Consider the following 41,516-nt stretch of genomic DNA (forward strand, 5'->3'; position numbering starts at 1 on the left):
ATTCAATCTGTTTTAGATTGAAAATCACCTCAGCAATATGCAGAGATGATACAATATTAATTTTCTGTTAATTTTTATGTCCTTGTTTATAATATTAAGTGATTTTTTACTGATATTAGTAAGCCCATAAAACGAACTAGTTTTTTAAAAGCACAAAAGTTTGACTTAATTCTCTTTTCTTTCAACGGTTTTTCTAACATTATATACAGAAGAAAAGTGTTGAATACCATTAAAAATATCAAATCAATGATGCATCATAATTCAAAATTCATCTTCACTCTACATAATATGTTTTCTACAAAAGAATATACACAATTTTGAATGAGAAAACATATATATAAATTACCCTTATTTTCAAAAGAGAAAATATTAACTAACATTCATTATGACACTAAAATTAAAAATCGTTTTTATACTCCCGATGATATTAAAACCTTAATGAATCAAAATGGATTTATAATTAACGAATTATTTAACAGAGATGATAGATTAGAACCGAGATGGGTTTTAAATATATCAACAAATTGTACATTCTATATCTGCTCATTATCTTATGAACAAACAACAAATCCAATCCTTATTTGATAAGCATTTTAAATCAATTGGTAGTTATTTTACATCAAAAATAACTACCAATCAGATAAAACAAGATATTTATCATTGTCCAAATGATATTTATGAATATGTTTATGGATGTATAAGTAATACTAAAAACATCAGATATGGGTATTTTCTTGAAGATGTTATCAATTTTTTCTTATTTGAAAATGGAGCAACTTTAAACAAAAATGATCAAACATCAAATATTGATTTAGTCTTTGAGATGAATAATACTATTTATATCGGTGAAATCAAAATCAGAGATAATCATGATAGCACCAAAAAACGTGGACAAATTCAAAATTTAATGTCAAAAGTAACTAATTATTCAAGTTCTTATTCAAACATTGTTGTTTTGCTTTATTTTATAGATCCAAGTCAGAACAAAAATTATAATTTTTATAAAAATGAACTAAATAAACTCCAAGATCATTTAAATCTTAAAGATGCAAAGGTTTTATACGGTGATCAATTATTTGAATATTTAAACTTATCAAAACATTGAAATACTTTAAAGCAACAAATTGTTGAATTTAATCATGAAATAGTGAGCAATAACTATATAAACACTCTTATCTTTGAACACATTATCAATACAGGTGATTTAGTTAAAAAAATCGATCAAAGAATTTTAAAAATTTTAAAATATAGACAAGATTAATTTTCTTGTCTATATTTTTCGCGAAGCGAAGATAATTTTTCTCCTTGATAACTTATATTCTCTCATGCATTTGTTGGTTTATTAAACAACTTTTTACAAAGCGCATTTGGGGTATATCAAACATTATTATATAAAATTTGTCCTTGGTTATTAAAATATAAATCCTGTTGGAAATTATAAATTCTTATCGGAATTTTTATATCAAGATAACCATTTGAAATTAACTCTTTAAAAGTAACTTTGTTAGGTTTATGATCATATATTGCAAATTTTAAATCATTGTGATCATTATCTTCTGTTACAGATGCAAGTCTATCGACACTTGCTTGATAATATTTTGGATCTTGCTCAAAAGCAATATAATTTCTACCAAGTTTTTTGGCAGCATGTGCTGTGGTCCCGGTTCCCGAAAAAGGATCTAAAATAACATCACCCACATTAGAAGTGGCTAAAATAATTCGTTCTAATAACACAAGTGGTTTTTGAGTCGAATGAATTTTTTTACCATTTACATCTTTTAAGCGTTCATTACCATTACATATTGGAAAACGTCATATGGATTTCATCTGTAAATTACCATTTAGATGTTTCATTGTTTTATAATTAAAGGTATACTTAGCATTTTTAGTTTTAGTAACTCATAATAAAGTTTCTTGTGCATTAACAAATCTTGTTCCAGCAAAGTTTGGTACAGGATTACTTTTTTCTCAAACAATTTCATTAATTATTCATGCCCCTAAATCTTGTAATAAGTATCCTAAACGATGAATATTTTGATATGAACCAATAACTCATAGAGAACCACTATCTTTTAAAACTCTTAAACTTTCTATTAGTCATTTTTTAGTTTCAGTATCATAATGTTCTAATGACTCATATTTATCTCAAGCATCATTAACTCCATCAAAAACACTTCCATCATATCGATATAATTGTTTTTGCAAATTCATATTATAAGGAGGATCAGCAAAGATTAAGTCAATACTTTTATCTGGTATTTGTTTAAACAAGTCAAGGTTATTTCCTAGATGAATTTTATTTATAATTTTTTCTAATGAATTCATATTTATATATTATAAACTATAAATAATGAATAAATAATTAACTTATTAAATGTCTGAAAAAATTAAAAATTTATATGAAAAATTATTATTTTCTTGTTTTTGATTTGATATTGTTATAATAAAAATATAGTGATAAGAAATTATAAAGCAGAAAAAAAGATTAACATAATTAGTTGTTAATCTTTTATTCCTACTTTAAAACGGTATTAATGTTATTTCATTATTCTACTGAAACTTCTGCACCAGCAGCAACTAATGTTGCTTTAATTGATTCAGCTTCATCTGAGTTAACATTTTCTTTAACTACAGCAGGAAGTGCATCAACAACTTTTTTAGCATCCATAAGTCCAACACCTAAAACTGATTGAACAGCTTTAATAACTTGAACTTTCTTTCCACCATCTGATTTTAATACAACTTTGAAACTTGTTTTTTCTTCAACTGCAGCTTCTGCTGGGGCAGCAGCTACTGCCATAGCGGCCATCGGATCAATTCCAAATGCTTCTTTCATTGCTTCTACAAGTTCCATTACTTCTTTAATAGACATTTCTTTTAATGATTCTACAAATGTTTCTTTAGTTAATTTTGCCATAATATATTCCTTTCGTTTATTTGATATTTTATTTATTATTCTGTAGCAGGTAAATTTTCTGCATATATTTTAAGTGCCATACCTAGTTGTTGTAATGGTGACATCAATGATCTTGCAAGAATAGCAAGTGCTTCATCGTATGTAGGTAATGTCGCTACATCTTTAACACCTTTAGCATCAACAACTTTACCATCGAAGGTTCCGGCTTTAATTACCATTAATTTATGTTTTTTAGCAAATGCTGTAAGTAATTTCGCTGCTGACATTTCATCGTTTTTTGAAAAAACAAAGATGTTTGGACCTACTAGAAATTGTTCTAAATCACCTAAACCGGCTGCTTTTGCTGCAAGTTTAAATAAGCGATTTTTATATACTTTAACTTCAACATCTAATTTAGTAGCTTCATTTCTTAAATTTTCTAATTCAGAAACTGATAAACCACGGTATTCAGCAAAAGCTAGTGATTGTGATTCTTGAATCTTTTGTGAGATTTCTAAAACAACTTCTCTTTTAGCTAACTTAAATTTTGATTCTGACATAATGCCCCCTTTCGCATAATTAAGCAATACAAGAGCAATCTTAAGGATACACTCGGTAACATAATTAAGCAATTTTGCCGTTACTGTCTTGATGTATTGCTAAGTAATTATATTAAAATAGTAAAATTATGTAAATTTTTTTATTTTCTTTTTTTGCTTATATATAGTATAAAAAATTAATATTTTAAAAATCACCCAATTGATGATTTTAAAATTGACTTATTTTGCTTTATTTTGAGTTGTTTCATTTGCTTTCTTATTAGGTTCTCAAGTAAATGGTTTTAAAGCTTCATAAATAGCTTTTTGAGCATCATTTGGTTTTGTTGCAACAGTTTTATAGTAATCTTTCATTATACCACTTTCAAAACCTCCATATGATGAATTACCACCGATTAAAACATATGACTCTGATCATGCTTCATTTGATGCAACCGGATTTCCATTGTCGTCTTTGGTAAACATAACACCTTTAACATTTGCATCAAAGTTACCAAATAATTTACCTGTTTGTTCTAAAACACCTTTACGATCTTGTTTTTTATCATTTTCTTTATTTTGATTGATGTTTAAAAGTCCATGACTAGCAATATCGTTAAAATCATCAAAGTTATCCCCGATACGCATTACAGTTTTTAAAGCAACATTATTTCCGAAACTACCATTATCAGAGTTTTCACCTGATAAATCTCATCCTTTACTATTTACAAGGTTCATTCTTGCTTCTTTATTAGAGTTAACAACTTTTTCTTTATCAACTTCTTTTTCAGCTGTTTTTTCACTTCCGTCTGCTTGTTTTTCAGTAACAGTTACTTTTTCTTTTACAACATTACCATTTGAATCTTTAACTTTAGTTTTGTCAATTGCTGTTCAAGGTTTAGCATTAGATAAGTCTACACCTTGCATTCAGAATGCTCATTTAGGTAGGTATTTAGCATCTAATCCTGCTTTTTTAAGATTTGAAATAGTTGCATCTAATTCAGTTGCTTGGTCACGATTAGAATTATACATTACAACTCCACCGTGATTTCATACATATTTAATAAAATCAATTGCGCCAGCAATTGCTGTTGATACTTCATCAGTAACAAATTGATGTCATGTTTTAGGACTAAATGAAAGTCCATTAGCAGTTAAATAATTTTGATATCCAAAATTATTTAAAATGGTTTCATCGATATCCATAAATACAACCGGAATTGCTTTACCTGTTTCTGGATTAGTAACAGTTACTGATTTATCTGTTACCTTTACTTTATCAGTATCAAATAATGTTTTTTGTCCTTGCACCATAGCATCAAATTGTTTTTGTGCCGAACGGTATTGTCCTAATGTCATTGCATCTTTTTCAGCCGAAATGCTATTTCAAATGTTTGAATTTACTCTGATGCTTTTAAAATCAATTTTAGCATTTTCGTGAGTTTCTGGATGACAAGCAACAGCAACAGTTACTGATGCAACCGTTGCTGAAACTGCTCCTAAACTTAAGAATATTTTTTTAAATTTCATTAAATCTCCTTTTAATGTTAATATTCTTAATTATATTATTTTTTTATAAAAAACACAGCTGTTTGCTGTATTTTATTGGGATATTATATTATTTTGATAAATTACGTGTGCGAACGATTGTATAAGGCATTAAGGCCATAAATCTGGCTCTTTTAATTGCATTAGCAACCTTTCTTTGGTGTTTTGCACAAGTTCCGGTCATTGATTTTGATTTAATTGATCCAGTTCCAGAAATATATTTGAATAATAATTCAACATTTTTAAAATCTACATAATTAACTTTTTCTTCACAGAAAGCACATACTTTTTTTCTATTTGAGAAGTTCTTTTTACGTTTAATGTAAGCCATAAATCTCCTTGGTTTAACTAAAATATATCAATATCATCATTAACATCTGATTCTAAATCACCTAAATCGTGTAATTTTTCTTCAATTGGTTTTTTATTTGGGTACTCTTCAACTACAGGATTTGGTGAAAATGACTGTGATGATATTGGTTCAACTTTTTCCGGTGAATAAGTATTTTTTGGATATGAACTGGTACCAGTAAATGGACTAGTGCCAATAAAATCATCAGAAGAACGATTTTTAGCACGTTCATCAGTAACACGTTTTGATTCTAAGAAGTAAAAAGTATCTAAATGCACATCCAAACTTCTGATTGTTTGATTCGATGTACGTGACTGATAAGAACTTGATTGTAAATTACCTTCTACAGCAATTAAGGTTCCTTTTGGAACTGAATTTTTTAACAAAATTGCTGAATGTGAAAATGCAACAATAGGAATAAAATCAGTTATTTCATTGCGACTTTGGCTTCTGCGTGTTACTGCAAGTGTAAATCTTACTCAAGCAACACCTGATGATGTAGTATTTAATTCAATATTTGTAGTTGTTCTTCCGATTAAAATTACTCTGTTCATAATTACCTTTTACTTATTTATAGATGTTTCAGCTGGTTTACTAACTCTTGGACGTCTTCTAGGTTTTTCACTTTCCTCGTTAACTTTAACTTCTCTTTTTACATATGTTCTTTTTGGTTTAGATTGTTTTACTTCTTTTTTTGGATGCATCCCTCTTTCAGTATCTAAGTTAATTAACAATGTTCTTCAAATATCTTTAATAATATTTGCCCGACGGGTAAATTCTGCAGGTGCTTTGGCATCTGCCTCTACATGTGCTAAAACATATTGTGCATGTTTTGATTTATTGATTTCATATGCTAATTCGTGTCTTTCTAGTTTTTCAGCTTTTTTTATACCCTTGCCGAAAACTTCTGAAAGCAAGTCAAAAGCAACTTTTACATCCGCTTTTGGATTCACGATCATCATAATTTCGTATTTAAACATTTTTCTCCTTATGGTCTTTACTGGGCTAAATTTGCCAAGGAGTATCTAATATAATACTCATAATTAATTTTATCATTTTCTTGTGTTTTGTTACTATAATATAAATTAAATTTATAGACAGGTTGCTTTATACTTTATATTCTTATAATCCTGTATCAAAGGGATAAAAGTTCTGTAATTTAGTGTTATTTGTAAATTTAAATTTTACTCAAATAAAAAATTTACAAATAATTGTCATTAAAATATTAAATTGTAATATTTATTATTGCATAAATCAACAAAAATTTATAGAAAGTGATTATATAAATTTCTATAAATTTTTAAATTTTTCTTGCAAAATATTGTATTATTATTGAATATGAAAAATTTAGTAATAGTCGAGTCCCCTAATAAAGTTCAAACCATCCAAAAATATTTGGGTGATGAATATAAAGTAGTTGCTTCAGTTGGACATTTTTTGAAAATGAAAACCGAAGGTATTTATGGACTTGGAATTGATTTTGAAAATTGAGAACCAAAATATTCATTAGATTCAACTAAGAAAAAGGTAGTAAAAGATATTAACGAGTTAGTTAAGCAAGCAGAACATATTTATATTGCAACTGACCCAGACCGCGAAGGAGAAGCAATCGGAAGTCATTTGATTTCCTATTTTAAACTTGAAAACAAATATTCAAGAATAAAATATAATGAAATTACCAAGGATGCTATAAAACATGCGATTCAAAAACCAAACTCACTTGATAATGATTTAGTTGCTGCACAAAAATCACGTCGTATGCTTGATCGCATTATCGGTTTTAGAGTAACTAATTTAATTAAAAATAAGTTTAAAAATTCTCCCGGCACACCTACTGCAGGACGTGTGCAGTCAATTGCTCTAAAATTAGTTGTAGACCGTGAACGAGAAATACAAGCTTTTATCCCTGAAAAATACTATAAATTAAATGCAAAACTTGTTAATAATGAAGTTTTAGCAAATTATTTCAATCCAAAAAATGATTCAGAACATCGTGATTGAATTTATCCGAGTCAAATTGATCAATATAAAGCTGATATTAAAAAAACTAAGAAAATTTTAACGGTTACTGATATTAATGTTTCCAAACGTAAAATCGGTGCTATTACCCCACTAAAACAATCTGTTTTATATAAAAAGAGTCCGTTTAGTGCTGCAACAACCCAGGCTATTGCGCAAAGATTATATGAAGGTTTTGGTGACGGTGGATTAATTTCTTATCCAAGAACCGATTCAACCCGTATGTCTGCTTCATTTGTATCAAATGCACAAAGTTATATAACTACAAAATGAAGCAAAGACTATGTAGCTAGTGAAATAAAAGGATTTAGTGGTGACCAAGATGCTCATGAAGCGATTCGACCAACTGATGTATCTATGACACCGCAACTACTAAAACAAACATATCCTAATATCAGTGAATCGGAGTTAAGAATTTATAAGTTGATTTACGAAACCACCTTGCAGGCACTAATAAAACAACCAATTCGTGAATCAAAAGCATATACATTTGATAACAACGGATATCAATTTCGACAAACTTATTCAAAAGTTATTTTCGATGGATATTATGTAGTTTCTGGTTATGAAAATGATAACAAAGATCCAAATTATAAACTTCATCAGCAAGTAGATGTTGAAAGTTTTAATTTTGAAGATCATGAAACTAAGCCTGCTCCGAGATATAATGATGGTAGTTTAATTGAAATGCTTGATATTATCAAAGTTGGGAGACCTTCAACATTTGCTTCAACTGTTAATATTATTAAAGATCGTGGATTTGTTGAAACAAATTCAACACAACTTATCCCGACTGTTTTTGGAATGAAAGTTAATGATACATTAATTAAAGCTTTCCCAGATATTTTTAACGAAAAATATACCGCTGCAGTTGAAGAAGATCTTGATAAGGTAGCTGAATCACAACTAAACAAGAATCAATTAATGCAATCTTTTTGAGATAATTTTCAAAAAGAAATTGTTAAAGCAGAGGGTAAAATTGATGTTGTGCAATTTAAATTAGAAGAACTAAAACGTCCTTGTCCACTTTGCAGCGGAACCTTGCTGATTCGTAATAATAAAAAAGGTCAAAAATTCATCGGTTGCAAAAACTTCCCTAAATGCAAACATGCAGAAAGTTGCACCGATGAATGTAATCCTATCGAACAATCACAGTAATGTGATTTTTTTATCCCGGGACCAAAGGGATAAAAAAAACTAACTTTCGTTAGTTTATGCTTTATTGTTTGAACCAAATTCATAAATTTTATCACGAACTGTTTGACACATTGCATCATAACCTGGTTTGTATAATTTACGTGGATCAAAGTTTTTACCTTTTAAATCTTCTCCAGATATGATGAATTCACGAATTGCTTTATGATTTGCTTGTTGTAGTTCGGTATTAACATTAATTTTAGTTACACCTAAAGAAATAGCTTTTTTAATTTGTTCACTTGGAATTCCACTGCCTCCATGTAATACAATCCCTATTCCTGCTGCTGATGAAATTTTAGTTAAAGTTTCAAAACTAAGTGATTTTCAACTTGCTGGATATGGTCCGTGAATATTTCCGATTCCGGCTGCTAAGACATCGATTCCGAGTGTTGCCATCTTACGAGCTTGTTCAGGATCAGCGAATTCTCCGTTTCCTACAATCCCATCTTCTTCACCCCCGATGGTTCCTACTTCAGCTTCAAATGACATATTTTTTTCTTTTGCTAATTCAACTAATTCCTTGGTTTTTGAGTAGTTTTCTTCAAAATCAAGATGCGATCCATCAAACATTAATGAAGTGTATGCTTCGGTAGCAATTGCTTTTTTTGCTCCTTCAAATGTTCCATGATCTAAATGTAATGCGACTGGAACACTAATATTTAAATCCTGAACCAATCCTAACATCATTCCTGAAACAACATTAAATCCACCCATATATTTAATTGCTCCTTCAGAAGTTGCAATAATCACTGGTGATTTTTCAGCCTCAGCTGTTAAAAGCACAGCTTTTGCTCATTCAAGGTTGTTAATATTTATATGTGGAATCGCATATTTTCCTTCTTTTGCTTTATGTAGCATTTCCTTTGCATTTACTAATGGCATAATTCTCCTTAATTTGCAGCTCTTCAGCTACCATCTATGTTTCTGTGAAATCTTTTATCTACTGTTAACAAACGATAAAGCTCACCCATTTTGGTTTCACGAACTTTTTCATAAGGTAAATTAGGTTCACCTTTAACAAATCTAAAGTATCAGTTATCCTTTAATTCTTTTTCAACTGCATCAAAAAGTTCTGCGAATGTGAATGAATAAAGTGGATTAGAGTTAACTTTTTCAATCGCTACTTCTAACATTGTAGTATTTTTCATAATTTCTCCTTTTTTATTTTATATATTTATTTGTTTTTTTTAAATATTTAATCACTTTGATTATAACAAAATATGGAATCAATTACATTTGCTCAGGTGCATTTACACCCATTAAATCTAAAGCAATTTTCATTACAATTCTTATTGATTCAATCATTGCTGCATATGATTCTTCTTGTTCATTTGTTTGAATATATGTTTGTTCATAAAAACTGTTAAATAATTTTACCAAATTAAGCAAATATTGACTTAATAAATTTACTTTTGATGTCACAGAAATCGTTTTAATTAAATCTGAAAATAAATCAAGTGTTATAATGATTTTTTTAGCCTTATCAGTAAATTTGGCAGTGTTATTTAAATGTGGTTTTTTAATCTTCTTAAGTAACGAAACAATGCGTGAATAAGTGTATTGGACTAAAAATACAGGGTTATTTGTATCATTTGAATTAGCATAATCTATATCAAAATCAAATTTATTTGATATTTCTCTAGTTAGCATCATAAAACGAATCGCATCAGATGAACTTACATCTAAAAGGTCTGCTAAAGTAACTGATGTCCCTGCTCTTTTAGACATTTTAAATTCACTACCATCTTTTATCAATCTAACTAGTTGAATAATTAGTACTTCTAGATTTTTAGGATTATATCCTAAACACTGAAAAGCGATTTTCATCCGAGCAACATAACCAGAATGATCTGCACCTCAGATGTTTATTAAACGACTTGCTTTTTTTATTTTAGTCAAATGATATGCAATATCAGGTAATAAATAAGTATTACTTGCATCCGATTTAATTAATACACGATCTTTATCATCACCAAAATCACTGGTTTTTAAAAATAATGCACCATCTTTTAAATATGTATATGGAGCTAATTTTTCCAATACTGGTTTAATCATATCTTGCTCATATAGAGAATTTTCAGATGTAAAAGTATCAATATGAATGTTAAGTTTTGCTAAATCATCTTTTATTTTATTCAACAATATCTCAACAGCAAGGTTTTCAAGTTCACTACGTTTATTTGTATTAAGATCCAAAAAGTAATCATTATAACTTTCTTTAACCTGCTGTGCTACTCATATGATATCATTACCTTGATAGCATTCATCTGACATTTTAAGATTTTTACCAAACAATGCTGCATAACGCACATATAATGAATTAACTAAGATGTTAATTTGATTTCCGGCATCATTTATATAATATTCAGATTCAACATTATATCCAATATGCCTTAAAACATTAATTAAAGTACTTCCGAAAACCGCACCACGCACATGACCAACATGCAAAAAACCTGTCGGATTAGCAGAGATATATTCTACATTTATCTTTTGTCCTTCTACTTGATTTTTTGCATACAAAGATTTTTGCTCTAAGATATTCGATATTATATAAATAAAAGCAGAATCATTTAAAACAATATTTAAAAAACCTGGTGGAGCTATATCAACTTGATAAATAAATTTAAATGAATTTGCTAACTTTTCAACGAGACATTCTGCTATTTTCATTGGATTTATTTTTTTATATGCTTTTAAAACAAATGCTAAATTAGTTGATAAATCATATCTTTTTGCAACCGAACTTGTTTTTACAGGTAAATTAGGTTCACCTAAGATAAAATTTAAATCATCTGCATTAAAATCTACATCAAAATAATGTGATTCTTGTAGTTTTTTAACAATATTAATTAATTCTGCTTTTATAAGTTGTGTTAATGTCATTTATTTTCCTTTATATATTTAAATTTTAACAAATAAAATTATTTTTATATGGATTTGGTAAAATATTTAGATATTAGAAATTATTGATGTTATGAATTCTGCATGAATAATGTTGCTTATATAATTAAAAAAGATTTTTATATTATCTAAAGACTCTAATGACTGTGTACACCTTAATAAAAATGGTTCTGCAAAATTTCCATATTATTTATATTTTCTTTTTGTGCTATATACTAGGTAAATATGTTATTTTAAGAATATTAACTTAATTTATTATTATATATTATTAAAACTTATTTATCTATATCATAGGTATAAAAATTTTTATAAATTTTTATAAACAAGTTATCTAATTAACCAAAAATCAAAAAATATAATAAATAAATAACAGAATTTATTTTATATATATAATATTAAAACACTATTTTATTAAAAGGAGAATGATGAGAAAACATACCATAGTTTTAATTAACGGAAAAAGAAGAAGTGGAAAAGGATTGCTAACACAAGCATTATCTAAAAAGTTAGCTAAAAAATTTGATAACAATGTACATATTTTATCCTTTGCAGAACCTATAAAAAGTATTACTAAACCGATTTTAGATGAAATAAAATGAGATGGAATAAATAAAGAAATTGTACGTCCGTTATGAATTGCAATGGGTGAAGTAGGTCGAAACATCGATAGCAACATCTGATGCGCACGTGTCTTCGATAAAATAAAAGCAACTGTGAAACAATCAATTAAGGGCGACAAAAGCACCTTATTTATAATAGATGATTTGCGCTTTCCAAACGAATTAGACTTCTTTAAAAAGAATGTTAAGGATTTAGAAGCAACTTTGAAAAAAAGTGATGACGAATGTCGTGTGATATCAATTCGAATTGAAAAGTTTATGGATGCTAATAAGTTTGTGGTGGGTGTTGATGACAATTCAACTGAAACAAGTTTTGATAAATTGGTAAATATATGTTTTGACCATATTGTCCCACAAAACACTATGATTAATGAAGAATGGGAAGCAGATTTTAAAGGAGTAGAAATTTCAGCAAATACTATTGTGAAAAATTTCTTTAAATAAATGGCAAGAAAATATTTTAACAAACAACATTATATTATCGATAAGGAAAATAGGGTAATTAAGTTGCTACCCGAATTTTATTCAGAATTAAAAACCTTTGATAAATTTAAAGGGTATAAAAAGATTGGTGGAAGCAGTGTTGGTGATATTTTAATTGAAAATAAATATAAATCACAATTTAATGCTTTCTGTCATATCGCAAGACTTAAATTACCTGTATTAAGTAAAAAATACATTAATGCCGGAACTATTTTAGAACCTAAAATCTTTGATCTTTTAAGAGCAAAATCACCAAATTTGTATATAGAAAACTATGAAGCAAAAAACTTCAATTATGATTATTTTGCAGGTGTTGATGATGTTTTAAGTGGTGTTCCAGATGGATATATTCCATCACTAAATAGAATTTTAGAAATTAAAACAGCTGGTGAAAGTAAAAAAGATAAATGAGAAATTGAAGGTGTTGATGCATCATATCGCAAGCAAGCACAATTATATGCATATTTAATGTCTAAAAAGTTAAATAAACCGATAACAACTTATTCAATTATTGCTGCTTTTTTAATCGATGCTCAAGGTGATTATTTAAACCCACAAGCAGTAGATTTAAATAAACGTAAAATCAAATCATATACTTTTAATGTTAATAATGCTGAAGTTGAAGAAGATATTCGATTGGTTAAAGAATGATATTATAAATATACCAGTACCGATACATCTCCACAATTTGATTTTAGTGATGATGCTGATCAACTTGAATATTTAGAATGTGAAAATTATGAACAATATAACCAATTAATTGTAAGATGAAAAGCCAACGGGAAAGCAGATAAGGATTTTTATGATTAAATTAATTGTCGCAGTTGATGAGAAAAACTGCATTGGATATAAAAACCATCTTCCTTGAAAGACAAAAAGCGAATTAAAAGTTTTTAATAAGATAACTCAAAATAGTGTTTTGGTTTTTGGTGCAAGAACTTTTTTTTCTTTGCCAGATGATTTTGATACATCAAATCGGGAAATTTGAGTTTTAACCTATTATCAACCTTTTGAGATACCAGAAAACAAAAAATTACGACCACATCGTGTTTTCTTTGATTCAGGCCCAGCAACTGCTGCGATGCTTAAATGTGATAAGGATATTTTTATTTGTGGTGGAAGATTTTTATATTTAGATTATTGACAAATAACTAAGGAAGTATATGTTTCAGTGATTAATGGTACTTATAAATGTGATACATATTTTGAATACATTGATAAAAGCCAATTGATACCAGAAAATATTATCCATCAAGAAGCAGAATTCACTACATATAAATATGAACATATTAACCATGAGAGATAAAAAAAAGATACGGTTAGTATCTTTTTTTACTTTCTGACAATTCCGACTATTTCAGTTGTGGTGTCAGCTTTAGAATTATTATAAACTTCGAAGTTTGACATACTTCCTTCATGCAGCACAACGACAATAACATCGCTGCGAAGGTTTTGTGATTTAATAAATTCTAAGTCTACACTTGCAAGCTTATCACCAATTTTTACTTTATCACCAACTTTAACTAAGTCTTTAAATCCTTGTCCATTCAATTTAACGGTATCAAGACCAATATGAACTAGCAATTTAACACCCTCATCAGTAGTTATTCCATATGCATGCTTAGTGTCTGCTACTAAATCAATAGTTCCAGCAGCAGGTGTATAAACATTTCCTTCAGTAGTTGAATCAAATTTAACTACAAAACCATTACCAAGCATCTTTTCAGAGAAGATACCGTCTTTTAAATCTTCTAGTGGTAAGATTTTTCCACGAGCAGCAGTATGTAATTCAAGCGATTTAGCCGAAGTGATTATTTTTGGTTGTGACTGTGATGTTGTAGGTGTAACAAATTCTTGTCCTTTATGTTCTGATTCATATTTAGCAATTAATTCTCTTTGCGATTTTATTTTAGCATTAAGTTGCTCAGAAACAGGACCCATAATTGCTTGTGCATGGTTATTTCCTTCAATTTTTACACCAAATGCACCAGCAGCCTTTAGTTTATCAACATCAACTTTACTTGCATCTTTAACATCATATCTAAGTCTAGAAGCACAGTTATTAAAGGCTGTAATATTTTCTAAACCACCATATGCTTCAACTACAGCTAATGCAGTAGGATCTATTTCGCTTGCCGCTTCAGTCTTTACTTGAGCATTTTTATTTTGAAAATCTGCTTTTGTAAATAGTTTAGTATTTCCTCCACGTCCTGGAGTAGCAAGATCGAATTTCTTAATTACAAAGTAGAAGACAAAGTAGTATACTGGTGCATAAGCAGCACCTATAACAAGAGTTCATCAGAAATGAGTTCCTTTTGCTACATTTATTACTCCATAAATAAAGAAGTCTAACAATCCACCTGAGAATGCTTGTGGAATATGCACACCAGCTAAGTTAGCAAACATAAATGACAATCCAGCCATAAATGCATGGAAACCTCAGAATAGATATGGTGCTAAAAATAAGAAGGTAAATTCGATTGGTTCAGTTACCCCTGTAAGCATTGCTGTAAATCCGGCTGGTAGCACTGTTCCTAAGGCAACTTTACGATTTTCTTTTGGAGCAGCCATAATCATAGCGGCTGCAGCTGCAGGAAGGGCTATAATCATAAATCCAAACTTACCATCAGTAAAGCGTCCTATCTTTGTTCCTAATTCATCTGCAACAAAAACAAATAATTGTTTAGATATATGCAAATCAGGTTTACCTGCTTGCTGCAAGGTATAATCAATATTGTTTGGCATCCCAACAAGTGATAATGCAGCAGTTGAATCACCTTGGTATTTATCAGGGTCTTTAGTAATAGCTTTTATTAATGTAGTTAATGTATCACCTGGAATTAATGTAATATTTTCTTTTTGTAATCCTTGTTGTCAGTTAACAAGTGATGTATTTAAATCTCCCCCAACACTTGAATATCATAATGGAGCATAGAATACATGGTGTAATCCAAATGGAATTAACGATCTTTCGATGATACCAAAAACAAGTGATTCTATACCATATGGAGCTTTTCCAAGTGCTGTTCCAAAAACATTTAATCCAACTCCAATCCATGGTCAAAAAATTAAGAAGATGATTGCAACAATAAATGCAGCAGGGATTGCAACTATTGAAACAAATCTTTTACCACCAAAGAAAGAGATAACTTGTGGTAGTTGTATGGTGTGAAAACGATTATATAATCATTGCACTAATAATCCGATTGTTATCCCACCAAATACTGAAGTTTGCATTGACTTAATCCCTAAGGTAGTTCCAACTAATTTAACTAAGTTTTGTGGATTACGTCCTGCTCCTTGAAAGAATATTGTATAACCAGTTATTTTTGTTTTTACAGAATCTCGTAATGCACCATTAAATCACTCCTTACCCATATACTTTACTGTATGATCAAAAATAAAGACACTCTGAACAGCAGTAAAGATTAAAAAGGCAATTATCGTAGCAAACACTCCGACTCCTGCTTCATCCGTGAATGCAATCACAAAGGCAGTTGCAAATAACAATGGTAATGCACCAAAAACTGGGTCTCCTAGTTGTTTAACTAAATTACCTATTATATTTGCAGTGCTTCCTTCAGGAGCACCAGTTGCAATTGCTGCACCGATTCCTAAAAATAAACCAGCAATAGACATAACAGAGATTGGTAACATAAAAGCACCAGAAATTTTTGATAACACTTTACGAACCTTACCAGATCCAGAGTTATTTAATTTCTTCTTTTGTGTCGATCTCTGAAACATTAATTTAATTGATTTCATTTTTTTCCTTATGTAGTTTTGTTTTCTTATAAATTATAACACACAGCAAATTTATTTAATTTTTTTTATAAAAATAAGGAAACGAATCCTTATTAATATGTAATACCATATTCTTTTTTTTCATATTGCTTCTTCATTATAGATAACGGAAGCAAGATAATATATAAAATAAAAACATAAATCGGAATTGATATCAGTGATCTAATTACAATTGGTGTCATAAATATTAAATAGTGTTGTGATAATGTGTATTTACGACCTAAGAAGTAGTTAGCAAAACGAATGAATGCAAATGGTCCTCAAATTCAACGGGCTACAACAATTAATGCAACTGTTAAAAAGAATGATAGAACTAAAAAACCAATTCTATTTTTGCTTTGTGAATCATTTTTAGTTTTTAAATAATAAATAGTTAAGGCTATCATAATAAATATAAATGCAGCAGCAAAAACTAATAAAATTATCCCAGCTGCAAGTGATATTTTTGAAACTCCAAAGGTTTTAGAAATTCTTATTCCTTTAGGATTATTAACTTGTGATAAAAATACAACTAGCAAAATAACAAAAATAACAACCAATGCAATATTCATCACAATCATCGATGTTTGTTTATGTTTTTTAAATAAATCAATAAATCATCCAATCAATACTGTTGCAATAATCGGAACGATGGCATAAACTCAATGATAGAAACCGATTCTTCCTGAAAACAGCAATCCAAAAAAATCAGCCATAAATGATAATAAAGCACCTTTGAATTTACCTAAAAAATAAGCAAAGAGAATATAAAAAGCAAATTCAAAATCTAAATTGATTATTCTTGCTGCTGTAAAGTTTTTAATTAAAGTTAATGTCAAAAATAATGCAAATAAAATTCCTGAAAATGAAATATCTTGAATTGAAAAACCATATTTTTTGCGTCTGGCATATTTAAACATAAAATGATATTTACCATCTTCAAAAAATAATGAAATTAATAAATATGCTCGATACAATGGTCCTGATAAATATGTATAAAAAGAGATGTTTAATAGTTTTAAAAACCTATTTGTTTGATATTTATCATCCAAATGCTTATAAAGTAGTTTTTTTCAGTAAAATTGCTCATAATACCCAAAAAAGATGCTTAAAATAAACAAAATTACATCAATTAAAAATAAAAAAGCAAGATCTGAGTCTTGCTTGATTTTGATATCAACTAGATTAAGACTCGGAATGATAACGATGCTAAAGATTAGCAAACCTATAAATAATAGTTTTATGAAAGTATTGGTAAATCAATACCTTCATAACTTTTTTTCTATCGTTAAAATATTCATGTCTAAATTCTAGCAGAAACTCTTAATTAGCAATGCTTTTATTTTCAGTTTTTTTCGGATAAATATATGTTAATTTAGTATCAGCATCTAAACTTGTAAAGCAGTATTTTAATTTATCTAAAATATTTAACTCATTGACTTCGCTAACATGTCCTAATGAAATAGTTTGCTCATCTTCATAAATATATTCTTTTAAGATTTTTGAGTTCATCCGATAGAAATTTTTATAATATAAAGCAACATCCCACATTTTCTCATGGTTATATAAATCAGTTGTCTCAATATTTTCAGTTTTATCCTGTGCTCGCACTTCACCAAAAATAATATCATCACCTATATATAAAATCGGAAGCAAATGCTCAGTTTGCTGCTCAGTAAATTTACTTATAGATTTACTGAGTTTCTCACTCATTTTGTATAACCTAAAAAGTTTGATATTACTGGTTAGTTTAAATTTTTCATCTAGTTTCATTCTTACCTCGTTATATATATAAGAAGATGCATATTTAAGAACTAAAAAAGAACAAAAATAATTTGGATAGTTTGGATAGGATAAAAATATTTTTATATTTTTGTTAAAAAGGTTTATAATATTCATGCATCGTTAGCTCAGTCGGTAGAGCAGCTGGCTCTTAACCAGCGGGTCGCAGGTTCGAACCCTGTACGATGTACCATTTCATTTTTATGATCAAACCTACTAATACACTTAGTAGGTTTTTGTTCCCCAAAGGATAAAAAAATAACACCAAAGGTGTTATTTATTGAATAAATTATATGTATCAACTCGAAACAAAGCTTTTTTAAGTTTCGTTTCTAATAAAGCTAAATCAACTGTATCTTTATTACTTTTAATCGCCTCAGTTAATGATGCAGCATCCTTTTTAGCTCGTTCTATATCGATTTTTTTAACATCAATAATATCATCGGTGATAATATTGATTTTATGTTGGTCTGCATAAACTATTCCACCACCAATATAATATGTTAAAGTATCAGATTTAGATGTTTCAATCTTCAAGGTTCCAATTTCGATACTTGAAAACAATGGAGATCGGTTTGGTTGCAATCCAATGTAACCTTTAGGTATTTTTAAGGTAACAATATATACTTTACCTTCATAAACAATTCCATTTGGTGCAGTAATTTTAAGATATGATGTATTAGCCATTATTCTTTTGGTATCTTTCGATTACATCTTCAATGCTTCCTGCATATCTAAAGATATCTTCAGGATATGAATCATAATCACCATTTAAAATTGCTTTAAAACTGCGTATGGTGTTTGAAAGAGGTACATATTGTCCTTTGATTCCTGAGAACTTTTCAGCGACAGTAAAAGGTTGTGATAAAAAGTTACGGATTCTACGGGCACGGGCAACGATTTTTTTATCTTCTTCAGAAAGTTCACCCATTCCTAAAATTGCAATGATATCTTGTAGTTCTTTGAAGCGTTGTAAAATCGAAATTACACTTTGTGCAACATTATAATGTTCTGCTCCAACTACCAGTGGATCAAGCAATCTTGATGCGGAGTTAAGGGGATCGATAGCAGGATAAATTCCTAAGGATGCAATTCCACGGTCTAAAACAGTTTTAGCATCCAAGTGGGTAAATGTTGTTGCAGGAGCTGGATCAGTTAAATCATCAGCAGGAACATAAACAGCTTGCACTGATGTAATTGATCCACGACGTGTTGAAGTAATCCGTTCTTGTAAAGCACCCATTTCAGTTGCTAAGGTAGGTTGATAACCAACTGCAGAAGGCATACGTCCTAAAAGTGCTGATACTTCTGAACCTGCTTGGGTAAATCTGAAGATGTTATCAATAAACAATAACACATCTTGATTTTGTTTATCACGAAAGTATTCAGCCATAGTTAAACCACTTAGAGCAACACGCATACGAGCTCCAGGGGATTCGTTCATTTGTCCAAAGACTAAGGCGGTTTTATCGAGCACACCAGCTGCTTTCATTTCGTGGTATAAATCATTACCTTCACGGGTACGTTCACCGACACCAGCAAACACTGAAAGACCATTATGTTGGGTAGCAATGTTATTGATTAACTCTTGTACTAAAACTGTTTTTCCAACTCCTGCACCACCAAATAAACCTATTTTTCCACCTTTTGCATATGGGATTAATAAGTCAATAACTTTAATCCCGGTTTCTAAAATTTCAGAAGTTGTTTTTTGTTCTTCATATGATGGAGAAGGAGCATGAATTGGAGCACGGATTATTTCACCTTCAAGTGGTAACTCATCAATCGGGTTACCTAAAACATCGAAAATACGACCTAAAACAATATTTCCAACCGGAACCGAAATAGGTGCTTTGGTATCAACAACTGTCATTCCACGTTGCAACCCATTTGTGCTACCCATCGCAATGGTTCGAGCAGTATCGTCACCAATATGTTGCGCTACTTCTAATGTATAAACTTGTCCATTATCAGTTGTTATAGTTAAAGCATTAAGAAGTTTTGGAAGTTTTCCTTCGCTAAAACGCACATCAACAACAGGTCCTAAAATTTGAACAATTGTTCCATTATGTTGTTTCATATTCTCTCCTTATTAAGTTGCATCAGCACCAGCAACAATCTCGGTAATTTCTTGAGTAATTTTTCCTTGACGTTGTCTGTTGAACTCTAATCTAAGTTCTTTAATTAAATCTTCAGCATTATTGGTTGCATTTTCCATTGCATTTCGACGTGATGCCATTTCTGAAATTTTTGATTCACCTGATAAAGCATATATCATACTTGCAATATACATCGGAACTGAATCGGAAAGCACTTCTTCAGCAGAGGGTTCAAATTCAATAATTTGTGCATTATGTTGTTTTTGAATACTAAAATCTAGTGGAAAAAGTGTTTTTAATCGCGGTTCTTGATTAATATTATTGATAAATTTAGTATAAATTAATTTCACTTGCGAAACTAGTTTTTTACTATATAACTCGAATGCGATTTTAGTGATATCATTGCAAATTTTATATGTAATTTTATCTCCGTTATTAATGTAATATTTAATCATTTGTGCTTTAATTGTCGCAGAATTTATCATACTAAATCCTTTGGTACCAATTACAACAATTTTATCTTGTGGTTTAAGATTTTCATTTAACATTTTATATATATTAGAATTATATGAACCACATAAACCTAAATCACTTGTGATTACAATATATACACTACCATCAATTCCCTCGTTTTTAGGAAAAATTTCATAAAATTGACGAGAACTAACATGTGAAATTAATTCATTGAAAGTATCTTCTAATGTTTCTTTATATGCTTGTATTTGGGTGTATTCATTGCGCAAACGTCTTAATTTGGAAGTTGAAACCAATTCCATCGCATTGGTAATTTTTTGAGTATTAGAAACTACTGAAATGCGATTTTTTAAGCTATTTAAACTCGGCATTATGCAACCTTATATTTTGATGGCATTTCTTTATACATACGACTATCATAGTTCGGAATAGTCGCAATGATACCTTCAATGATGCTTGCTAATTTTTTAGCAATTACTTGATAATCTGTTTCTGAAATTTTTCCACTTGCAGTGATGTTTTTAAATACTTGCATTCCATCGGTATCATTAGTAACTCAATTAATTACTTGATCACGGTATTCATGCATATAATCAAGAGGAAGCGGGTTGATAAGACGTTCTTTAACACCTAACAAAATAATCGCTTGGGTTTGTTGTTGAATAGGAAAGTATTGTTCTTGCTTCAAAAGTTGATATACCTTTGCTCCATGATCCAAAATAGTTTTAGTTGAATCATCTAAATCTGAACCAAATTGTGCAAAAGCTTGCATTTCATTGTATTGTGCAAGTTCTAATTTTAATGAACCTACAACTTGCTTTGTTGCCTTAGTTTGCGCTGCAGAACCTACCCGTGAAACACTAAAACCGATGTCAACTGCTGGACGCTGTCCGGCATTAAATAAACTTTCTTTGGTAAAAATTTGTCCGTCTGTAATTGAAATTACATTAGTAGGTATATAAGCACTAATATCACCTTGTTGTGTTTCAATAATTGGCAATGCAGTAATTGAACCACCACCATATTCAGAATTTAAACGAGCAGCACGTTCAAGTAGTTGTGAGTGTAGATAGAAAACATCACCGGGATAAGCTTCACGACCAGGCGGACGTCTTAAAAGTAATGATAAGGTACGATATGCAATGGCATGTTTTGATAAATCATCGTAAATAATTAAAACATCTTGTCCTTTACTCATTCATTCTTCAGCAATTGTAACTCCTGTATATGGAGCAATATATTGTTGTGGCGCAAGTTCTGAAGCACCTGCAACCACAATTGTGGTATATTCAAGTGCCTGTGAATCAGAAAGTTTTTGAACTATTTGAGCAACGGTAGAATTTTTTTGTCCAATTGCAACATAAACACATTTAACATTTTTACCTTTTTGATTAATAATAGTATCAATCGCAATAGCTGTTTTTCCGGTTTGACGATCTCCAATAATTAACTCACGTTGTCCTTTACCAATTGGTATCATTGTATCGATTGCTAAAATACCTGTTTCAAGTGGTTGATTAACTTCTTGACGTGACATTACACCTGATGCTCTTTTAAAAATTTCTGAACGGTGAGTTCCATCGATCTTACCTTTTCCATCAATTGGATTTCCTAAAGCATCGACTACACGACCCAAAAGAGCATCTCCTACTTCAACAGAGATAACTTTTCCGGTACGTTCAACATAATCACCTTCAGAAACTGAGTTAGCATTACCAAATAGTGCTACCCCGACGGTTTCTTCTTCTAAGTTTAATGCTAAACCATAGACACTTTTGTTAAAAATAACTATCTCGCTATTTTTAACCTTATCTAATCCGGTGACAACAGCAATTCCATCACCTACTGAAATTACACGTCCTATTTCAGAATAATCTACTTTAGATCCCATATTTTGAATGCGATCTTTAATAATTGCTGAAATATCATCTAATTTAATTGCCATTTACACCTCCTTTTCGTATTTTATAAGTTCATGTTTTAGTTTTTCTAAGTTGTTTTTGATATTCATTTCAACTGTTTCACTACGTGACACAATTTTTATCCCTGCAATTAAAGATGGATCAACATGATTGGTCATCTCAATGGTACGACGAGTTTTATTTTGAATTTTAGTTTTTATTTTTTCAAGTTGCTCATTTGTTAGTGGAAAAGCTGAAATAACATCAATAAAACGAATTCTTAATTCACGGTTTGAAAGTTTTAAATATTCGATAATGATTTTACGAATATATTTGGCAACCTTTCGCATTATTATAACTTTTAAAGCATTAATAATAATTCAATCAAAGTCCTTGAATGCTAAATCAACAGTTTTCAAACGTTCTTCTTCAGGAACAAACTCATCTTTAAAGAAATCAACAAACTCAGGATGTTTGCTAAAAATTTCTTTGACTGCTTCAAATTGGGTATGTAATTGTTGAAATTTATCTGCTTCATGAACTAAATCAAATATAGCTACAGAATAAGCTTGAATGTTCTTTTTAATTTGCATTATAAGTCTTCAACATCTTTATCTGTATTTAAAAATTGATTTACAATTTCATCTTGTGTTTGTTGACTAATTTCACGTCTAAGAATCTTTTGCGAAAGGTCTGTAGCTACTTCAACAATGTATTTTTTAGCATTTTGTTGAAATTCTTTTTGTTGTGCATTGATATCCAAAGCAGTTTCAGATAAAAGCCTTTTTGCTTCGGTTTGTGCTTTTATGGTATAAAATTCAGCAACTTTTTCAGCTTTTATTTTAGCATTTGTAATGATGTTATCTGCTTGTGTGTGGGCATTTTTAAGATTTTCATTTGCTTTATTAAGAGCTAAAATACTTGCTTCTTTTTGTCTTACAGATTCATCGATATTGTTTTGAACAAAATCTCTGCGTGCTTTCATCATTTTTTTAATGGGTTTATAAAAGAAAATTCAGAGAATAATAGCAACAATTATAAATGCAATAATAGTTGCAATCATAATTGGGATGCTAGGAAATAATCCTTCAAATTTTCCTGCTACAGCTTGTCCTACATCTGAACTTGACTCAAACTTTACTGCTGCAGCAACTGATGTAGTAATCATTTTCTAGACTACTTTACTTGCGAAAACGAATAAGATAATAATCGCAGTAACGAAAGCATAAATCGCAGCTGTTTCAGCAATACCAACACCGATAATTAGCATAGTTCTTATTTTGCTTTCAGCCTCCGGATTACGTCCAACTGCTTCAGCTGCTTTACCAGCAGCATATCCTTGTCCAACTCCAGTACCAAGAACCCCGATTGCTGCTAATCCAGCACCAACTGCTACTAAACCTAAACCAATGTGTGTTCCTGCCTTAGATCCCATATCACTGGCAGAATTTGATATGGCTGTTTTTGCTGCAGCTGCAGCATTTGAAGCAGGTGCTGTAGTAGAGGTTGTTCCATCGGCTAATTTTGTAAGTAAATCTAAAATCATTTTATCTCCTTATTAATAAATCGATTGTATCTTTCTTTTGGTAAATTTCTTAAAGAATCTACTTTCAGAATTCTTTGTTTTTTTAGCTGGTTCTGTAGATTGCGATTCTATTGTTCAATATACAGCAGTCAGCATTGTGAAAATTAATGCCTGCAATATTCCATCAAATAAATCAAAGTACATATGTAGCAATGGTGTGAAATATATGGCAAAAATATTTTGAAATGCACTATTATCTGTGCCTAAAGCAACCTTAAATATATATCCAAACATTGCATAAATTAAAACAATAATGGTTGATCCACCAACTAAATTCCCATACATACGAGCACTTAAGGAAATAAGTGGGGAAAACTTACCAAAAATATCTCAAGGTGCTTTAATAATGGATCAATAATATCTTCAGCGACGGTATATAGTCCCTGAAAGAATAATTCCTAATCAAGTAGCAACTGCTAAGGTAATTGGAACACTAAACGCAGTTCCAATTGGTTCTAAACCGATAATTGAAACTCAGTTACCAACAAGTAAAAAAGTTGCTAAGGTAAAAATATAAAAACGCGAACCTGGTAGTTGATCACCAACTGTTTCTTGATACGAATTATCTATATATCCTAAATATCCTTCAGCAAGCTGAGTGATACCTTTAGGAGCTTGATCAGCACGTTGTTTGCGAACTTTGAAAAAGATAATTAACGAGAATATCGCGATAATTATCACTGTTACAATCAGTGAAAATAACTGAGGTAAATCAAATTTTCAAAGTCTTTGTTTAATTTCGTCCAATTTTGCCTCCTTTGTATTTTGAATAAATAAATGTTGCTATAATCACAAAAAAATTAAATCCTACGCTCCCAAAAAACACAAACATATTAATTGGTAGAGTAAATTCAGATAATCCAGTATATTTTTTTAATGCATATATTTTTAAATTAATATGATATATGCTTAAAATTACTGCAGTTAAATAAATAAAAAAGACAAACATCTTTAAAATATTTAAAAATATTAGTGATTTTCGTTTTTTTAATGGTATCATCCCGAAAATTCTTGTGATCATAAAAAGCAAATATGAGCTTAGCGCTCCAATCGCAAAACCAAAAAAACTACCTTTAAATCATATTGATAAGATACTAAAAATAACTGATAAAAACCCAAAAAGACTTCAAAATACTATTTCATAATCTCTTTGGAATTTATGCATTTTTCTCCTTGTTTTGCTGTTAGTTATTTTATACCTTTTTTAAAATAAAAACAAAAAAATTTTTATTTTTAATTTTAAATAGATAAAATAATTATATGAAACATCGTATTGAAAAAATGGTTGCTAATAATACTAATTATTCTCGTTTGATGATAAATAAAATGCTTAAAAAAGGTAAAATAAAGGTGAATGATATAGTTGTCTATAAAAGTTGTTATGTAAATGTTGATGATATCATCACAGTTGATAATCAGAACATTAATACAAAGTTGTTTTATTTAGCACTGAATAAGCCTAAAGGATATATTTGTGCAAATGCGGATGCTAAGTATCCAAGTGTTTTGCATCTTATTTCAGATTTATATAGGTTTGCCAAAAATATCCATACCGTAGGTAGACTTGATGTAGATACACACGGTTTGCTAATTATTACAAATGATGGTGCTTTTACTCATCGGGTGTTATCACCAAAAAACCATATTCAAAAAGTTTATTTAGTGCAAGTTGATAAAGAACTTGATGTATATATGATAGAAGTTTTTAAGCAAGGTATCGATATTGGTGAAGCAAAGGTATGTCAAAGTGCTAAACTAGAGATTATTGATCGATATAACTGCTATTTAACTATAAATGAGGGTAAATACCATCAAGTCAAAAGGATGTTTAATAAACTTGGTTATAAGGTAATCGATTTAAAGAGAGTTGCTTTTGGTAAGTTTATATTGCCAGATGATTTATCACCAAGAGAATACATAAGCATTAATAAAGATCAAATAATTTAAAAATAACCCATTCTTGGGTTATTTTTAGTAAATTAAGCTGCTTGTTTAGCAGGTGTACTTTAAGCTTCGGATGATTGTCCTTGTGATTGCGCAGATGCTTGTGGTGTTGCTGTCTGTAAATCAGTTGAAGTTGCTCCTTGTGGACTTGATCCTGATGCTTCTGAAGTTTGGGTTGTTGTAGAAGCTCCTTGCTCTGTATGTTGTTCAGAACTACTATTTTCTGTATGAGTGGCTGAAGCAGTTTGTCCTGATGATGTTTGTGAACTACCCGAACTAGATGCATCTGTTTGTCCTTGAGAAGTTGTAGTTCCAGTAGTCGATGAACTAGCTGTTGATGATGGATTTGTTGCAGTTTGTGCTGATTCGCTTGATTCACTTTGTCCAGGTTGTGCAGCAGGAGTATTACTTGTTTGGTTGCTTGAAGCAGTTGAACCACCTGAGTTTGGAACTTGTGCAGTGGTATTATGACTGTTGTCCCCCCCTGTTGAAGCAGACGCACCATCTTCACTAGATTTTGGTGCAGTTTGGGTTTGTTGTTGACCTGCTGATTCGCCATTACCAGAAAGTGTGTTTTTTGATTCAGTTGGAGTTTTAGAGTTATTTTTGGTGTTTTCGGTTTGTGGTGACTTTGTTTGCTCACCATGTCCACTATCATTATCTGGTGTTTTTGCACTTTGGTTATTTTCTACCGGTGAACTAGGCTGATCGGTTGGCATTGGGTTTGCAGGAGGTGTTTGTTCTTTTGGTTTCTGTGTTTCTATTTGAGTATCTACTTTTGTTTTTAATTCTGTCAATTTAGTTAAATTAGTAGCAGAATTTAGTTCATTGGTAAATTCTGTTTTTTGTTATCATCTTTAACTTGTGCAATTAGTGTTTGCAATAATGTAGTAAATTTGATTTCTTGAACTACATCAAAAAGATTTTGTGCAGTTTGAGTATTAAGTTGACTAAGGAATTTTTCTTTATTAGGATTTTGGTCGTTTCAAGTTAACAATTCATCCAAAGCAGAATTTTTTTGCTCATTTAAAGCGCTTTGCACATCTGAATTAATTTGCATCAACTTACTTTGATCAAAATTTCTTGATTTTTGCATTTGATCAAGTTCTTTTTTGTTTGTTTCATAATTTGCATAACCAGTTGGTTGTAATGATTTACCTAATTCCAGTAATTTTGCTGTTTGTTTTGCTAAGTCAAAGTTTGAAAGCAACATTTCAAAAACTTGGTTATATCCTAAGTTAGAATGCACTAAATTATCTTTATCTGCATCAAAGTATTTTGAAATACTTTGGTAGTAATCTAATTTAAATTGACTATCATCTTTTAAAGTATCTGAAACAACTGATAATGCTGCGATTAAGAATACTTTTGATAAATTATTTCGATTAACTAATGAAGCATAAGAATCAATAAGAGATTTGATACTATCAAGTGTTAATAAATTATCTACATTTTTATCACGAATTAATGCCATAATCTTGCTTCGATCAGAAGCAAATTGCAATTGGGCTATTTGTGGTTTTAAATATGCTCATACACTACTACGATACATATTATCATATGCAAGTTTATCAACTTGGAATTTTAATGTCATTACATTATCTAAATATGAATTAACAAAGACTTTATCTTCTGTTTTATCTGATGCTAAAGCATTTTTATATTTATTTGTACTATTTGTATCACTAAGAGTAGTATATGTGTTTTTAAGAATTGTTGCTTGATTCTTAGTAGTTGCATCTTGAGTAGATGCTAAAACAGTAAGTCTATCATTAATTTCATTTAAGATAATTTCTACATATTTAACTTTGTTTGCTATAACATCTGTATTTGCTGATGCATTAGTTTGATCTTCATCTGCTGACTGTGTTGCTTGAGTTGGTTGCTGATTTTGCTGATTTTGTGTGTTTTCAGAAGTAGTATTTGTTGCAGGTGATGTAGAGGTTTGAGAGTTTTTTTGTTCATTATTACCTTGTCCTGCCCCAGCATTATTTGTAGCAGGCGTACTTGTAGCACCTTGTTTATCCTTAGTTTCGGTACTTGCTGCACCAGATTCAGTCATGTCTGATGGTTGTTTTGCATTTTCTGTTTGAGTTTTGTCTGCATTTATCTGTTTTTGTGAATTATCACTAGTTGTTTCTTTTGCTGCATCTTTTTTATCTGTTGAACCAGATGCTGCATTTGACCCTGCTGCTTGATCTTTTGTATTTTTAGTTGCATCAGTTTTGTTTTCAGTTGTTTTATTATTAGTTTTATCTTCTGATGAATTATGTTCATCTTTTGTAATAAATCCAGGTGTGCCTAATTTATTATAAAATAGCATATATTGAACTTTATCAATATTATGACGAATTGTGTATAAATCGGGTTCGTCTTCTAATTTTCCATCGACTGTTTTCTTATCAACTTTATTAACTTCATCAATTGCTGCTTGACCAAAAAGTTGTGCTAATTTTAAAAGGTATTCTTTTTGTGAATTTAAGAGTGCTTTTAAGGCTGCTGTTTGTGAAGTCGATTCGGTTGCTTGTGCAATTTGATATTGTAATTTAGCATAAGAACCAAAATTTACTATGGTTAAATCGTCTGCACTTGCTTTTGGAGCATTATTTTGTGATAATGATGCTTCATAGATAGTTGCAAGTTGAGTCAATCTACTTACAGCTGCTTGGATGCTAGATAAATTATCAGTGCTAATTTGTTTGATTCTATCAAACTCAACTTGCATCTTTGTTTTATCCGCATCGGATAGTTTATTAATTGATTCTTGTAATTGTGTTCTAATTTTGTTTTCAGTTTCTTTTAGTCTTAAAACTGATTGATATTTTGTTAAATTAACATAAGTAAAATTCTCTGGTAATTTTACCGCATTAGCAAAATTAGTTTTAAAATCATTTGATAAACCTGAATCATTTGCTTCTTTAATAATTTGTTCTTGATAAGTTTGTAATGATAAATGATATGTTACTTTTTGATGTAAGTTCTTAAAGTCATTTATAGTTGTTTTTGAATCAGTTGATGTAAGTTTGTTTAATTCAGATGTATATAGGTTTTTAACTTTTTCATCTGTAATTTTATTAATATCATCGGTTAAGGATTGCTTTTGTGCATCAAAACTGTTTTGTAAAGTAGTAAATAATGCTTGTTGTTTTGCTAAGGTATTTGCATAAAGAGCATTAAATTGGGTTTTTATAAAACTTGATTCATATGCATCTCCATCATACATTTTATAGGTTGCATCAACTAAATCTATGCGACGGTATGCAACTAAATCTGCTTCATCAAAGTTTGCTAAACGTGAAGCGATCAATCCTGTATGAGTCGCTACAAATAAATCAATGTATTTAGACATTACATTATTGTATAAAGTATTGTAATCATCATCGTTGCTGATTGTTGGAATATTCAATGAATCTAATGAAAGTGAAGGTAAGTATTTTTTAATGAAGTTGGTTAAACCTGCTTTTTTAGCAGCTAATCTTTTTGCTTCAAAGTCAGCAAGTGGTAATGATCTTAAATCATTTTCCATATGTGCTACGATAGAATTGAGCTCTTGTAAGTATGAAGCACCTATTTTTTCATCAAAATCTGATCCTAATTTACTTTCAAAATCTGTAATTTGTGATTGATATGAACTCTTTTGATCTCTGGTAAAAGTAGTTGCTTCAGTTAATAATGCATGTGCATATGATAATAATGGATTAATCATTGATTCACTCAATGGTTGCACAAGTGCATTATATTTATTTTGATATTCTTTGTTTTTTGCACTATCTTTAATTTGTTTAACTACACTTAAAATTAAGTCAAGTTTTTGTTGATTCATAGACGCTTCTGATTTGCGTTTTTCTTCGATGTATTTTAATACATTAAGAAAATCATTGATTGATTCAGAATTTAAAATCATCGCACGAGCAGTATTCTTACTTGCTTGATCAAAAAGACTTTCAGTCATCTCAGTTGCTTCAAGTAAATATCTAGATTTTCAATATAAAACTTCTGCATCAGTTACATTAGATTTGGTTAAGGTATCTTTTTGTTGCATTTTAAGTTGTAATTTTTGTAAATCTAGTTTAAATTCAATAACTTTTTGATTAAAGTATGCTTGATTAGCATATTTTTGATTATTTAAATATTCACTTGATTTATCAAGGTTGAATTTAAAGTTAGCAAACTGTGTATCAATTGCGATATTAATACGCGATAATACATCATCTAATGCAGATGAAGATGCAGTTAAAGCAGCAATAGTTTGATCTTTTACTTTTGTTAAATTGTTTTCATTTGTTGGTTTAAACTTAAGTACATCCAAATTGATAGTCTGTAACAATGCATCTAATAAAGTTGTTTTTCCTTCGATATTCAGCTTCTTATCATCAGCTTGTTTGGTAAAGTTTTCACTGTAAAACAATTTATCTAATAAATTAAGTGGTTGGTTGAATTTAGGAATAAAATTAGAAGTGTAAAGTCCTAATAATTTACCTTCGCTATAAATTCCATCTTTATGTAACAAACTTTCACTTAGGGTTTTAGAACTTTCAACTAACTGGTGTAATTTATCAACAACTGCTTTAGTTTCTTGTGCATCCTGATTTTTAACAGCATTAATTTGTGAGTTAACATTATCTAATTGAAACTTAATTTTAGCATCAAATTCTGCCTGAATAAAATCGTTGGCTTGCTTAAATAAATCTAATACTTTACGATATGAAGCATCAGAATATTGTAATGGGATTTTATGAAATTCTTCAACTAATAAATTACGATTAGCAACAGTTTGGATCTTTGGTACTACTGCTAAAAAATCATTAACTGCTTTTTCATACTTCGCTTGTGCTTCCTTGTTAGTTTTAACACCTGATGTAGCAACAGCAATTGTTAATGCTGCAGTAGCAGTTGCAGCAGCAAAAGCAACTATAAATGCTTGTTTTCCTACACGATGCTTTCTTTCTTTTTCACTGTGAGTATTTTTTTCACTCATATAAACTCCTATATAACTACCAATAAGGTATATTTAATATTTTAATATCTTAAATTATATTATTATATGTAAAAAAATACAATAAATAATCTGTGTTTTTAAATGTTGTGTTTTATCTGTTTTTGTATTTATATTTTTTGCGAAAATATGATTTTTATAAATTTGCAATTAGTAAATTTAAAAAATACCAAAAAATACAACTACTACTCTTTGATTACAGCATTATCGCCGTTTGAAACTAAAATACCTTTATCATTAAATGTGTCTGGCATTGCACCAAAAAGATTTGCGGGAAGGTTTGGATAATCTATAAATGGATTTCTAAATTGGTATTTTTTGAAAATTTCATTATTTCGGTTAATATCTACAGCATCAACTGGATCTTGCATATCTCACTTTAAAAGTGTATGTAAAAAATCATCTTTGATATAAGGAAAATTACTTATAAATAAATTATTAGATGCATCTGAATAAATATTTTTTTCATAATACATTAAAATAAAATATAACACACTACGAGCCACATCACCTTTAAATTTATCAATCACTTCAAACACCATTTGTCCTTTGTTATTTGTTCCAAGTTTTGACCCGTTCTTAAAGGTAAAAGTTACATTTTTTACTTCTCCAAAAGGAAAATTACCCCTTTTAGAGTTTACAAATGTATCTAATGGTCAAGTTACAAATGGATCGGGTTGCATCGGATCATCGCTTGAGTATCATTTTTCTGGTATTAAATGTCCACGCATTTGTGCAGTATTTTCAGATGATGAGTTAGCATTTTCTACAAAAGTTTGTTTTGAAGCAAAATTAGTTTTATCTGGTTGAGCTGTAAAAATATCTAAAATACTTCCATCTTTTTTATAATATAAATCTTTATATGCTCTAGATTCATTGTAAAAAGTTTTTAATGCTTCATATATAACTGAACCGTGTAAAATACCAGCCCGAATTCCGTGATGATGCATTTCTAATGCTCTTCATAAATCCATACCTTTTTTACCATCTGCAGATGCATAATAATTAGATGGTTTATAAACTAAATTACTTGTATCCGTCAAATTAATTGGACTTCTATCTTCTTCTGTTGTCACTGGGTTTGTTTTAGAACCTGGATTTGTTGTTTTATCAGCAGATTGTCCTGATGTAGTAGTTTGATTATCGTCTTTATCACCAGACTTTTTATCCACCTTACTCGGATGTGATGCACAACTGGTTGCTATTGCAGCTGCAGCAGGGATAAAAAATGATAATGATAATAATTTCTTATTAAATTTCATATACTTCCTTTATGAATTTAGTATCTCGGATGAACCATTTGATACTAAAATTCCTTTGTTTATAAATGGTTTAGGATTTTTTGAAAATAAATTTTCAAAAAGGTTGGGATAATCGATAAAAGGATTTCTTAATCCATAAACTCGATATGTTTCGTTATTTCGATTGATATCAAAAGCATCGACAGGGTCTTTAGTATCTCAATTTAAATAAGTTTGCAAAAAGTGTGCTTTAATATTAGGAAATGTTTGAGTGAATATATTAGTTTCTTTATGATAAATACTGTTATCATGGTAAATTGTAATAAAATATAAATAACTTCGTGCTACATCCCCTTTAAAAGTATCAATTACTTCAAAAACTTTTTGACCTAGAATGTTTGTCCCTAATTTTGAACCATTTTTAGTTGTTAATTCTACATTTTTTACATTATCATGTGGAAAATCAGCACGCTCTGAATTTACTTTGATATCAGTTGGTCATACAAAATTCGGATCAGAACGCATTGGTAGATTTTTATTAAACCAGCTTTGTGGTATTAAATGCTCACGATTTGTACCTTTTCCTTCGGTATTAGCAGAGTCTCCACCTTGATAACTTTTATATTCATAAGGATCTTTACCGTTTGGATTTTCTGAATAAATATCCAATAAAGAATTATCTTTTTCATAATATAAATCTATGAATGCTTTTGAATCCTTATAAAATTCAGGTAATTTCTTATATGAATCTTTATTTTTTAATTCATTTAAATGTGTTTTTTGCAGCTTGCTTAGGGCTTCTCAAAGTGCTTTTCCACTTTTTCCATTTGCTGCTTGATAATAATTATCTGATTTATATTTTAAATTTGATATATCAACTGGATTTGGGATTTGGATATTAATTTCTTGTTTTGGTTGTATCTGAACTGGTGTTGAATCTGCTTGTGTAGTTTGTTTTTGCACTTCAAAAACTATAGAAAAAGTATTATCTGAAAGTAATGTAACTTTTCCTTTGGAAATTTTAGCAACTTTAAAAAATAATTTAAATTGATTATTTTCAGCTGTATATCTTAAATAATCATTTGGTTTTTCGTTATTTTCTTGCTTTGGTTGTTGATCATTTACCATATTATATGTTTTATCTATATTGACATCAAAAATATTCCTTAAACTACGATCCCCAAGGTTTTTTCAGTTTAATGACTCATCTTTATTAAGTTTGATAATTTTCTTATTTTTCCAATCATAAACAATTTTTAAATCACTCGTAGCAACTTCATTTAATAAATCTTGCTTAAGCAATGAAACCATATCTAAATGACTTGAAACAAAGTTATCTAATTCATTACCACTAAAATTTCCTGATTCAGATTGGATCTTAGGAATCTTATTTTCTGTCTTTGGTTGCTGTTTATTCATGGGATTTTGAGGGGTTTGTTGTTTTTGGCCTCCTGATTCCTTAGGGATGCTTATTTCAGATGGTTTTTGTGAATTTTTGTCTGTTTTTTCTTGTGTAGAATTACTTTGACTATTGCAACTTGTTGCTATTAGGGTAGTAACTGACACAATAGTTAAAAAAGGTAATAAAAATTTCTTCATAATTCTCCTTATTACATCTTAATTATAAACTTTTATAAGCAGATGTGATTGTTTTGATTAATTATCCATATTATTTCGCATTTTAGTTAAATAATATAGACCGATTAATGCAGAATCATCACCGTGTTGATCAAAGATAAGTTTGACATCTTTAAAATGATTAGGATCACTAATTAATTTTGCTTTTTCAAATGCATCTGTTACAAAATCTTTTTGAGCAAGTGCTAAACTTCCGCCAATATAAAAATCATGTGGAGCCAACAAAGCAGCACAAGTAGCAAAAATATTAGTTAATACATCAGACGCTTCTTTAATTAAATTCATGGCTTTAGCATCGTTATTTTTAGCTAATTCAAACACCTCTTTTGCTGAATTTGCTATTAATAATGCTTTTGCCTTGGTTTCAATACCACTACCTGAACAATGTAACTCTAATGCATAAGGATTTTTAAGACGATGTTCTTGATAAAAACTGATTTTGCTTGCAGGTAGTTGGGCAATTTCTTGTGCATAATAATCACGTCCATGATAAATTTTATTATCTATAATCAGTCCTGCACCAAAACCTGTACTGATAGTAAAAAATTGACTTATTTTATCTGAATTAAATCCATTTGCTTTTACATGATTTGCTAAGGCCATAACATTTGCATCATTTTCAAAAACAATATCAGAAAGTGTGCGTGTTTGCATAAGATAACTTCTTACATCAAAATTTACTCAACTACCTGCTAAGTTAGGACTCTTTAAAACAATACCATTTTGATAATCAGATGGTCCCGGAATGCATAAAGCAAGATATTTAATTTCATATTTTTTAATTTGTTCGATTATTCAATCACAAGTTTTTTCTGCTGATAGATAATCAGTTTGTGTTTTGCTCTTTTTGATAATGTTTCCATATTTATCAAATACAGCAAAGCGAGTATTGGTTCCGCCAATATCAACAGCAGCATATTCAGAATTTTGTAAATGTTCTTTCATATTTTAATTTTACTTCATTTATTTTAGATATTTAAAAGTTTCTTTTAAATATCATAAAATTCTTTATTTGCTTAAAAATATGTGAAAAACTGCATTGTAAATTAATAGTGTTCATAAGAAAAATAAATAAAATAAAAATTATGTTATTATTCTTTTGTGCTATAATTTATAAGCAATTAACGAATTGCCCAGGTGGCGGAATGGTAGACGCAAGGGACTTAAAATCCCTCGGTCGCAAGACCGTGCTGGTTCAAGTCCAGTCTTGGGCACCAGGATTGTGCGTCCTTAGCTCAGCAGGTAGAGCAAATGGCTTTTAACCATTGGGTCAGAGGTTCGAATCCTCTAGGACGTACCATTTCAAGTAATTGACCAAAGGCCTTTGGTCTTTTTTTTATACAAAAATATGTCTAAACCTATATTCTAGACTTAAACATATTTATTTAGATGCGATAATATTATTTTTTTAATTTTAGGTATACTTTCAAATCATTGTTCATCAATGAATATATATGAATATTTAATATGTTTTAAAAGATGTTTTAAAAGTCTACCAACCTTTTGCTGATCTAAATAATTTTTATTTATTAAGTTCATAAATTCAGTATTTATTAGTTCGTTTTGTCTTCTTTGACTTTGCTGTATATCTTTACTATTAATAACATTCAAACGGTTATTTTTAATAATTTCTGGATTTTTAAGAATAATAAAAGCTAAAGTTGTTTTGGGTTGTGAATTTAGAATAAAATTCATCAGTGGTTTATACCATATGTATCATAAAAATTTTTGTTTTTGGTTAAAAAACTGCATTTTTTCAAGCACATTATGAGCAATAAGTTCTTCAATTAAATGTCGATCAATTGCAGAACAATCATATTTTTGCATCATCTGCTGTTGTCTAAGTCGATCAGTAAAAAAAGTTCATTGATACTTAAAAGCATTATCTTTTAAATCTTTTAAACATTCATTATATGGTTTTATTATTTTACTGCGATCATTTAGAATTTTAAAATTATTAGCATTTCAAAAATCATCTAATTTTGCTATTAAAGTTGATTTTCCTGAAGCTCCCATACCGATAAATGCTATTGAAAGTTGCTTGTTTTTACTAATAAAAAATAAATATAAATAAATAATTTGATATATTAAAATTAAAATTATTTTTGATATATCTACTATTTTTAAAGAATAAAAAATAATTGCAAAAATACTAGATAAAAATGTTAATATATATGAAAATCTGATTCCAAAAATTAACATCAAAATAAAGATAATATAAATGCTTTCTGATATACTAAAAATTACTTTCGAGACTATATCATAGGTAAAAAAGTAATTTTTTGAAGTATTTTTAAACCAAAAACTTAAAAAATAAGTTAAATTAAAAATTAGAATAAATAAAATTATTAAAAATAAAATAGAAATAATATTTAACCGATAATATATAAATTTATTTCCTTTATTAGTTTTATTCCATCTTATTAATTGTTTTAACATTGATAAAGTTAGAATAATAAAAGTTATTAAAGTAGTAAATAAGTTAATATAATTTTTATAAATTAAATGGAAAATACAATTAATAACAAAATAAATAATAAAGTATATAAACGATAAAATATTCCTTTTAGCACTATTATATAGTGCTAAAAGATAAATGATGCTACTTAGAGCATAAATTATTAAAATAATTAATTCATAACTGTTATTATATATTTGTATTTGTCTTAATATGATATTATATAGCATTAAAAACACTATAATTGGATAAAAAAACAAAATGATTCATAAATGTCTTTTCAACATAATAAAATTATAATAGTTTTAAAAAGTTGTATAAATAAAAGCAAGTTAATTTGCTTTTACCAGTTTATAATGCTCATTCGATATTTCTTGAAGTAGTTGGTTATCAATCATTTTATCAATTACTGATTTTATTTTATTTTTAGTATTCACGGTTAATGCTTTATTGTTAGTTCGTGAAAGAATTTCAGTGCTAATACCTTTAAAATCAAACACATTAGCATATTTAAATAGTGTCAAAATTAAATGTTGAAGTTCATTATTATGAATTTCATTTATCGGTCTGCGTTCATCATCTTCATCTGATTGTCTAAAGATGAATTTAAAATTTTCTGAATCAGGATAAACAAATTCATCAGAATCTAAAATCAAATTATATCTATTTATTATAGACTGAGCAAAATCCTTTACTTTATTTGTTGTAGAATTTTCTTCTAATAAAATTTTTACGAAGGCAAGGAATTTATTGAATGTTAATGCTCCTGATTTTTCAAAAATTTTTAGCAATATTTCCTTACATTTTAATTTATTTCTCAAGCTAGAATGTAAATTAAATTCTACTTTATAGTGTCTTGCACTTTTTTGTATTGGTCAATATTTTTCAAAAATTTCAACATTAGGAATTTTATTTTCTTTTAAATATGTATTTACTAATGATTCTTGATGGACATTATTTGCTATTTTAGGTATACCTGTTTCTTGTTGCGATTGATTTGTTTTTGACATTTCTAATTCTTTTAATTTATTTAATATTTTTTGAACTTCACGATCCGGATTATTAAATCAATCAGTAGACCAGATGCGATGGATTATCCAACCACGTGTTTCTAAGACTTGTTGCCTTAAGCGATCTCTATCACGAGTTGATTTAGAAGAATGATATAAAGCCCCATCACATTCTATACCTAAAATAAACTTGTTTGTTTTAGGATTTACAATTCCTAAATCAATTCGATACCCTGAAACTCCGACTTGGGTGCGAACCATCAAGCCTTGCATTATTAGTTTATCATATACTTGTTTTTCAAAACCTGAATCAAAATGTATACTTACATCACCATTATTACTATCGTTATCACTTAGATTAGAAATACCAAATTCTGCATTTTTAATAAATTGCTCTAAGATTTTTATCCCACGACTTTCACTACGGAATCAGTCTATTTGCGAACTTGTAAAATTAGAAATTATATGCATTCCAATTTTAGAACGAGTTATTGCAACATTTAAACGTTTATAACCTGAATTACTTCGATTTATTGCACCAAAACTTGTTCCAAAACGATCCTTTGAAATTCTTTTTGCTTCAATTATGAAGATAACAATATCTCTTTCATCTCCTTGAACTCCATCAATGCTTTTAACAAAAAATGGTTCATCTTTATTTTTTTCAAAGAAATAAGCTAATTCAGGATTGCTTTCTCTAAATTTTTCAATTTCTCTTTCAACTTTATCTAAGATATTAACATTAAATACAACAATACCTACAGAATACTTATCTCTATGAGTTTCAATAATATCTTTAAGAAGTTTTTTAGTTTCTTCAATTAATACAAAAATATCTTCTTTTTTATTAAAAGTATCATTTTCTGCATAAATAAAGTTTAATCCCTCAAATTTTTTAGGGTTTCTTGAGTTAGGAAAGGTTATTAAATCTCTATAAATCATTTGATTTGATGTATGAATTAGTTCTTCGAATTTTGAACGGTAATGTCATTTTAGTCTTATTGAATCATATCTAGAAGCAACAAAATCAAGTAACGAGTCGTAACCAGATGAAATATCTTCACTTTCTTCATCAATATAAGTTTCGGATATGAGTTGTTTTTCAAAGAAGTCAGAAGCAGGCATTTGTTCTTGATCACCAACTATTATAGCTTGTTTAGCACGAAAAAGTGAACAAATTGCTTTTTCAGGTTTTATTTGAGAAGCTTCATCAAAAATCACTGTATCAAATTCAAAATCAATATCTTTAAATAAATTTGATACCATTAAGGGTGATAATAATAAACAGGGTTTTACATCTAATATAAAGTTATATACTTTTTCAAAGATTTTCTTAAAAGGTAAAAAATTTCTCTTCTTTTGACTTTCTGCTTTAATTATTCTATATTCAGGGTTATTTTTAGATAAACTGAGTTTATAACTTAAATATTCATCATTTTTTTGTTTAACTTTTTGCTTTGAAAATGAAAGACATTCGATTTCTTTTTCACGTAATATATCAAGGTGTGTAGATAGAAATTGTGCTTGATTTGTTTTTACTTCATTTCATAATATATTTTGAATTAATATTTGATAATTTTTGCGTAAATAAATTTCTTGAAAATAATTTGTTATTTTGTTATTAATAATTGCATTTACAAATGAATCTAAGTTTATATATTTAAGTTCACTTATAGCTCAATTTAATTCAATATATGGTTCCAATGTATCATAAAAATTTTTTTGTAATGTTTGTATTTTTGATATTAATTGTTGGTAATCATAATTAGCATAATCAATTTGTTTTTTATCAAAAAATGAGATAAAGAGGTTTCAATTTGAATAAAATTTTTCAAAATCATTAATCATCTGATTAATATATGATAGGTTAGTCAAAAAAGAAATATAACCATTACTTTCTGTATCATTAAATTCAATAATTTTATCAAAGACATCAATTAATTCATTTAGTTTGTCAACATCATCTATAACAGATACACCTAACTTATTTCAAATTTCTTTTATATCTAAATTATTTTTTAAATATTGTGCAACCTTTTTGTATAAATTTGAAATCCCTTTATCTTGCTTAGATAAAACTTTAAACGATGACTTTTTAAGTAATTTTTTAGCGTATTTTCATGCTGATGAAAATATTCTAGTTCATGAGTTTTCTATGCTAGGTATTTTACTATTAATTTCTTGTATCTTAATTTGTTGTATTACATTAACATCAACAAAATGCTCAATAAATTCATCTAATAACTTGTTATTTTCACTTTTCTTATTAAATATGGTTTTTAAATTATCCTTAATTTGTATAAATTCTGCATAGTTTGCAAATTTATATAATTCAATGTTATATTTTGTATATAAATTAAGTTGAATAAATATTTTTTGAAAATTGTCAATAAAAATATTTGAAGGTTTTAATAAAATATTATTAAAATATTCATTAATATTAACAAAATTGTTAATAAGGTTTCAAATACTCTCTTTTAATGATTGATATATTTGTTGGTTTTTTTGATTTATATTTAAACCATATCATACCGATGCTTGCATATCAAAATTTAATTCTTTATATGCTTTATAAAAACTATCTATTTTTTCAAGAATATTCTCATGTTCATAAAGTGACAATTCTGAGAAATTTCCTGTATAAAATTCTATATCAGGATAGTTTTCTAACTTATAATATTCAGAAATATATTCATATAAATTTAAGTTTTGTGGTTTTCTTTTTTTAATGAGTATTTCACCATATGCATCTAAAACATTTTTACTATTATTGTGTTGTGCTAATAATGCATTAGTTTTTTCACTATCTAATTCATAAAATTTTGAATCTTCTATCGATGTTATTATATCATTAAGTATTTTCCTTTTATCAAGATCGCCATCGTGAATTGCAACTACATATTTTTCTAAACCTATTTTTTTAAGATTATTAAATACAACCTGCAATGCTGTATTCTTTTCTGCTACAAATAGTACTTTTTTATTTCTTGCAATTAACTCAGTAATAATGTTAGTAATTGTTTGTGATTTTCCTGTCCCAGGAGGTCCTTGTAAAACAAATGATTTACCTTTAATAGCATTTTGAATCGCTACTTCTTGAGATGAATCAGCATCTAGTCCACGATATTCTGTATTAACATCAATATGTGAATTAATATTATCAGAATTAATGGAACTAATATCATAATTACTTAAATCTCCTTTACCTTGAAATCCTTGGTAAAAATTACTTTCAGTAATTTTTTGACTATTCTTTTGGATATCTTCATATATAACAATCTTAGTGAAATCAAATGTGGAAATATAGCAATAATCAATAATTTTTCATCTTGTATCGTTCGGATATGAAGTCAATATTTTAGAACTGAGTTCTTGGTATTGGGTATATAAATCCAAATTCTCATCAAAATTTCACTCCACAAGGATACCAAACTCTTCTTTCAATTTTAAAAAAAGTGATTCATTTATTATTACATTACTTGTGTCTGTAAATTCAATCTTTAAGATATTTTCTTGTTTTTTTAATGTAATTGGAATAAATAAAAGCGGTGAATAATGGAATACATCAGAGTTTGAATCTTCATATCATTTTAATAACCCAATAGTAAAATAAAGAATATCAATAGAATATTCGTTTTTAAAGCTTTCGACTTTTTTATAAATGTTTTTTAATCTTGCATCAATTTCTTCGGTTTCAGAATTTGTATAAAAAATATTCGACTTAGTGTTATATTGTATTTGTGAAGATTCGTCAATTGTTTTTATTTTGAATACTTTATTTTCTGTGTTTTGAAAAATGGATAAAATTTCTTGAAAGGTCGGATTAATAATTTGAATTTGTTGTTTATTTTTAGTTTTAAAATTTGTACTTTCACCTAGTGGATCAACTTTAAAAGTTATTGCGTTATTTCTGTTCGATAAATCCAATAATTTTTGTTGTCATTTCCTAAGATTAACATCAATATCAGTTTGATTTTTCATAAATATTATTATAGTTTTTTTTTTTTTTTTTGCGAAATAGAAAATAACCTATCTAAGTGATAGGTTATT

The 41,516-nt window shown here is 28.8% G+C and carries 36 protein-coding genes and 3 tRNA genes; 10 read left to right on the forward strand and 29 right to left on the reverse strand.

What is annotated here, in order from left to right; translation table 4 throughout:
- The first annotated feature begins 219 nt into the window (after positions 1-219).
- Complete coding sequence (locus ACXYRN_RS02475) at positions 220-588, forward strand: hypothetical protein (protein ID WP_458607546.1); 369 nt, start codon at positions 220-222, stop codon at positions 586-588.
- On the forward strand, positions 554-1,261 hold the full coding sequence (locus ACXYRN_RS02480) for a hypothetical protein (RefSeq protein WP_458607547.1): 708 nt from the start codon (positions 554-556) through the stop codon (positions 1,259-1,261). The genes ACXYRN_RS02475 and ACXYRN_RS02480 overlap by 35 nt, the downstream gene beginning before the upstream one ends.
- Here ACXYRN_RS02480 and ACXYRN_RS02485 read toward each other — a convergent pair.
- The 7 genes from ACXYRN_RS02485 to rpsF form a co-directional block, all read right to left on the reverse strand.
- Positions 1,258-2,325 (reverse strand): DNA-methyltransferase, encoded by a 1,068-nt coding sequence (locus ACXYRN_RS02485; protein WP_458607548.1) that lies wholly within the window; start codon positions 2,323-2,325, stop codon positions 1,258-1,260. The two genes, ACXYRN_RS02480 and ACXYRN_RS02485, sit on opposite strands and share 4 nt — an antisense overlap.
- A 220-nt stretch (positions 2,326-2,545) precedes the next feature.
- Positions 2,546-2,917 carry a 50S ribosomal protein L7/L12 gene (gene rplL, locus ACXYRN_RS02490; RefSeq protein WP_458597510.1) on the reverse strand — a complete coding sequence of 124 codons (372 nt, stop codon included), beginning with the start codon at positions 2,915-2,917 and terminating at the stop codon, positions 2,546-2,548.
- Between the two features lie 35 nt (positions 2,918-2,952).
- Complete coding sequence (gene rplJ, locus ACXYRN_RS02495; RefSeq protein ID WP_458607549.1) at positions 2,953-3,456, reverse strand: 50S ribosomal protein L10; 504 nt, start codon at positions 3,454-3,456, stop codon at positions 2,953-2,955.
- Positions 3,457-3,675: 219 nt separating this feature from the next.
- Positions 3,676-4,962 carry an HAD family acid phosphatase gene (locus tag ACXYRN_RS02500; protein WP_458607550.1) on the reverse strand — a complete coding sequence of 429 codons (1,287 nt, stop codon included), beginning with the start codon at positions 4,960-4,962 and terminating at the stop codon, positions 3,676-3,678.
- 88 nt (positions 4,963-5,050) lie between these two features.
- A complete protein-coding gene (gene rpsR / locus ACXYRN_RS02505; protein WP_458597513.1) occupies positions 5,051-5,311 on the reverse strand; it encodes a 30S ribosomal protein S18 in 261 nt (86 codons plus the stop codon).
- A gap of 17 nt (positions 5,312-5,328) precedes the next feature.
- On the reverse strand, positions 5,329-5,886 hold the full coding sequence (locus ACXYRN_RS02510) for a single-stranded DNA-binding protein (protein ID WP_458607551.1): 558 nt from the start codon (positions 5,884-5,886) through the stop codon (positions 5,329-5,331).
- Positions 5,887-5,895: 9 nt separating this feature from the next.
- Complete coding sequence (rpsF, locus tag ACXYRN_RS02515; RefSeq protein WP_458597515.1) at positions 5,896-6,312, reverse strand: 30S ribosomal protein S6; 417 nt, start codon at positions 6,310-6,312, stop codon at positions 5,896-5,898.
- A 358-nt stretch (positions 6,313-6,670) separates the two neighbouring features.
- On the opposite strand from rpsF, the gene topA reads away from it, so the two are divergent.
- Positions 6,671-8,509, forward strand: a complete 1,839-nt coding sequence (topA, locus tag ACXYRN_RS02520; protein WP_458607552.1) for a type I DNA topoisomerase — start codon at positions 6,671-6,673, stop codon at positions 8,507-8,509.
- Between the two features lie 54 nt (positions 8,510-8,563).
- On the opposite strand, the gene fba is transcribed toward topA, so the two are convergent.
- The 3 genes from fba to argS all read right to left on the reverse strand — a co-directional run bounded on the left by fba (position 8,564) and on the right by argS (position 11,434).
- On the reverse strand, positions 8,564-9,430 hold the full coding sequence (fba, locus tag ACXYRN_RS02525; RefSeq protein ID WP_458597517.1) for a class II fructose-1,6-bisphosphate aldolase: 867 nt from the start codon (positions 9,428-9,430) through the stop codon (positions 8,564-8,566).
- Positions 9,431-9,438: 8 nt separating this feature from the next.
- Positions 9,439-9,696, reverse strand: a complete 258-nt coding sequence (gene rpoE, locus ACXYRN_RS02530; RefSeq protein ID WP_435129364.1) for a DNA-directed RNA polymerase subunit delta — start codon at positions 9,694-9,696, stop codon at positions 9,439-9,441.
- Between the two features lie 82 nt (positions 9,697-9,778).
- A complete protein-coding gene (argS, locus tag ACXYRN_RS02535) occupies positions 9,779-11,434 on the reverse strand; it encodes an arginine--tRNA ligase (protein WP_458607553.1) in 1,656 nt (551 codons plus the stop codon).
- A gap of 443 nt (positions 11,435-11,877) precedes the next feature.
- On the opposite strand from argS, the gene ACXYRN_RS02540 reads away from it, so the two are divergent.
- Genes ACXYRN_RS02540 through ACXYRN_RS02550 form a run of 3 tightly spaced genes read left to right on the forward strand, consistent with a single transcriptional unit; the run spans position 11,878 to position 13,861 of the window.
- Positions 11,878-12,516 (forward strand): hypothetical protein, encoded by a 639-nt coding sequence (locus ACXYRN_RS02540; RefSeq protein ID WP_458607554.1) that lies wholly within the window; start codon positions 11,878-11,880, stop codon positions 12,514-12,516.
- Entirely contained in the window at positions 12,517-13,365 is an 849-nt protein-coding gene (locus tag ACXYRN_RS02545; RefSeq protein ID WP_458607555.1) for an MAGa7180 family putative nuclease, read from the forward strand.
- Positions 13,358-13,861, forward strand: coding sequence for a dihydrofolate reductase (locus ACXYRN_RS02550; protein WP_458597521.1), 504 nt, complete (start codon positions 13,358-13,360; stop codon positions 13,859-13,861). The genes ACXYRN_RS02545 and ACXYRN_RS02550 overlap by 8 nt, the downstream gene beginning before the upstream one ends.
- 26 nt (positions 13,862-13,887) lie before the next feature.
- On the opposite strand, the gene ACXYRN_RS02555 is transcribed toward ACXYRN_RS02550, so the two are convergent.
- The 3 genes from ACXYRN_RS02555 to ACXYRN_RS02565 all read right to left on the reverse strand — a co-directional run bounded on the left by ACXYRN_RS02555 (position 13,888) and on the right by ACXYRN_RS02565 (position 18,111).
- Positions 13,888-16,320 carry a PTS transporter subunit IIABC gene (locus ACXYRN_RS02555; RefSeq protein ID WP_458607556.1) on the reverse strand — a complete coding sequence of 811 codons (2,433 nt, stop codon included), beginning with the start codon at positions 16,318-16,320 and terminating at the stop codon, positions 13,888-13,890.
- Between the two features lie 92 nt (positions 16,321-16,412).
- Positions 16,413-17,639 (reverse strand): hypothetical protein, encoded by a 1,227-nt coding sequence (locus tag ACXYRN_RS02560; protein WP_458607557.1) that lies wholly within the window; start codon positions 17,637-17,639, stop codon positions 16,413-16,415.
- Between the two features lie 22 nt (positions 17,640-17,661).
- Complete coding sequence (locus ACXYRN_RS02565; protein WP_458607558.1) at positions 17,662-18,111, reverse strand: hypothetical protein; 450 nt, start codon at positions 18,109-18,111, stop codon at positions 17,662-17,664.
- A 126-nt stretch (positions 18,112-18,237) separates the two neighbouring features.
- On the opposite strand from ACXYRN_RS02565, the gene ACXYRN_RS02570 reads away from it, so the two are divergent.
- Positions 18,238-18,313: transfer RNA gene (locus ACXYRN_RS02570), tRNA-Lys, on the forward strand.
- A gap of 80 nt (positions 18,314-18,393) precedes the next feature.
- Here the strand turns inward: ACXYRN_RS02570 and atpC are convergent.
- From atpC to ACXYRN_RS02615, 9 genes are read right to left on the reverse strand one after another with little or no spacing between them, the layout of a single operon-like run.
- On the reverse strand, positions 18,394-18,807 hold the full coding sequence (atpC, locus tag ACXYRN_RS02575; protein WP_458607559.1) for an ATP synthase F1 subunit epsilon: 414 nt from the start codon (positions 18,805-18,807) through the stop codon (positions 18,394-18,396).
- Positions 18,800-20,200, reverse strand: a complete 1,401-nt coding sequence (gene atpD, locus ACXYRN_RS02580) for a F0F1 ATP synthase subunit beta (RefSeq protein WP_458607560.1) — start codon at positions 20,198-20,200, stop codon at positions 18,800-18,802. The genes atpC and atpD overlap by 8 nt, the downstream gene beginning before the upstream one ends.
- Positions 20,201-20,212: 12 nt before the next feature.
- Entirely contained in the window at positions 20,213-21,064 is an 852-nt protein-coding gene (atpG, locus tag ACXYRN_RS02585; RefSeq protein WP_458607561.1) for an ATP synthase F1 subunit gamma, read from the reverse strand.
- Positions 21,064-22,638: a F0F1 ATP synthase subunit alpha gene (gene atpA / locus ACXYRN_RS02590; RefSeq protein WP_458607562.1), complete on the reverse strand. Its 1,575-nt coding sequence runs from the start codon at positions 22,636-22,638 to the stop codon at positions 21,064-21,066. Before atpA ends, atpG begins: the two co-directional genes overlap by 1 nt.
- Entirely contained in the window at positions 22,639-23,187 is a 549-nt protein-coding gene (gene atpH, locus ACXYRN_RS02595; protein ID WP_435129330.1) for an ATP synthase F1 subunit delta, read from the reverse strand.
- Positions 23,187-23,762, reverse strand: coding sequence for a F0F1 ATP synthase subunit B (gene atpF / locus ACXYRN_RS02600; RefSeq protein WP_458597528.1), 576 nt, complete (start codon positions 23,760-23,762; stop codon positions 23,187-23,189). Before atpF ends, atpH begins: the two co-directional genes overlap by 1 nt.
- Positions 23,763-23,765: 3 nt before the next feature.
- Positions 23,766-24,140 (reverse strand): ATP synthase F0 subunit C, encoded by a 375-nt coding sequence (atpE, locus tag ACXYRN_RS02605; RefSeq protein ID WP_458597529.1) that lies wholly within the window; start codon positions 24,138-24,140, stop codon positions 23,766-23,768.
- Positions 24,141-24,152: 12 nt separating this feature from the next.
- A complete protein-coding gene (locus tag ACXYRN_RS02610; protein ID WP_458607563.1) occupies positions 24,153-24,926 on the reverse strand; it encodes a F0F1 ATP synthase subunit A in 774 nt (257 codons plus the stop codon).
- Complete coding sequence (locus ACXYRN_RS02615; protein WP_458597531.1) at positions 24,913-25,344, reverse strand: hypothetical protein; 432 nt, start codon at positions 25,342-25,344, stop codon at positions 24,913-24,915. Before ACXYRN_RS02615 ends, ACXYRN_RS02610 begins: the two co-directional genes overlap by 14 nt.
- Before the next feature lie 95 nt (positions 25,345-25,439).
- Between ACXYRN_RS02615 and ACXYRN_RS02620 the strand changes: the two genes are divergently transcribed.
- A complete protein-coding gene (locus tag ACXYRN_RS02620; protein WP_458607564.1) occupies positions 25,440-26,126 on the forward strand; it encodes a pseudouridine synthase in 687 nt (228 codons plus the stop codon).
- A 59-nt stretch (positions 26,127-26,185) separates the two neighbouring features.
- On the opposite strand, the gene ACXYRN_RS02625 is transcribed toward ACXYRN_RS02620, so the two are convergent.
- From ACXYRN_RS02625 to ACXYRN_RS02645, 5 genes are all read right to left on the reverse strand, one after another.
- The gene (locus ACXYRN_RS02625; RefSeq protein ID WP_458607565.1) at positions 26,186-26,920 is read right to left on the reverse strand and encodes a hypothetical protein; all 735 of its coding nucleotides are present in this window, start codon (positions 26,918-26,920) and stop codon (positions 26,186-26,188) included.
- Between the two features lie 23 nt (positions 26,921-26,943).
- On the reverse strand, positions 26,944-31,101 hold the full coding sequence (locus ACXYRN_RS02630) for a hypothetical protein (protein ID WP_458607566.1): 4,158 nt from the start codon (positions 31,099-31,101) through the stop codon (positions 26,944-26,946).
- Positions 31,102-31,304: 203 nt separating this feature from the next.
- A complete protein-coding gene (locus ACXYRN_RS02635) occupies positions 31,305-32,381 on the reverse strand; it encodes an endonuclease (RefSeq protein WP_458607567.1) in 1,077 nt (358 codons plus the stop codon).
- 9 nt (positions 32,382-32,390) lie between these two features.
- Positions 32,391-33,959 (reverse strand): endonuclease, encoded by a 1,569-nt coding sequence (locus ACXYRN_RS02640; protein WP_458607568.1) that lies wholly within the window; start codon positions 33,957-33,959, stop codon positions 32,391-32,393.
- Positions 33,960-34,016: 57 nt separating this feature from the next.
- Positions 34,017-34,943 (reverse strand): ROK family protein, encoded by a 927-nt coding sequence (locus ACXYRN_RS02645; protein WP_458607569.1) that lies wholly within the window; start codon positions 34,941-34,943, stop codon positions 34,017-34,019.
- 186 nt (positions 34,944-35,129) lie between these two features.
- Between ACXYRN_RS02645 and ACXYRN_RS02650 the strand changes: the two genes are divergently transcribed.
- A tRNA-Leu gene (locus ACXYRN_RS02650) sits at positions 35,130-35,215 on the forward strand.
- Positions 35,216-35,222: 7 nt separating this feature from the next.
- Positions 35,223-35,298: transfer RNA gene (locus ACXYRN_RS02655), tRNA-Lys, on the forward strand.
- Positions 35,299-35,369: 71 nt separating this feature from the next.
- Here ACXYRN_RS02655 and ACXYRN_RS02660 read toward each other — a convergent pair.
- Both ACXYRN_RS02660 and ACXYRN_RS02665 read right to left on the reverse strand, forming a co-directional pair.
- Positions 35,370-36,200, reverse strand: coding sequence for a hypothetical protein (locus tag ACXYRN_RS02660; RefSeq protein ID WP_458607570.1), 831 nt, complete (start codon positions 36,198-36,200; stop codon positions 35,370-35,372).
- A 588-nt stretch (positions 36,201-36,788) separates the two neighbouring features.
- Positions 36,789-41,447, reverse strand: a complete 4,659-nt coding sequence (locus ACXYRN_RS02665; protein ID WP_458607571.1) for a DUF4011 domain-containing protein — start codon at positions 41,445-41,447, stop codon at positions 36,789-36,791.
- Positions 41,448-41,516 lie beyond the last annotated feature (69 nt).

It is taken from the genome of Mycoplasma sp. 4423, assembly GCF_054353855.1.